The sequence below is a fragment of the Acinetobacter legionensis genome, from assembly GCF_048552295.1.
Taxonomy (GTDB): Bacteria; Pseudomonadota; Gammaproteobacteria; order Pseudomonadales; family Moraxellaceae; genus Acinetobacter.
In genome coordinates this window covers 1-57,671 of the sequence record NZ_JBIMCW010000026.1, presented here as the reverse complement: position 1 = coordinate 57,671, position 57,671 = coordinate 1, and the positions used below count along the sequence as shown (strand labels likewise).

The following is a 57,671-nucleotide window of genomic DNA, read 5'->3' as shown; positions in this document are numbered from 1 at the left end:
TATAAAAACTTGTGCTAATTTAAATAATATAGACCCAAAGCTGTAAAGCTAAAGCGAGGTTAAAATGAACAGAGTAGTGGCTTGTATTGACTCTTCTCCGTGCATCAATGCATTGGCAGAAGCAGCCGCATGGATTGCTCAAAAAACTGGTCGTGAACTGGTTTTATTGCAAGTATTGGATTATTACCCTGCAAGTTATCATTTAGGGGAAATTAGTGGGGTAATTGGCTTCGAAAGTAATGCGATGTTGCTTAAAGAGCTGGCTGAGCTTGAACAAAAGCAAAGTGAATTAGCACTGGATTACAGCAATAATTTACTTAAGCATATTTCAGAAATGATTCAAGAAAAATACAATATCAGACCTATTCAAATTCAAGCCAAAGGTGATTTTCTAGAACAAAGCTTTAATGAGTTGACTGAAGATGATATCGCTGTAATCGGTCGAGTTGGTGAGCGTTCAGCTGAGAAGAATAAAATATTGGGCAGTAATGTTGAAAACTTTATTCGTGGAACGAAAAGTACTGTATTAACTGTTGGGCAAACATTTAAACCCCCAACCCGTTTTATTTTTGCTTATGAGCTTTCTGAAACATGTCAAAAAATGCTAAAACGTGTTGAAAAAAGTGATTTACTTAAACTTTTACAATGTCATTTACTTTATGTCGGTGATCATCCTGAAATTCTCAATGAGCCTGCGCAACGTTTAAAAGATGCGGGTCTGGATGTAGTAGTAGAATATCGTTATGGTGATGTTGCTGAAAATATTTTGGATTATCAAAATCAACATCAAATTCAATTGATTGTGCTAGGTGCTTTTAGTCATAGTAAGATTCATCAGTTCTTTTTAGGTAGTGTGACAACCTCAATCTTTAGAAATGCCTCTGTTCCATTGTTAGTCGCAAAATAAGTTTTATCTTAGGAAAAAAAAGCAACTTCACCGTCGATATTAAGTCAAAAGATGGATGAAACAGAAGAAATGGAATGCCACAAATAATGGGATTTGTGGCATTTTTTTTGATTAAAAAATTTAATAAAAATATTGCATTTTGAAATGCAATAGCTTTTTAATGAACTATGAATTTAACTGGTTGAAAATTAATCGACAATTAAAAATATTTTATTTTCATAGGCTTATTAAATCATTATTGAGTTATCCACAATTCTACAAACAAGTTCAGGGGATAACTCTAAGGAAGATGATCTAAGCTTGAATAGATTTGTTAAAATCATAGCTACAAAAAAGCTGCTACATAAATAGCAGCTTTTAAATTTAGGTTACAATGGTTTATTTCACAATTGCAATGGCAAAACCATCATGTCCTTTGCTGCCAACTGTTTGTAAAGCAGTACATGACAGAATTTTAGGATGGTTTTGCATAGCTTTATACATGTCACGAATCCCTTCAATACTTGGTTTAATATTCGCTGGGTCAAGAATATCACCAGCACGAATCACGTTGTCCAAAACAATGACTGTTCCAGAATGTGAAAGGTTTAAGCTTAGCTCTAAATATTCAGGATAACTTTGTTTATCTGCATCGACAAAAATAAAGTCGAAAGCTTTAGTACTTTCAGGCAAATTCTTTAAAATATCAGCTGCGCGACCACATTTTAATTCAACGGTTTGCTTTAGATTAGCACGATCTATATTTTCTTGACCTAAAGCAGCATGTGTATCACGACCTTCAATCGTTAAAATATAGCCATCTTCAGGTAACGCACGGGCTAACCACATGGTGCTATACGCTGCAAAAGTACCTAATTCTAAAACACGTTTGCACTTGTTCATTTGAATCAACATTTGCAATAACATGCCCTGATTTGCGGCAACAGCAAGGTGGTCTGGAAATCCTTTATCCTCAGTGTTTTTTAATGTTTGTATGAGGATTGGGTCTTCAGGAATTAAATGTGATTCGATATAGGTATCGATGTCTGACCACATTTGTTGCATGTTATACCACCTAATTGGAGTCACTTCGTTTATGTAATTTGCATTTTAATCTTTTAAACGAAGAGTGCAATTTTAATAGAAACTTTTGAGTTAAATTTAATCAACTTGAAAAATAATAAATATATAGAACGATACATTCAGGTTTTATTGTTTTAAAGAAGCCAGATCAACTTCTATAAAACATGGTGATGAAACTGATTTATGCAGCGAAGAATGGGCTAAATCCAATTTTTTTTAATAAACGGCGATACATACTTGAACTGCGATCAGCAGGGAAGTGCGTCTCAATGGATAAATCTAAAGGTAGATATTCTGGTTTTTGTGTCTCAACGATCAAACGGTCTTCTTCAAAGATTTTAAGGTTGTATTCATAAGCATCTTCTATTGGTAAATCTTGATCATAGTTACGACAAATGGGGGCAAATAATCGAGTACTACGTGCTGTCATGGGCGAGGCAGCATTCATAATGACCTGTTTCGCTTGATTGGGGAAATGAATGGTTAATGTTGCGGTAAAAGGCAAATGAATTTCAAAATGGCGTAACCATTGAAAATCCGCTTGTCCTAATTGATCTAGACCAATCGGGTAACGACCTACACTACTGATATAATCAGCACTAAAACCATAGTCTGTTTCTTGCGTAGTGTAATCAGGCACTTCTGTATTTTCTGGGTCACCAAAAGTTTCTGGATGTACCCATGCAAAATGGGCAACATCGATAAAGCCTTCCAATTGTCGACCAGCAAAGCATTTTAAATCGACTTGAGGACAAACCAGTTGTTGGTACGCGGTCTCATCCCAATGCGGCATATTTGGAATATTGGCTATATCCTGTTCTTTTGCTAAAAGTGAACACCAGATTAATCCATAACGTTCAACAGCAGCATAGGTTTTTAGGTGGAAACGGTCCGAAATTTTATGATTGGGATGAGCTGGGATTCGATTACATTTACCATTTTCACCAAAGCGTAAACCATGATAACGGCAAACGATACCTTGACCATCATTTGTTCCGATGCTTAACGGAACACCGCGATGTGGGCAGGCATCTTTGGCAACAATAATTTCAGCACCTATTTTATAAATGACCAATGGCATATCCAGCAACATGGTTCCGAGTGGTTGCTCAGTAATATCTCTTGCTAATGCAATTGGATACCAATATTGGGCTAAGAGTTGCCAGTCATGTTCGGAGAAGCTCATATGAACGGGGAGGTCTGGGTTAAAGCTGTTCAGCGTTTTGCTATTCATATTCAAATCTTTTATGGAATGCTCATTTGAATATAAAACAATGCTGTGTTCTTTGAAATTTCAATTATTATGCGTAATGATGGAAAAAAAGAGAACACATGATTGACTACTAAGTATGATAAGCGGTGGATTTCCATATATAGGCTTAGCTGTAATAATCTTTTAACATTTTTCCAAAATTTAATAAAAAAGAACTGAGTACAATAAGTGCGATGGAGAAACTGCTGCAAAAGAAAATAATTTTTTGATAATTTAACCTGCAACTATTCATTAAAGGCAAATAGTAGACTTGATACATTGAGCGTAAGGTTTGCATGGTTAATATAAATAAACTGATGAAGCTAAAACTAATAACAATATTTTGGATCAGATTGTATTGACTAATTTGTGCCAATAAAAAGTAAATGATCCAACAGCTCATATAGATAATGAATGTAATCATGCTAGCTGAGGCTACCATTTTTAGAAAAGTTTCATGCCATTCTTTACGATTTAATCTCATTATTTAAATTGCTCTTTTTTATTTATTTTAAAGGTTTTTAGATGAGTAAATAAGGTTGATACGACGTATATTGTCGCTTTAAGTATGTAAACGTTAATACAGTTTTTGTGACATACACATGAAATATTACAATTTGAATTGTAATATCCTCAAATTTAAAAAATAGCACACAGTTGATTACATATTGAATTTAAAAGATTTTTAATAAAATCAAATGTGAATTATCAAATATCATAAAAGCGTCATAAAGCTGTAACTTATTTGTCATATTTTAAAATCAAAATGCAATTATCCGAAAAGTACTACACAACAAGAAGTGGTGTACTTCAAAATTGCAGTTTATTTAAGAGAGAAAAGAATGCGCATTAATCACATCGCACTTGCATTAGCAGTTTCAGGGGCAGCAGTAGCAGCAAATGCTCGTGATACCATCCAAATCGCTGGTTCTTCTACTGTACTTCCTTATGCGAGTATTGTTGCTGAAGAATTTGGTAACACTTTCCCTCAATTTAAGGCACCTGTAGTTGGCTCAGGCGGTAGTTCTGCTGGTCTTAAACAGTTCTGTTCAGGTGTAGGCGATAACACAATTGATATCGCAAATGCTTCACGTAAAATTAAAGATACTGAAATCGCAGCGTGTAAAAAAGCTGGCGTAAACAAAGTCCAAGAAATAAAAATCGGTTATGACGGTATCGTTTTTGCTTCAAATGCAAGTAAAGCAGCTTATAAATTACGTCCACAACACGTATTTGCAGCCCTAGCAGCTGAATTACCATCAAATGGTAAATTGGTACCAAACCCATATACACGTTGGAACCAAATTGATAAATCGCTTCCAAATGAGCCAATTACTTTAGTTGTTCCAGCTTCTAACCACGGTACACGTGAAGTGTTCCAAGAGAAAATGGTTGAAGCGGGTTGCGAAACTTACGATTACTTCAAAAAGTTAGACAAAGATGCACAGAAAAAAGCATGTTCTAACTTCCGTAAAGACGGTAAAGTAATTGAAATTGCTGGTGATTATACTGAAACTCTAGCACGTTTAAAAACATCTCCAAGTGCGGTAGGTGTATTTGGCTTAGGTTTCTATGACCAAAACAAAGATAAATTACGTGTTGCGACAGTGAACAACGTTGTTCCTTCTGAGCAAACTGTTTTAAATGGTACTTACCCTGTATCTCGTCCTTTATACTTCTATGTAAAAGGTGAACACTTACAGTCAATCAAAGGCTTAAAAGAATATACTGAATACTTCCTTAACAAGAAGGTATCTGGTAAAGGTTCTAAGTTAGACAAAGCTGGTTTGATTTCATTGTCAGATGCTGAACGTGCAAAAGTATTAGCTGGTTTTAAAGCTGGTAAATAATAAAACCGCAATAATGGAGCTGATGGTGGGTGACTACCATCGGCTTTCCTTGCTAAGTAGAGTTTTTTCAAAGCATTGAAATTGAAAAAACGGTGGAGAATACATGAATCTGCTACTCATTGGCGTGTTATTGGCTTTAATCGCTATCGCATATCAAATCGGGCTACGAAAAAGCCGAAGCCTAGCAGGTAAGGGAAATAACACTGCAATTTTACATTCGCGTCCTGGCTACTATGGCTCTTTGGTGGCGTTGTGGTGTGGAATCCCAGCTTTTTTAATTTTGATTGTTTGGAATTTGGTAGAACCAAGTGTTTTACAACATCTAATTTTAAAAAATGTTCCAGCAACTGTTGCTTCATCGCTAGATACAGCTGGGGTAGATGTACTGGTAGATCGTATTAAAGCAATTGCCTCTGGCTTTGGTGTGACAGATACGCCAGCAGCTTATGAGGTTGCAGCTGCAGAACAACTCTCAAAATTTGAAAGAATTGGCTCGTTTGCAAAGTTTGCTGTGGTAACGTGTGCTGCGATCCTTGGATTGATTTGGGCAAGAAAAAGAATTAGTCAACAATTTCGTGCACGTAACGAAGTTGAAAAAACTATTAATGTTGTTTTGATCCTCTGTTCTGGTGTCGCGATTCTCACAACTGTGGGTATTGTGATGTCGATGTTCAGTGAAGCGATGCACTTTTTCCAGTTTGTAAGTCCAATCGACTTCTTCTTTGGTACAGAGTGGAATCCTGGGTTTAGTACTTCAGGAAATGCCGAAGGAAGTTATGGTTTGCTACCATTACTCTGGGGAACACTCATGGTCAGTGGTATTGCACTACTGGTTGCTGTTCCACTGGGTCTAATGATTGCAATTTATCTTGCTGAATATGCTTCACCTCGATTCCGTTCATGGGCAAAGCCAACAATTGAAGTTTTAGCGGGTATTCCAACCATTGTTTATGGTGTTTTTGCCATGATGGTGCTTGGTCCAATCTTCAAATCAATTGGTGATTCTATTGGCGTTGAAGTCAATGCGACTAGCGCACTAACAGCGGGTTTTGCAATGGGGATTATGATTATCCCATTTGTATCTTCTTTATCAGATGACATTATTACTCAAGTGCCGCGAGCTTTGCGTGATGGTTCTTTAGGTTTAGGTGCAACCAAATCTGAAACTATTCGCCAAGTGGTTCTCCCAGCTGCCTTACCAGGTATTACTGGTGCATTCTTACTCGCAGTATCTCGTGCGGTAGGTGAAACCATGATTGTAGTACTCGCTGCTGGTAATAGTCCATTGTTACATATCAATCCACTTGAAGCTGTTTCCACAGTAACAGTAACGATTGTAAAACAATTAACAGGTGATACAGACTTTGCAAGTCCGCAGGCATTAGTTGCATTTGCACTGGGTTTAACTTTATTTACCATTACATTGTGTTTAAACATTGTCGCACTTTATATTGTGCGTAAATATCGTGAGCAATACGAATGAGTACATCAAATACATCTCCTGTGGATCAAAATGTATTTGATCCTCAAGCCGCTGCTGAGTTGCGAGAAAAACGTAAAGCTAAAATTGCTAGCTCATTGTCAAAACGCCATCGTAAAGAAAAGACCTTCCGTATTGCTGGCTTTTCAGCAGTGATTACTGGCTTGGCATTTGTAGCAATCTTATTTGGAAGTATTTTATACAAAGGGTTGCCAGCATTTTGGCAAGCAAGCATGACTGTACCTGTATATTTTGATCCCGCTATGATTGATGCAGGACCAAAACCAACGCAAAAAGTAGGGGAGTCTCCTGCTGTTTTTCAAGAGCGTTATGTAGACTGGCAAACTAAAATGGGTATGGTTGATTGGGATGCCTTGATTGTAAATGCAATCATTGCAAAAGATCCTACACTTGAAAGCCGTCGAGATGATCTTTCGGGTGTTTACACCAGCTCAGAAGCTTATCGTATCCGTGATATGGTCTTCAAAGATCCTGCATTGATTGGTAAAACAGTCGAACTCAACTTCCTTGCTGATGCTAATATTGATGTTTGGTTAGCAGGTCATATCGATCGTTCATTACCTGATGAGCAACAACAACTTAGCCCAGAAGTACGTCAACTTTCAGATGATTTGGCCGCAAAAGGGATTATTAACCGAACTTTTAACACACAAATGTTCACTAACCCTGATTCACGAAGTTCACCTGCAACAGCAGGTTTAGCAGGTGCATTTATGGGTTCATTGTTCATGATGTTAATTGTGATTGCGATTTCTATTCCATTGGGCGTGGCAAGTGCGATCTATCTCGAAGAGTTTGCACCAAAAAACTTTATCACAGACATTATTGAGGTAAACATCAATAACCTTGCAGCGGTTCCATCGATTGTATTTGGATTATTGGGCGCTGCCATTTTTATTGGTTGGATGCATTTGCCTATATCCGCACCTTTGGTCGGTGGTTTGGTATTAAGTTTAATGACCTTGCCTACAGTAATTATCACCACTCGTGCATCACTGAAAGCAGTACCTCCATCAATTCGTCAAGCGGCGTTAGGTATAGGTGCTTCTCGTTTACAAACAGTATTCCACCATGTATTGCCTTTGGCTCTGCCAGGGATTATGACAGGTGCGATTATTGGTATTGCTCATGCATTGGGTGAAACAGCACCATTACTCTTAATTGGTATGAGTGCTTTCGTTGCAAATATTCCAGTATCTCCATTAGACCAATCTACGGCTTTACCTGTTCAAGTTTACTTATGGCAAGGTAATGAATTACGTAACTTCTTCGAAGGGCGTACGGCTGCAGCCATCATTGTGTTATTGGCACTCATGGTCGGTCTAAACAGCTTTGCAATTTGGTTACGTAAGAAATTTGAAGTTCGCTGGTAAAAGAGGGCAGAATAGAGATGAATACTGTAGAAACTAAAAATTCCTTAAGACAGGATACAACCGTGAATTCTGAACAATCTCAATTTACATCGACTGACAGTAAGCAAAAGCAAGCAAGCACTTCTTTTGTATCCCAGTTTGAGTCTTCGACGCCGAAGAAAGAAAAAAATACAACTGTGAAAATTAGTGCTGAAGATGTGCATGTTTACTATGGTGAAGCTGAAGCGATTAAGGGTATTGATCTTCAAGTTTATGAAAATGAAGTGATTGCATTTATTGGTCCATCAGGTTGTGGTAAATCAACATTTTTACGCACCTTAAACCGTATGAATGATACGATTGATACTTGTCGTGTAACAGGTAAAGTGCGTTTAGATAATCAAGATATTTATGATCCAAATCTAGATGTTGTATTGCTTCGTGCTCAAGTCGGAATGGTATTTCAAAAACCAAACCCGTTTCCTAAATCAATTTTTGATAATGTTGCTTATGGGCCTAAACTACATGGTTTAGCCAAAGATAAGTATGATTTAGAAGAGATTGTTGAAAATAGTTTGCGTAAAGCAGGTTTGTGGGATGAAGTTAAAGATCGTTTAAGTCAGCCAGGCACAGGTCTTTCTGGTGGTCAGCAACAACGTTTGTGTATTGCGCGAACAATTGCTGTAAGCCCAGACGTGATTTTAATGGATGAACCATGTTCTGCACTTGATCCGATTGCGACAGCAAAAGTTGAGGAGTTAATCTCTGAGCTTTCTGCACAATATACAATCGCAATTGTAACCCACTCCATGCAACAAGCAGCACGTGTCTCTGACCGTACAGCCTACTTTCATTTAGGAGACTTAATCGAAGTTAACTCTACAGAGAAAGTCTTTACTCAACCAGATCACCAATTGACTGAAGCTTATATTACTGGTCGTTTTGGTTAAGTCGAGCACTGATTAAGTCCAGTTTAGTTGTGAAATTAAAGAGCCGTAAGGCTCTTTTTCTATAGATAAAGCATATAAAAATTTGAGACAATGAATTAAATTTATGAGAATGGTAGATAAAAAAATTAAAAACCTAAGCTGCCAAATAATAAATTGATTGTCTAAATCTTTTCTTTGTTGGGTGCTGAAATAGGGATGTAATGCAGTTTTAGTTAAGTCTAGTATTTTTTAATAAAACCAATTTAATAAGAATGGGTAAGGCTAAATAATTTAAGAGGTAGGAATAGATGAGCTATGCGTTCATATTTCAATATAAGTGCCATGAAATAAATGCTTAATTATTTGAGCTTATAAGAGCGGGAAATTAGACAAAGGCTTTTTTAAGACATACATCATTTTAAACTTTGTGTATTAAACATATTTTTCAGTTAGGGCTTTATTTTATATGCGAATAGCAGTTGATTGTTATTTGTAATTTTCTGAGCTATTCATAGTTGCTTTATATAAAAAAGGAGCTCAAAAGCTCCTTCTTATTACCAAGATTGCTTATAGTATGTTTTTAATCGATTGGATCTTCACGATGTTGTTCAACTGCTTTAGCGTCATAGTGTGCTTTACTCGGATGAGCGAATGCAGTAGCCAGTTTGTCTTTGTCTAAAGCATTGTCCCAACGTGCCACAACAATCGTTGCACACGCATTACCGACTAAATTGGTCAGTGCACGGCATTCAGACATAAAGCGGTCAATACCTAGAATCAAAGCCATACCTGCAACAGGAACTGCTGGAACAACAGATAATGTGGCTGCTAAGGTAATAAATCCAGCACCTGTAACACCAGCAGCGCCTTTAGAGCTTAGCATTGCAACGAGCAATAATAAGATTTGGTCTTGAATACTCAAATCGATATTGCAGGCTTGTGCAATAAAGAGCGCCGCCATCGTCATATAGATGTTGGTACCATCTAGGTTAAATGAATAACCAGTAGGAATAACCAAGCCGACTACAGATTTTTCGCAGCCTGCTTTTTCCATTTTACGCATCAATGATGGAAGTGCGGCTTCAGATGAACTGGTCCCTAAAACTAACCATAATTCATCTTTGATATAGCGAATTAGATCTGTAATTCTAAATCCATTGTAGCGCGCCACTGCACCCAAAATAACCAAAATAAAGAGTAAGGCAGTGATATAGAACGTCATAATTAAAAGTAAAAGATTTCCAATACTTTCAATACCATACTTACCAATTGTAAATGCCATTGCACCAAAAGCACCAATCGGAGCAAATTTCATCAGCATTCCAACTAAATGGAATACAGGTGCTGTAAGGTTATTTAAGAAATCTACAATCGGTTGACCTTTTTCGCCTACCGCAGCTAAGGATAAACCAAATAATACGGCAACAAATAGAACTTGTAGAATATCACCACTGGTTAATGGGCTAACGATGGTTGTTGGAAGAATATTCAGCAAGAAGTCGACAATCGAAGCGTCATGTGCTTTTTCAGCGTACTCAACAACTTTCTCTGATTTTAATGATGTAGGGTCAATATTTAAACCTTGTCCTGGTTTAATAATATTGGCAACAATCATCCCGACGATTAATGCGAGTGTTGAGAATGTTAGGAAATAAAGCATCGCTTTACCGGTTACTCGTCCTACAGTTCCCATATGTTTCATGCCTGATATTCCAGTGACAACCGTCAAGAAAATAACAGGTGCAATAATCATTTTAACCAGTTTAATAAATGCATCACCTAATGGTTTTAAACTTGCACCAATATCTGGCCAAAAGTGTCCAAGAAGGATACCAAGTACAATGGCAAAAATAACCTGAACATAGAGGATTTGATAAAACTTTTGTTTTTTAGGGGGTAGGTGTTCATCGTGTGAGGAGATATCCATACTCAATCCTTATCCTTGATGTTGATAAAATTAAACATTTTTTAAAGAAATGACACGCAAATGTTCATAAATTTTAAAAATGTAATTATTCTTTTTAACGTGTTGATTTTAAATAGTTTAATCAAAATAACAAATATGTTATTTAGATAAAAAGAGCTGCTAAATAAGCTAATATAAATTTTAAAAATGTGTGATATATGTTTATTTGTATTATTCGTTTGATATAAACATGTCTATGTTTTTTTATGTGAATTTGTCATAAGAAAAGCCAGCAAAAGTTCTACTAAGTGGCATTTGGCTTATTTTCAAGATAAAGTCGCTGAATATAATCAAATCATCAAAGCTTAACTTAGATGTAAAAACTATTAATAAAATCTTAATTTATTCACGATGTGCATCTTTACTCGAATTTTAATGCGTTTTAAAGTATAAAAAAAAGCTATATTATTCATAACTTAAATTTGGTTATTGTATTTTCAAAAGTCTTAATAAGACCGACTTTTATACTTTATATAGCCTAAGTGAGTTTAGCTTTGTCGAATTTTTCAAAAAGTGTATTGAAATTTACCTGATCCGTCCGCATCTTATTAGAAAAGCATTTCCTCAAATATTCGAGATTATAAATTCTATGTTATTCCATTTACCTAAAGTACCCGCAGAACTTCGCATTAGTCATTTAAATGCTCGAATTAATGAGCAAAGAAAAAGAATTGCTCAGTCTACTGCATCGAAATTGGAACTGTTTCAACTGACTCAACAGTTTGTAAAAGAAGCTCGTATACGTAAAAAGAATAATCAAAAAATCTATGTATTGGATTTTAAAGGAGATGTACAAGCTTCAGCGGTTGAGAATTTACGAGAAGAAATTACCTTAATTCTTGCGACAGCAAAAGCAGGGCGTGATCGTGTCATCGTACGTTTAGAAAGCCCAGGTGGTATGGTGCATGGTTATGGTCTTGCAGCTGCACAATTAGTTCGTTTACGTGATGCAGGCTTTAATCTGACGATTTGTGTGGATAAAGTAGCTGCGAGTGGCGGTTATATGATGGCATGTATCGCAAGTGAAATCGTCTCTGCACCTTTTGCTGTGGTTGGTTCGATTGGTGTTGTTGCTCAAGTGCCCAATTTTAATAGACTGTTGAAAGAGCATCATGTTGATTTTGAGCTATATACTGCTGGTCAGTTTAAACGTACTGTGACGATGTTTGGTGAAAACACTCCAGAAGGTAAAGCAAAATTTGAAGAAGAGTTACAACAAACACATCAATTATTTAAGCATTTTGTTGAAAAATATCGCCCACAACTCAATGTGGAAAAAGTTGCTACAGGTGAACATTGGTATGGTGAAGATGCGCGTAATTTAAATTTAGTGGATAAATTGCAAACTTCAGATGAATATTTGCTGAGCTTACTGCCACAACATGATGTATATGTGATTCAAACACGTCGTAAGCCAACACTTGGCGAGAAGTTAGGTTTGCAGGCTGCACAAATGGCAGATGCCTTAATTCCATCTGTCGTGAATAAATTGATGAGTGAGATCACCAAGCTAAATTCTTCTTTACCGATGTTTAAAGACGATAAATTCTAAGTTTTAATTGTTTATTGACAACCTAAAGAGTAATTGGTGAAAGCTGATTACTCTTTTTTTATAGAAAAGTCTTTTCTTTATTCGCAAAAATGCTCAGAAAAAATGACCTCATGTGGTCATGACAAGTCCGTAAAAAATGATTAGCATGCTAGGGATCATAAAATCAAAAACTCAGATTGAAAGGAATACAAGACATGTTGGCATATGATGCAGATTTAGAACTTTTTCGTGATAACTTTAAACGTTTTATGAGTGAACACGTTGCTCCATTTTATGAGCAATGGGAAAAAGAAGGTTTAATGCCACGTTCAGTATGGTCATTATTGGGTGAAAATGGCTATCTTTGTGTGGATGTGCCTGAAGCGTATGGTGGTTACGGCGTTCCAACTGAATATTCATTGATGTTAGTTGAAGAGTCTGCACGTGCAGGCTATGGTGCCTTGTCTACCGCAATTTCATGTCATTCAGAAATAGCAGCTCCTTATATTTTGCATATTGCCAACGAAGAACAAAAACAATACTGGTTACCGAAAATGGTGTCAGGTGAAGTGGTGGGCGCAATAGGGATGACGGAACCGGGCGCGGGTTCAGACTTACAAGGGATGCGTAGTAGTGCAATTTTAAATGGTGACCATTATATTTTGAATGGTTCTAAAACGTTTATTTCAAATGGTCAGCATGCAGATTTAGTGGTATTGGCAGCAAAAACTGATCCACAAGCGCGTGCAAAAGGTGTGTCACTTTTATTGGTTGATACACATCTAGATGGATTTAAAAAGGGCACCAACCTCGATAAAATTGGTTTGCATTCGCAAGATACCTCAGAACTTTTCTTTGATAATGTTAAAGTTCCAGCAAATCAATTGTTAGGTAGCGCAGGTCAAGGTTTTGCCTATTTGATGCAAGAGTTACCTCGTGAACGTACTGCAATTGCAGCAACGGCACTTGGTGCAATTCGTGGTGCAATCGATATTACCACTCAGTATGTACAGGAACGTCAAGCATTTGGTCAGAAAATTGGCAGCTTCCAAAATACGCGTTTTGTTTTGGCTCAAGCAAAAATTGATGAGTTGGCAACAGCAGCATTCTATAACCAAAATTTAGCTTTATATAAACAAAGTAAATTGGATGTTGAAACAGCAGCGGCTTTAAAAAGTTTTAGTACTGATATGCAGATGAAAATCATCGATAGCTTGTTACAACTGTTTGGTGGTTATGGCTATATGACGGAATATCCAATTTCTCGTTTCTTTGTAGATGCACGTATTCAGCGTATTTATGGTGGAACAAATGAAATCATGAAAGAAATCGTGGCGCGTGGCATCATTGGTCGATAATGCATAAATAAATAGCAACGATAAAGTATTCAAATAAAAAACCTTCTTTATTTAAAGAAGGTTTTTTATTATCAAGGTTTAGGGATTAAGCACTTAATACATTTAAACATTCATTGATAAAGATAGGTAACTCAAAAGTTGAACGTGAAGAAATATATAAATTGTTGTCGTTTACCACTTCGCGATCAAAAACCACAGCGCCAGCTTCTTTAAGTTCTTTGAGGATATCTTCAATTGAGGTTAAGCGCCGTCCAATGGCAATTTGTGCATCGATAAGCAAATGGCTACTGTAACAACATAAAAAAATAGGTTTTTGCGCATTGGCAAAATTACGTAAAAAATCAATAAAGCGTTCATCTTCTTTAAGATGATAAGGGGAATAGCCACCCGGAATCATCAGCGCATCAAAATCCCGAACAGAGATTTCATCAATGCCTAAATCTATACTGACCGAAGATTTTCTTTGTTTGCTATACACAATATTCCCCGCAGACTTTTCAATATTGCGCACAGAATGGCTTGCAGCTCGAAAAGCTTCAACGGGATGATGATATTCCGCATCTTCGAAATCATGGGTAATGAGAACAGCGATTTTTTTATTCATATTCTATGACTCGAAATGCGCTTATGCTTTTTATCATAGAGCGCAATGTTTAAAATTCTATAGCTGCTTTGTAATTCATTTTGTGGTCAGAAAATTTATAAAGTGATGACATTTTATTCAATATATAAGTTGGAAGTGAAACATTGAAAAATGCACTATTGCCCAACAAATTAAACTGAACTATTGTTATACTGTCAGTGGTCTAAAACATAGACTTCTCGTAATTCTCGACTTTAAAGGGCGACATAACAATGATCAACGATGATCAAAAAACGACTTCTCTAGATCTTGCTCAAATCCGTGAAGATATTGACTCTGTAGATCAGCAAATCCAACAACTTATCAATCGCCGTGCAAAACTGGCCGAATCAGTTGCTAAAGCAAAATTTGCAGCAGAAGAGAATCCGTTATTTTATCGTCCTGAACGTGAAGCACAGGTTTTACGTCAAGTTATGGAGCGCAATGAAGGGCCATTGTCAGATCAAACCATGGCACGTTTATTCCGTGAAATTATGTCTGCATGTTTGGCACTTGAAGCACCACAAAGTATTGCATTTTTAGGTCCAGTCGGCACTTATACACATTCTGCTGTATTAAAACATTTTGGTCAGGATGCTGTGGTTCGTCCACTACCAACGATCGATGAAGTGTTTCGTGAAGTTGAAGCGAGCAGTGCACATTATGGTTTAGTTCCAGTTGAAAACTCATCTGAAGGTGTAGTCAACCATACTTTAGACTGTTTTAAAGCATCACATTTAAATGTGATTGGTGAAGTTGAATTGCGTATTCATCACCAATTCCTGATTTCTTCAAATACCCGTAAAGACAGTATTAAACAAATTTATGCACATCAACAAACCCTTGCGCAATGTCGTAAGTGGTTGGATGCACATTATCCGGGTGTAGAACGTGTAGCTTTAAGCTCAAATGCAGAGGCTGCTCGCCGTATACGCAATGAATGGCATTCAGCAGCAATTGCATCTGATGTGGCTGCAAGTATTTACGACTTAGAGGTTCTCCACGGCAATATTGAAGATAATCCTGAAAATACCACACGATTCTTGGTCATTGGTCGTGAAAAAGTACCACAAAGTGGCAATGATAAAACCTCATTACTGATTTCAGCACATGACCGTGCAGGGGCTTTATTGGAAATTCTTGCACCATTTGCAAAACACAACATTAGTTTGACCAGTATTGAAACCCGACCAGCATTACCTGAAAAATGGGCTTATGTATTCTTCATTGATCTTGAAGGTCATGTGGAACAGGACAATGTTAAAGCGGCGATTGAAGATATTCGCCCACTGGTTAAAGAAGTACGTGTACTGGGTTCATATCCGATTGCTGTGCTTTGATGTCGTTGTGAAATAGGTAGTTCAAAATCGTTATGTCACAACCTTTATTTAAAAAAGTTGCTTTTATTGGACTTGGATTGATTGGTTCAAGTCTAGCCCGTGTGATTGCAGCGGAACATCTTGCTGAAAATGTTGTTGCATCAACACGCTCAAAAAAAACATTGGAAGATGCAAAAGCTTTAGGAATTATTTCTGCGGGTTTTAGTGATCCTGTAGACGCTGTAAAAGATGCAGATTTAATCGTTCTGGCTTTACCCGTTCGCGCGACACAGAAAGTACTTGAAACGATTCAAGCTTATGTTTCTGAAAATGCCATCATTACCGATGTCGGAAGTACCAAAGGGAATGTGGTGGCTGCGGCACATGCTGTTTATGGTGAAAATCTTCCTGTAGGTTTTGTACCTGGTCATCCAATTGCTGGCGCAGAACATACAGGTGTCCATGCCGGTAAAGTTGACTTGTTTGTAAATCATAAAGTGATCCTAACGCCGTTGCCGACTAGTGCTGATTGGGCAGTTGAAAAACTGATTCAGCTTTGGCAGGCTGCAAAAGCTGAAGTCATTTGTATGGATGTGGACAAACATGATGAAGTGTTGGCACATACCAGTCATTTACCGCATCTAATGGCATTTAATCTGGTCGAACAGCTTGCAAATCGTGAAGATAACCTAGATATTTTCCGTTATGCCGCTGGAGGTTTTCGTGACTTCTCACGTATTGCTGCCAGTGATCCGCAGATGTGGCATGATATATTTTTTGCCAATAAAACAGCCATATTGAAAGCAGTTGATGGTTTTGAAACGCAACTTGCGACATTACGTCAACTGATTGAAGATGAGAATTCACAAGCCCTGATGGGATTGCTAGGACATGCACAAGCGGCACGACAGCATTTCAATCATATGCTCGCCAATAAACCTTTGATGGAGAAAAATAAGGTGACACAACAATTTACCATTTTGCCGGGTGAGAAGACATTTAAAGGTAAATTTACCGTGCCGGGTGACAAGTCAGTGTCACATCGTTCCATCATGTTTGGTGCAATCGCTGAAGGTACAACCCATGTTACAGGTTTCCTAGAAGGTGAAGATGCTTTAGCAACACTTCAAGCATTTCGTGATATGGGTGTCAGTATTGAAGGCCCTAAAAATGGTGAAGTGATCATACATGGTGTGGGTATTCATGGTTTAAAAGCACCCAAAACGGCACTGTACATGGGTAATTCTGGTACATCGATGCGTTTGCTTTCAGGCATGCTTTCAGCACAACAGTTTGACTCTGTGATGACGGGTGATGCGTCTTTGTCTAAGCGTCCAATGGAGCGTATTGCAAAACCTTTACGTGAAATGGGTGCGCAAATTCAAACCACGGGTGAACGTGGTACTCCGCCTGTTTCTATCACTGGCGCTCAAGCACTGAAAGGGATTCATTACGATTTGCCAATGGCATCTGCGCAAGTCAAATCTGGAATTTTATTGGCAGGTCTATGGGCAGAGGGAGAAACCTCTGTGACTGAACCTGAACCAACCCGTGACCATACTGAGCGTATGTTACGTGCTTTTGGTTATGCTGTGAAAACGGAAGGTAACCGTATTTCACTCCAAGGTGGTGGCAAGTTGGTTGGGACAGAGATTCAAGTGCCTTCTGATATTTCTTCTGCTGCATTTTTTATGGTGGGTGCTGCCATTACTGAAGGTTCAGATATTACCCTTGAAGCTGTTGGGATTAATCCAACTCGTACAGGTGTAATCGAAATCCTTAAGCAAATGGGTGCAGACTTAACTGTTGAAAATGAACGAATTGCAGGCGGTGAGCCGATTGCTGATATACGTATCCGTGGTACCCGTACACTGAAAGGCATTCATATGCCTGAAGATCAAGTACCGTTGGCAATTGATGAGTTTCCATCTTTGTTTATTGCTGCTGCATGTGCTGAAGGGAAAACGGTGTTGACAGGTGCTGCCGAATTACGGGTTAAAGAGTCTGATCGTATCCAAGTGATGGCAGATGGTTTAAAAACCATGGGGATTGATTGTACGCCAACTGATGATGGCATCATCATTGAAGGAAAAGGTAAATCGGGCGACTGGTCTGCTATTTTCTCTGGCGGTGAAATTGAATCGCACCATGACCATCGTATTGCAATGAGTTTTTCGATGGCGGGTTTACGTAACTCTGGCGAGATTAAGATTATTGGCACTGAAACAGTAGCAACAAGTTTCCCCACATTTACTGAACTCACCAATCAGGCGGGGCTTCAGATTGAAGTCACGGAATAAATCAGTCCTTGTCTAATATTTGTATAATTAATTAAAAACAGCCAAGCAAATGCTTGGCTGTTTTGTTTATATTGCTTATTCTAAAACCATACAACTATAAAGCCTTTTGGATGAAGCAATGAGAACATTACAATTTACAGCAAACTGTGAGAATCATATTAACAGTCACAACCATGGTGAAAATGCATGTTATGTCACTCAGGAATATGTGACGACTTTGTTGTTAAAACAACTGTCTCAATATGGCTTCAAAGCGGAAACAACATACTCCGATGAAGACCTTGCTGTCAGCGTAGAAAATCATCCAATTGGTTTGGGGGTTAATTGTCATTTAAATGATCAAGGATTATTAACTTGTGAAATTTCAGCCCATGCTGATGAAGAACAAGCGTGGTTTAAGAAGATAGCAACCCAGAGTATGATTAAACAATTGGCAAATGCTGTAGAAAATACGTTAAAAGAAGATGATGCGTTTAGTGGATTTGAATGGAAAGTATAAGCAGAGCCTAGGGGATAGCTATGCAATTACAAGCATTTATCGATAAATTTTCAGTAGATCAGGCGGGAAACACAGTAAGCCCTGAAACTGTAAAAAAATATCAAGCATATTTACCTGAAGCGCTCTTAGAGCTTTGGCAAAATCATGGTTTTGGCTTCTATGGTAACGGTTTGTTACAGATCATTAACCCTGAGCTTTATCAAGATGTGCTTTGGTCATGGTTAATGAAAGATCAACCTGATATGACTCGGTTACCCATTGCTATTTCAGCATTTGGTTTGGTGTTTTATTATCGCTTATTAAGCGAAGATGGCGATGAAGATATATCCTTTATTGATCCACACAACTCGGAAATTGGGGTAACAGCTTGGTCATTAACAGATTTTTTTAATGACTGGATTTGTGATGATGAGATCATTGAGCAATTTTTAGAAAAATCAGCCTTAGCAAAGGCACAAACTCAATATGGTAAATTAGTTGATAATCAAATGTATTGTTATCTTCCTGCACTGAGATTAGGTGGGCGTGCTAGTGATCTCAATTTAGATAAAGGTGATGCAGCCACACATTTAGCTTTTTTATATCAACTTGCTGTGAATAACTGATTTAAAAATCATTCAAAATAGATGCTTAGAAATGACAGTTTGAGTGAGATAAAACTGTCATTTCTATTATGAATTAAATTATGCTATTACTCGACACGTAACCATGTTTGGCTACGACCTACCGCTGAAATACCTAAATATCCACGAAGAAATAGTTTCTTGCCATTTGGGCTGACTTTACCTTTTAATCGATAGATTTTACCTGAAACTGGGTCAATAATTTTCCCATCAGTATAACTCACATGATCATCTGTCTTTAGCCCAGAGATTACCTGTAAGCCAATAATTGGCTTGTTGGTATAAGGTGCAGGGCAATTGGTGCAAAATTCTTTTGGGGTGTAGCCTGGGCGTGGTGTTGCTTTTAATGCTGTACCCGCATAGGTACCGTTACTTTGTTTTTCAATTTTAACCAGTCCCTTTGCTTCACCAGTTTTGTCATCGATATAACGCCAAGTTCCCACGATATCTTCTGCAAAAGCTGTCGATGTTAAAAATGCGATACATGCTGTCCCCAATAAAACTCTCATCATTTCCCTTATTCCTTAAGTGGGTATTTTCTACTTTAAAAATCATACTTATTTAAGGCGTTGATTATATAATGAATAGTTGGGTCATTTATTTACATAATGTGCCAATAAGTATGAAATTTAAAATGAATTGGCACATAAAGATAAGCAATTGATGAGCTTGTAAACTGGATTTAGCATAGCTGAAGCTTATGTGATGACACTCACCTTAAAAATATCATTGATTGCTTCAAAGTGAATTTCACAATCTAAGAATTTTTGAATCATTTCAGCTTGTGTTGTGGTGTGTTCACTGACAACTTGAGCAGTAAACGCACCGCCTTTACCTAAAGCTAAAGGCAATAAAAGTTGGTCTGCTAGATATTCGTCAGCCACAGCATCGCAAGCTAAAAAGGATTTAACTTCTTTGGCTAAATCATGCGCTACTTTTTCTGCACTTTTCTTCATTTCACCTAACGCAGAAAATACTTGTTGATGGTGTTGGTAATCTAACACCACAAAAGCTGTATTCCCTTGGCTAATCCCTTGAAAGTTTAGTCTATTACGTTGGCTTAAACTCAATTTATTATGCAATACTTCCAGTTCACGATCCGCAATATTCTGTTGAATATTTAAGGCAGCGGCATAGCCACGTATTTCCAGTAATTTGCCTTTATCTAATACTGAATATTCAAGCTTATCTATCCAAGGATAAGTAGTAATATTGATTTGACCCGCACCAATTGGAAAGAAACCAGCACGTTCACATTCAAAATCAACCTTTATTCCAAGTTTATGAAGAGCAGGTAGAAAACAAGACTCTATGAAATCTGCAGTCGGTGCCATTGGATTATGTGTTCCGCCGTGGATACTGATGTGACTGATTTCATTTTGCATCATCAGTGCAGGCAGTAGTGTTTGTAAAACCAATACTGTGCTACCGGCTGAACCAATATGAAAATCATATTTACCCGCCTGAACTTGTTGGGGCTGAAAATATAATTTTTGTGAATGTAGTTCAGCACCTTCCACAATGGCATTACTGATGCGTTGTGATGCTTGTACACAGACTAAATGCTGTCGCATTAAGCCCGGCTTTTTGCGCCCTGCACGAATATTCACAAGCTCAAATGGAATACCCGTTAACATAGACAATGAAAGGGCAGTTCTTAAAATTTGCCCTCCACCTTCGCCTTGTGAGCCATCAATTTGGATGGCTTTATTTTTTACTAATGTGTTCATTTTGTTCTTCATCATTTCTTTCTAAATCATTCGGTTTTCGAACATGTTTTAAAAACCGTAATTCACTTACACCATATTGTTGATAATTATCTTGTGCTTCTGCTAATGAGATTGCATTTGCACCACTTTTTGAATTTGGATGAATATTTTGTACAGGATCATCTTCCCAAAAACAAACTGGACAAATCTCAAAGTCAAAATTACCCGAAGGTTGATCTCTCGTGTAATGATGACAACAAGAACAAGGGTAATTCATTAAAAATTCCAAAAAGGGGTGAACATACTGTCAGTGCATGGTGATGCTCGGTGCATTGTAACTTTGCTTTCACAAAGGTTTGCCTTGTACGTAGTGATGGGTTGATTTGTGCTTAAAGTTTTAAGCTAACCCGCTCGCTCATCAAGCCACTACACCTTATTTTCAATCCTGTGTTGTGGAGGTAGGGGATCTTGCACTCGCCCAGTATGTTCGGGTTTTCTCAAATGACGAATCACTTGAGAAAAGGTGAAATATATTGTCAGTACGTGGTAATGCTGTGTAAATAGTCACTCTGATTCACAAAGGTTTAAGTGCTGATAGGTGATGGATTTGATTAGTGCGTTTCCGCTCTAAATCCGCTTCGCTGTCATTACCCAAAAATGATGCTGACTTTTATTTCAATCTATGCAGCCTTAGATCTTGTACTCGCCCAATATATTTCGAGATCTGATAGGGTAAGCCCTATCAAAGCTTTTAAATGATGGCTTTAAACGTCAAGTAAATCAACTTGCCAATTGGTGGCTTGTATCAATACATTCAAGTCGCGTAATTTGGCACTGATATCATCGGATTGTTTTTGCAATGATGATACTCGAATGACCTTATGCCATTTGATTTCACGTGTACTATAGCGATCAGGCTCACGTTGTGTATTGCTGATAGCAGACGTTAAAATTTTATGACGCTCTACAAGCTCATCACGTTGAGTAAGTAAAGCCAATAATGAACGACCATCTGTTAATTTTGCCAAAGCATTGGTTTGATGAATGGCATAAACAAGTTTTTGGGATTCTTGAGTTAATGCAAATACTTGCTTTAATAACTCATTTGGATCCTCGGATGGCTCATCACCGTCTTGTACCAATACGTTTGCATTGATACGTTGTTTTAATGAAGCGAGTTTCTTTTGTTGATCGCTTCGTAATAAAAGTGCTTCTGCAAGTTTCATTTTATTTTCCTTATCGCTTTTAATAGTCAATAAATATTTAACACAACGATTTCATATAAAGTTTGCTGGGGTAAAGTATCAATTGGGATTGATCCGGCAAATTTGATAACATCTTCTAAAGTTTGATTTTCATGCCAAGTGGTCATGAAATTATAATCATCGTCTTTAGGTAGATCATAATTACAAAATTCTAAATAAGAATAATCCAATGCATCATCCCAAATTGAACATTCATGGCCCCAAGCTAAAGCCCAATAGCATTGTTCAGATTTTACAATCCAATCACTGCATTGATTGCGCCAATCATTGGTTACATTGTTGTTATGTATTGCTAGCACAACAATGTATGGCTCTTGTGGTAATTCAAGATGGATTGCTTGATTAGCCAAAAGATCGTAATGACTGATCTTGACTTGTTTAGAGCGATCCATTGGTATTACTCATTTTGATTAATCCAAGTGTGATTAAGTACCCAGTCGTTAATACAGAAAAATGGTAGATTACGTACTGGGTAAATTTCATGCCATTCATGTTGATTAAAATCATTTTCAAAAAAACGTTGTATTTCTTGTTTCAAAGTGTTCAGAAAAAAATACTTATTCAATTTAAGAGTATGCACAAAAGACCTTGCAATAAATCGAATAATTAATTGATCCTCTATAATCGAGTTTTCTGTAACAATTTTAACAACATGACCTTCTTCATCTATCTCAATAGAGGCTGGCAGAATATTTTGTTGAATATTCCACCCCCAATTCACCAAATCTTGAAACGGATCATAAACATCTGATAAATCTATTGAGATTTCTAGTTGATCATATTTGAAAATTAAAGCAGCCCAGCCATGATCAAACATTTTTAATTCAATAGAAATAAATGAGTGATTTAATCTCCCTAATTTATGCATCAACTAACCCTTTACACAAACAACCTGACTTAAGGTATAAACCACTTCCACTAAATCACTTTGTGCTTTCATCACATCTTCAATTGGCTTATACGCAGATGGAATCTCATCAATCACGGCTGCATCTTTACGGCATTCCACACCTTTGGTTTGTTCAATCTGATCTTCCACAGTAAACAACTTTTTTGCCGCAGTACGGCTATGTACACGCCCAGCCCCATGCGAACATGAACAGAAAGACTCCTGATTTCCCTTACCTTTGACAATAAAAGACTTGGCACCCATTGAACCCGGAATAATTCCATACTCACCCAAACGGGCACGTACAGCACCTTTACGTGTTACCAGTACTTCCTGACCAAAGTGTTCTTCTTTATCCACATAATTATGGTGGCAATTAACGGCTTCAACTTTGGCATTAAATGGTTTGTTGATGATGATTCGTAAAGCTTGAACCGCAGCTTCCATCATTAACTCACGGTTTTTCATGGCAAATCGTTGTGCCCAACCCACTGCAAACCAATAATCATCAAAGTGTTCAGTCCCTTCCACTAAATAAGCTAAATCTTTATCAGGCAGATTAATAAAGTGCTTTTGCATATCTTTACGTGCAAGCTCAATAAAGTGATTACCAATCGCATTTCCTACACCACGAGAACCTGAGTGCAACATAATCCATACTTGTTGATGCTCATCTAAACAGACTTCAACAAAATGGTTTCCTGTTCCCAAAGTACCCAACTGTTTATGGTTGTTGGTATTTTTCAAACGGGGATGCTTGGCACAGATATATTCAAAATCAGTCACCAACTCAGCCCAAGCCTGATCAACACGTGCAGTAGGTGTATCCCATGAACCTTGGTCACGACGACCACGACCTTTGGTCATACCATGCGGAATTAAACGTTCAAGTTCGGTACGCAGTGCGTATAAGTTATCTGGTAAATCTGATGCGCTTAGCGAAGTACGTGCAGCCATCATTCCACAGCCAATATCTACACCGACAGCAGCAGGGATGATTGCGCCTTTGGTTGGAATTACACTTCCAATCGTTGCTCCGATTCCTACATGTACATCTGGCATTACTGCCATCCATTTATAAATAAAAGGCATTTGCGCTGTTTTTAATAATTGGTCTTTCGATTTCTCATCAACAGGGACACCTTTGGTCCACATTTTTATAGGAACACCTTTAGCATCCTGAATTACGTTATAAGTACGTTCCTGTGCTAAGGAAGTTTGTTTTTCGATTTTTTCTGCGACTAACATCGTCATTGCTTTGATCCTTTTCAAAACCTGCCTGCCAAGCGGATGCAGGCAGGTGATATTTATATACATCTCATGATGTATGCTCTATATATTGCAGAGAGTGTGCCAACTTTGTTTTTCAATTGATTTTGGTTTATAAGATATTGATTTATAATAAATAGATAAATTTAAATTTTATTTAAAATGTATATTTTAAAAAAACTATGCTAATTTAAATATTATTTTAGATAGTAATTTATCTATTTTTATATTTTAAATGAAATATAAAACAACCAATTCCTAGACATAATAAGAAAAGTAGGCTAAAACCAATTGAAAAGATGAGGCTTATTTTAGAGCCTTGTAAATAGGCAAATAAAGTGATTGAAAATATTAGGCTATAAATACTACTAAGGAAATATCTTCCGCAATGTGGTGCAAATTTAGTTGTAAAATAGCCGAGCCAAATAGCTATTGGGAATGTTGATATAATTGAAAAATAATAAATTTTTGAGCAGGTTGGGATATCTTCTTGCTGGAAACCGCAACCCAAAGTGAGTGAAAGCAAAAAAATGACGTAGAAGAAAAATAAGAATATAAAAATTACTAAAGGAAATAAGAGGAAAGCAAACCAAGTACGCATTGTTATTATTCAGGATATTTATCATGTTACAGATTATAGTATGAAACCTAGCTTGGGAGAATTTCTTCTCCCAAACTAGATTTGATGAAATTTGTGAATCTTAATTTTTGTTCATATCCCATATCGTATTATCATCAGTTGGTTGATAATGTTCTTCGATATGGATTTTTAACCTCAGTGCGAGAGGATCATCTTCTAGGATTTGACTATGCCCATGTAAAAGTTTCAGTTCGCTTTTTTTACGACTTTTACTTGGCGGTTTTTCATGATAGTTCTGGCATTTCTTATACCAGTGGTTAGTTTCTAAATAGTACTTTTTGACTCTTAGTTTCTCTAAAGCAAGATCAAGATTGTTATCGTCAACAATAACTTGTATAGACATGATTTGCGTTTTACAGACTGACACCTGTCTTTGGTTTTAAGTTGAGACTCCAAGCTAGCAAATTTTTTGTTGATTCACAAGCATCGCTTTTAAACATGATAAGTTTAAAAAGAAAAGCAGCCACAAACGTTAAGATTGGATATTGTGAGTGAACACGATAGGAGGGTTTAAACCCTGCACTAAGGCGTTACCATGTAATCCAATTTATATTCGTGACTGCTTATCGTGTAAATCTATTTATTATAATGAGAGTACATCAACAAAAGGCTGAAGACAGTCGTGGCTCTACCAACTGAGCTACTGTATCTTGTCATACAGGGGGGTATCGAAGCACCGACAAACGCGTAATGTAGTCCTCAAAGCATTTGATCTACTTTCATTATTGCTTATACAAGATCAAAAAAGTTGGTGTTGGATATGTGCAGTACCCGAAATACTGTGCGTGAGATCGTGATGTAATCCAACAGGCATTTGATCGTTTAAACATAGGTCTAAGCCCATCAACAAATTTGATTATAAGACAAACAATTCACCGCTTTTGCTTTAAGCGACTGTATGTATATACAGCAGAGGAATCTAACCTCTGATCTGTGAATTCTAATGTAGTCCTATGCGTATTTGATGGACTGATGACCCCAGTATATTTTCATATACTGCCCTACAAGTGAATCAACAAGTTTTTCAAAGACGTTCGTGCCTTACCGCTTGGCGACCATCATCGAAATGATGGGGTGGATTCGAACCACCGATGACGTCAATTTTAAGATGTAGTCCTTGAAGCATTTGATTCTTTTACTGCTTTGCATAAACAAAATGTTAAAGACGTTTCGTTGCTCTATCCAACTGAGCTACTTTTCAAACTTGCAAAAGCGTGAAAAGGGTGGATTTGAACCACCGACCTACGCATTAAAGATGTAGTCCTTAACGCATTTTATGCGATGTATTTTGCCAACAAAGGTGTCGATAAAACATCAATTATTCAAAGTAATGTAGTTCTATCTGCATTTGGCAATTTCTTACTTAGCACAACAATTAAATATAGAAACAGCATAATCTTGAAATGTAGTTCCTATGGCATTTGTGCTTTTTATCTAACCCAGTCTTATCAAGTGTGGACATTGTTAAATGTAAACACTTGAAGAGACTCGATCAAATTTGTTTATACATTCAACTTGCATAAAGCTGAGTTTGTGTAATATCTATTTTTTCAATTTCGTTTACCCAATGATCTGCATGCATTTCATTTTTGGCAAAACTTTCAATCAGTTGAAATACCGTATCGGAAAACCCACCGACATTCATCACATCGCTATGTTCAGGCATTTGCGTAGTGGTATAGGGTTGCAGATCAACACACACCAGTTTTGCATCTGGGTTATGCTGTTTTAGCTGTTTCCAATAATGCATCATCCCAGTTTTTCGGTGTGATCTTGGAACTTGATCTGCCCATGATTCATTATCAGAGAAGAAAATTACCATATCAACTTTGGCATTTTCTTTCACTAACAGTTCCAAAGGCTTAGAGCAATCAGTTCCTCCACCACACATGCTGGCAAACTTTTTAGCCAAAGCAAAAATATCAATTTCTGAATTTTGCTGTTTTCCAAAATGTTTTCGTTTTAAATATTCCTGTACTTTGCTGAAATTGGATAATTGACGAACTTCAGTATCAAACGGCATCAAACGAATATTTGGATTTACATATTTAAATGCACTAGCAAATAATGCAGCAGCATCTACGCAACGTAACTGAGAGGTTGCACCCTGACGATAACCTGTCACAGAACTTGACATCGAACCGGAAACATCAATCGCAATCACCACATTTCCTTCAAGTTTCGGTACATTGGCGATGGCACGCTGCATAGCAAACTTTAGCGCATTGGCAATTTCATGTGGCATATCCTCTGCAAGTGCTGACCAAGCCATCATCAATTGATATGGAAATACTCGACTTTTGGCTATGGCTTGCTCATCCATCAATTTATCGGCAATGATTTTTGTCATTCCTTTGATTTTAAAAACATCATGGCGTAAGAAGGTATTTAAGTTCATACGTAGCATTTGCCAAGAACCATTTTTTGCAATTTCGGCCCATTGTTTCGCATTCAAATTTAAATTGGTTAGAAGCTGCATCGGTACTTTAGGTACTTGTGTTGCTGTTCCCAATCGAAACTCTTCCAATGCCTGCACTTGAGTCGGTAATTGGACAAGTTGGTATTCTTTTCCTAAGACATAGGCAAAAAAAGCATCGTGTTGAACTGTCTTTGGTTTTGGATGAGTCATTTTTAACACATCGGCAAGTGAAGGGCTGTTTCCAATATTGGCCGCAATCAATTGTTGATCCGATGCTGAAAGAATCCATTTATTGACCATACGTTTCGGTAATGAACCTAATGACTTACGACCAATCATTCCAGAGCGCATGATTTGAACAAAATTTCTCAACTGTTTTCCATTATCAATAATCAAAGGAAAAACTTGCTTAAATAATTCTGCATCAAGTTCAGAAAGTAAAGCCAATAACACTACAGGTGTATCTTTCATATGTGCCTTTTGGCGTGCATAAATTGCAGTTTTAGCCACAAATTCAGGCTCTACTTCAAGCGCTAGGTTTAGAATATTATCAAGTTGCACTTGTGCATTTTGATAAAAGGTCTGATTCAGTGTACCTGTTGCAGCAAGCTGCGCTAATGCGGCACGAGATTTTAATTTATATGCGCGACCACCAGCTTCGTTGTATTCAATGGTTTTTGGTTTTGCCTGTTGTTTAGAGGCAAAAATTGTCTTGTTCGCCATGACAGCATCCTCAAGTGATTTTTTAATTTCTTGAGATAGATATTGCAGAGAGTGTGCCAAGTTTTGTTTTGGAATGAAATTTTATTTTTAAGTGACTGATTTTATAAGTTTAAAAATTTAAAAGTTCAGTGGTTATTTGTTTTTAAATTTAAAAGGTATAAAATAAAATATCTTTATTTATAGATTTTTATCTTTATTTCTATTTTTAAAATAAAAATCAATGAGCCTAATGTTGTGCAAATAAAAAAGGACACTAACTCCAGCTAAAAGCAAAGTTAGTTGGGATATAGTCAACCTATTAAAAACTCAGGCACAAAAAGATGTTTTTTTTAATTCATATTTTTAATTAAATTAATTGCATGGCGGAATAAACTATTTGAATATAAAAAGCTTACACTGCCACACCTTTTGGAGATGAGGCCAAACCTTGCGCTGCAAACAAAGCTGAGCTTTGTTTTGCTCATGTTGGGCGAGGGATAGATCCTGTACCCAGCATTCCTACACAATGGGCGATATCCATATCTCCACACGATAGAACGACCATCTATGATTCAATAATATTGCATAGCGTTAAATTGAAGTTGGGAAAATTACTTTTCCCAGGGTTTCCCAGTGCGAAACGGTGTTAATTCGCCATGCATATTTAGTTCATACTGATCAAAATCATCAGCAATGTAAAAATTGCCATGATAGTACTGGGCAATTTCATTACCAATGGTTTGCACACCTTGTGCATCGTGGTAACGGGCACTGAGATGCGTTGCAATTAAATTAGGTAGTTGAATCGATTCTGCAAACTCAGCGACCATTTTCGCAGAACTGTGCATTGGGCCTGCGCCTACTTTGTCTAATATCGATTGAGTATAGGTTGTTTCATGAATCAGCAGTGCTGCATCCTGACAAGCGTTCGATAGTAATTCTGGCTGATCGTTATCTCCACCGACAATGGCATAAACACTTTGAGTGTTTTGAATGAGAACCTCTTGACTTAAGACGGACTGCCCATTCCACTCAATATTTTGACCTTGTTGTAGATCACCCCATAGTTTACCTTTTGGAATTTTGAGTTGATTTAAAACGTCAACATTGAGTTTGCGCTGAGTTTGTGTCGCTTTAAAACCATAAGCATAACTTGTCACACGGTGGTGTAAGTGATGAACGTTAATGGAAATATGCTCATCCAATTGAAAGGGATTCGTCAAAGTATTTACATCGATAAAATGTATTGGATAAGGCAGAAAAAGTTCAGTGAATTGACAGGTAACTTCTAACCATTGCTGAATTTCTTTGGGTGCAATTAGCGTGATTGGATCTTTACGTGCATTCATACCAGCACTTGCCAGTAAACCCATCAAGCCATAACAATGATCGCCGTGTACATGCGTAATGCAAATGGCTTTTAAATGTTGTAAAGAGAGTTTTGCTTGTTGAATACGATGCTGTGTACCTTCGCCTGCATCAACCAATATCCAGTCTTTGCTTTTGCAATAATGAATCGCTAAACCTGACACATTGCGTGTTAATGTGGGCACACCAGAGGATGTCCCTAAGAATGTAAACTGTAACATGAGGAATTAAAACCTATTGAATATTTAAAATGTTTTCTATGATTGTTTTTACAACAAAGCAGGGTGGATTCCATCAAAAAGTGTCGAATCAGACGGTGATGGGAGAAGTGAGTAAAAGCTTTGTACATCAATAGTATAGTCGCATTATATTCAAAAGAGAAACTGAGATTTTTAAAATATTAAAAATGACGGTATAAACAGTATTTGATTTTTGACAAAATAAAACTATGCTTTAAGCAAGATATATAAAATTTTATAGATTTATAGAAATATGCAAAAATTTAAAAAAACAGTCGTGATTGGTTTTGTGGGTTCTACTTTAGATCAAGGGAAAAAACTTGATCGCTGGCAACGCTGGCGTCCCACCATAAGTTTGTTGATGCATGAAGATTTAGTGATTGATGAGCTGGTTTTGTTACATGATCGCCGTAATGTCAGCTTAATTGATCATTTGCGGCAAGATGCGTTAGAAATCTCACCGCAAACCCAGATTACTGGCCATAAGGTGTGTATCCGTGATCCTTGGGATTTTTCAGATATGTATGGTGCATTATATGACTTTGTAAAATCATATTCTTTTGATACTGAGAACAATCATTATTTATTACATATCACCACAGGTACTCATGTTGCGCAAATATGTTGGTATTTACTGGTTGATGCGCATTATTTACCAGCCAAACTCATTCAAAGTGCACCTACAGGTAAACAACAACCCGAGGGTGAATATCGGATTATAGATTTAGATTTATCTCGATATGCAGCATTAACCCAGCGGTTTGAACATGAACAATCTGAAAATTGGCAGCAGTTAAAAGCCAATATTGCCACGAAGAACCAAAACTTTAATCAAATGATTCAAGAAGTGGAATTGGTTGCAACACGCTCAAGTGCGCCAATTTTGATTATGGGTGCAACAGGGGTTGGTAAGTCGCATTTAGCCAAGCAAATTTATCAATTGAAAAAGGAAAAATTTCATTTTTCAGGACGCTTTATTGATGTGAACTGCGCAACACTGGTTGGTGATAGTGCGATGTCGACATTATTTGGTCATAGTAAAGGTGCATTTACAGGCGCTATTGCAGCACGTACGGGTTATTTGAAAAGTGCGGATAATGGCATTTTATTCCTCGATGAAATCGGCGAGCTAGGGTTGGATGAGCAAGCCATGTTGCTCAAGGCCTTGGAGGATAAGTCATTCTTTCCTGTAGGAAGTGATAAAGAGGTTCAGGCTGACTTTCAGTTGATTGCAGGAACCAATCGAGATTTACGTGAGGAAGTCCGTGCAGGGCGGTTCCGTGAAGATCTATGGGCTCGCTTAAATACATGGACCTTCTTTTTACCGAGCTTAAAAGATCGCGTAGAAGATATTGAACCGAATATCACCTTTGAATTACAACGTTTTGCTGTTGCGCATCAACGGCAGTTGCGTTTTCATACCGACGCCTTAGAAAAATATTTAAAATTTGCGCAATCTTTAGACGCCAGTTGGCAAGGGAATTTTCGTGATTTAACTGCAAGCGTGACACGTATGGCGACTTTAGCCAATGGTGAGCGTATTGGTTTACATGAAGTAAATGCTGAGATTGGCCGACTACAACAAATTTGGAATATTGCTGAAAATAAAGAGGCTTTAACCCAATCGTCACTGATGAAAATTTTAAGTGCTGAACAAGTGGCGCAGATTGATGAGTTTGATCGTATTCAATTGCAGGGGGTGATTGAGGTTTGCCAAAAATCGAAATCCATGGCCGATGCTGGACGGCGTTTATTTTCTGTATCTCGCGAGCAAAGACAAACCACCAACGACAGTGATCGCGTGAAAAAGTATTTGGCGAAATTTGGTTTGAGTTGGGATGATGTGAACGGATAAATAAAGTGACTCATTCACCTTATTTATCCTAGAATTCTTTTTAAATTCAGATTTATGGCACAAGAAGAAAACGCGAAATTGCGATTCTTAACTGCTTTAAATAACCTGTAAAGAAATGGTTTGCGCCTGGCAATACTGTAATTAAATGGCGCTGAGGTTTTGCCCATTCAAGCAAATCAGAGAGTTTAGTCGTCGGATCTGCTTCACCATGTACAAACAGGATATCGCCTTTAATGGCTGGGGTAACATAATGACGCAGACCATCTACAGTGGATGTTGGTAAACCACATAAGATCACTTGTTGCGGTTTAATTTCATCAGGTAGCGCATGATAGGCTTTTGCCATTACATGTGCACCAAAACTAAAACCGCCAACGTAGAAAGGTAGACTTTTGTGTAATTGTCTAACGTATCTAATGACCTCTAGAATATCTTCAGTTTCAGCAAAGCCTTCGTCATGGATTCCATCGCTTTGTCCAGAACCACGAAAACTTGGGCGATAGACCACACAACCCTGTTCAGAGAGGATTTGTGCAAGTAAAGCAGGAACTTTATGTTGAGGTGTACCACCTTGCAGTGGGTGAGGATGACAAACGACAGCAAAACCTTTTACTTCGCCCACAGGATAGTCAACAAAAACTTCAATTTTGCCAACCGAACCTTGAATGAACAGTTGTTCGGACATAATTTAAACGATCATAAGCAGGGAAGTGCGATAGTTTACCGATTCTGTTCACAGAAAACATGAATTGGAATTAAAATATCCCGACTGTTATAGTTTGATTAGTTATTTTTTGATCAGGAAGACCATGCTCGCCTTAATTTCCCCTGCTAAGACGCTCGATTACCAGTCAGCACTCCCGACCGATACGCACACTCTACCAAGACTGCTGGATCAATCTCAACAGCTTATAGACCTAAGTCGTAAACTCTCCGCTTCAGATATTGCCAGTTTGATGAGTGTCAGTGAAAAAATTGCCAATCTCAATGCGGAGCGTTTTCGTGACTGGAATGCTGACTTTAGTTTTGCCAACGCGCGACAAGCAATTTTTGCATTTAAAGGCGATGTTTATACAGGTCTGGATGCATATAGTTTGTCACAAGACGATCTCAATTTTGCGCAAGATCATTTACGCAGCTTATCTGGCCTATATGGCTTATTACGTCCTCTTGATTTAATGATGCCGTATCGTTTGGAAATGGGAATAAAACTTGCCAATACCCGTGGTCATAATCTTTATGAGTTTTGGGGGGATCGAATTACCGATTTGATCAATCAGGATTTGCAACAAAGCGGCTCAACGTTATTGGTCAATATTGCTTCTGATGAATACTATAAATCGGTCAAGGAAGCAAAAATTCAGGCTGATATTATTAAACCAGTATTCTTAGATCAGAAGAATGGTAAATATAAGGTGATCAGCTTCTATGCTAAAAAAGCGCGTGGCTTAATGGCTCGATACATCATTCAAAATCAATTGAAAAAAATGGAAGATCTTAAATCCTTTAATACCGATGGTTATTATTTCGATGCCGAGAGTTCATTGAAAGGTGAACTGGTATTTAAGCGTGATGAGCAAGTTGCTTAAGTATTTCAATCGTTTAATGTATTGAAAGAGAGTTGGCTTGTTTTAAGCCAGCTCTTTTTCAAAAATAATGTATTCATGACCAAGCGAATTTACCGCTTTGATTTGAACAAAATCAAAGCCATCTAATTTTAATCTCTCAACAGAAATTATTTCCCCCGAAATAAGCTCAATTTCACCGTCTTGATTGAGAAAATCATCTAGTTCTTCATCATAATCTATATTGTGATAGACACTAAAAATGATCTCGAATTGATCCTGATTGTCCTGATCTTTATAAAAATGGATTAACGGTCTTTCGGTGATTTGTTTATGTGTAAACTCATCGCAGAACATGGGATCATAGCCATGTTGCGTACCATCAAAAAGTAAAATTTCTTCATTGCTTTCTACATCTACCGCGTAGATGAGTTCTGGTGCAAAGTCTGTCCCACAAATGAACTGATATTCTTCAAAAATATCTCCATAATATTTGATTTTAAATCTTTTATTTTGTGTGGAGGACTGTATTTGACCTCGCCATTCAATATCAATGAGATCTTGAAAATAGTCAGCGTGTTTATAACAAGCAAATTTGTCTAAATGAGAAGGGGCTAAAAATTTTGATTTATTGATCATGGGATAACAGCCAAAAGTGTTGTATTAATATATAAAGTCTTAGATGTTCTATAAATATGATCATAGCTAAAACAGAAAATTACCTCAAACCATTCAATCAATATTGGGCTGAATTTGCGAATCAGATAGAAATCGAAACAGAGCAGTGTATTTTTTTACAGCAGTTGCTTGTTGCTGCTTATACTGAGCCACAACGTCATTATCATACGGTTCAACATATTGTCGAATGCCTTGAGTTATTTCACCAAGTAAAAGCGCAATTGAATGATCCTGTTGCTGTTGAGTTGGCAATTTGGTTTCATGATGCCGTTTATAATCCACAAGCAAAAGATAATGAACAACAAAGTGCTTACTTAATGCAAAAGCATTGTACGGATATTTTAACGCAATCGGTCTTAAAAAAAGTTTCTCAATGGATCATTGCAACACAAGAACATCAGCCGTCTAATCAACATGATTTAAATTATTTACTTGATATCGATTTGGCAATTTTGGCTAGCCCCCCTGAACGTTTTGCAGAATATGAACAGCAAATTCAACAAGAATACGCGTGGGTTGATGCTGAAATCTATAAAGTCAAAAGAGCAGAAGTTTTACAGCATTTTTTTCACATGCAACCTTTGTATCAGACTGAATATTTTAGAAAAAATTTTGAGCAAAATGCGAAAGTAAATTTGTCAAAACTTTAAAGGTGAATCTAGATCAGCATAGAAATCGTTATTATTCGGTCTTTTATGGATTTGCTGATTTCATTTTTATAGTTAAATCTCATATCATTAAGTACTTACTCCATTATTAAACCTTACATAAAATTTTACATCAAACCCTATTTATATTTAGGAAAATATTTTGAACATCATTAATATTTTGAGTTTATCAGGACTTGTTTTCTTAAGTGCTTGCTCTCAGCAAAATTCTCAGAATGCAGCTCAAGTAGAGTCTACGAAAAAAGTTGCGATTGCAGCAGATAATGACAAAGTTGAGAGTGCAAAAGTTGATACAGGAAAGGCAAGCAGTGAGATTGAAGTCGAAATTCCTACGACTGTTACTGAAGCAAAAATAGAGCATAAATCTAAAGCGTTAAATTATCCTGATGAGCTTATACAGCAGGTAAAAGATGCACAGAAACATTGTAAGCAAGCTGTAGCGGTTGATATGAAAGATGTTGTTACGATTGTAGATTTAATTGGGGATGATCAGCCAGAATATATTTATGAACCTGACTCGATTCGGTGTGTTGAAGATGGTGTATTTAGAGGGCATGGGGGAGATCAGCTGGTGATCTACCAATCTAAAGATCATAAAACCATACAAGAAATTTTTAACAGTGCGGTATTTTCTTATCAGATTATCAATAATCAAGCCAAAGCTATCGTTCAAGTCGAAGTTGGTGGGGGATATTGTGGGCAAAACATGGCAGAAATTAGCCGTGCAGAAGCAATCAATTGTAAGCGTAATTTGGAATGGGATGAGAGCCTAAAACAGTTGAAGATGGGTAAGATGTATGTTGATGAACCGAAGGCTAATGCTGAATAAGTGCTATTCAATATAAATAGCACTCTAAGCAGTCAATTATGTACGAATAATCATACAGGTCGCTGTTGCATGTGCATATAATTTGCCATCTTCATCGACCAATTTCCCTTCAGAAATGGCAAGACTTTTACTTAAATTAATCAACTGTCCAATAGCAAATAATTGCTTATTTTGAGGTACAGGGCGGCACATTTTTACATTTAAATCGATGGTGCCATAACCTACGCCTGCTTCTAGGGTGGTATGTACTGCACAACCTGTTGCTGAGTCTAAAACTGTTGCTGCAAAACCGCCATGTACGCCACCTAAAGGATTTAAATGACGCTGATCCGCTTTGACTTTAAAGCTTGCATGGCCATGCGAAATTTCATCTAAATCCATCGGGATGGTTTCACTAATTGATGCTCTAGGAATTTGTCCATCCATCATTGCTTGGAGGAATTCAAGCCCTGTCATTTCTTTTGGGTGTTTCATATATTGATCCTTTATATAGGGTTCTAAAATAGAACTTAAAATATGATGTTGAGGGAATTACAGTCAAACTTTTTATTGAATTTGAAAGATTGAATTGGTTTTTTAATGCTCAAAATCGTAGAATTTTTCTATATGATTGGATTGATGAATGATTTTTAAATCAATTCTTTCACCCGTTGCCCAAGTTGCAATAGATGCTTGTAAGTCGACATCAATAATATCGAGCTCTTTACATAAGGTCTGATCAGTTTCAATTACGATGAATTGAGGTGATTGTGTCTTTAAACACTTAGCAATATACCGTTGAATATTTTGGAGCTGATAAACATCTATAATTTTATAACGCATACTTTTCCAAATATTATATTTAAATTGTTGTATTGACTAATTTAGAGTGAATCATTTAGGTTTTCAATTAAAAAGCATGAGTATGATAAAAAATATCTGTTTCACTATAATTTCTCTACATCATTGTAGTATCTTTATTGAAAATTTATAAAACATAAGGAAATTATTATGAAAGGGCAATGTGTTTGTGGGGCAACAACTTTTACGGTTGAATTAAAAAATCATGATGTTCATGCGTGTCATTGTTCAATTTGTCGTAGACAAACGAGCGGTGTAATTATGACGATTGATGTAGAACAGGGTAGTTTAAAGTTTACTCAAGATGATCACTTAAGTATTTATAATTCTTCTGAATGGGGCGAACGTGGGTTCTGCAATTGTTGTGGAACGAATTTGTTTTGGCGGACCAAAGACCGAAGCTATTGCAATATCAATGCATTTGCTCTGGATCAACAGCTTCAAGAACTAAAATTTAATATGGAAATTTTTATAGACAATAAGCCCGAATTTTATGCATTTAACAATGAGACAAAAAAATTAACCGAAGCAGATGTGATTGCACTATTTGCCGGAACCATTGATTCATAAGTGCGTTATTCACTGATTCGGATAAATTTTTATAAAACCAATAACTCCATGCCAGCCAATTTAAGATTGACTGGCATTTTTATTTCTTTAGAAGCTGAGTTTATGGTTTATAAAGTCCAAGTTCAGTCAAATGTAATCTTAAAATCCGTCTAAGTTCCAATACCGCTTCAGGTGTCTCTTGGATCGAATGACCACCTTTGATAATTTTCTCAGATACTGCACCGTCTAAATGTGAACTAGTATATGGAACGATTCCATCGGTCATTACGTTAGGATCTGTACTATTGGTGATATTGCCCATAATTGAGTGATAGATCATGTCTTTCTTCGGCATAACGTTTTCAGTCAATTTGGTGAAATTTGAGCTATGGCTTAAGTCACTTGGACCATTTTGAATCAGTCCATGCCCAACATCTTTTAAAAAGTTTTTTGCATTTAAATCACGATCATCAATAGAGTCAGCTAAAGCCCCCAAGAATGCACCTGGCAACTTAATAATTCGACGAGCAGCTAAAGTGAACCAGCGATCAGCAAATGCAGTGCCACGATGTGGTGCTGAAATAAAAATAGCACGATCAAAATTAGGTATAGATTGAATAGTCAAACGAGATTTGAACATTGGATCATCTTTAAATTTATCAAATTTACGATTGTTCAACATCTTTAAGGCTGGTTGTGTCAGATTGGCATCACTGACGAGTAAGCGCGCAATAATCCCGCCCATACTATGCCCAATCAACACAGCATCTTTAGCAGAAGCAGAATTTTGATTAATTGAAGCAAAACCTTGATTAATGATGGCATTGATCTGAAAACGGCTTTCTAAGATCGGCATATTAGTGGAATAAAAGACCTGCCAAACTTGATAGTGCTCACGTAATACATTGTCGCCCATAATATCATTAGTTAAGCGAATCCAAGCTTCCGGGCTACTGGCGAGACCATGTACCAAAACAATCACTTTCTTATTTGGGTTGTATGGTTCAAGCATATACAAATGAGGCATAGTCAGGCTTTGATCGCGATCAATTAAGCTCAGATAAGCCGCAATACCTAAATTATTTTGAGCCAGCCATAGACCATAGGGCGCTGAAAAGTTTGCCGCAAGCGGGTATTGTTTGCCACCAATTTTTAAATTTTCAATGCTATAAGGATCATAAACATTCAGTTGAAAATTTGGGTTATGTAAGATGTTTTGTAGTGATTCCTTTGAATTTTCAGGTTGTGCTACAATACTGACCGATAAATAACGTGGTTGATGAATGTTGGGATTCATGCCATTTTTGTATTTATAATCAAATGGATTTACAATATATTTGTTTTCTTCAGGTGCTGTGGTGTTGGGTAAAATTGCAACAAATTCTGCACCGAAACCGTCTCTACGGTTGATTGAGCGTAACCCTGAGAAGTTTAAGTTATAGCTCGAAACAAGATCCTCAAGTTCAATCTGAGCCAGTGCAGGATAGCCATTAAAATTAATACGATAAGTGCTTTTGCCAACTTTAATTTGTTTTGCTACTTTTTGGTTTTTATTTCTTAGGGCATATGTCGAAATCAGTTTAGCTAATGCTTGATTATAAAAGTCACGTATCTGAACTTGTCGGTTATTAAAAATACGGTCTTGGGGTTGGCGTTCAGTTTTAAATAAATAGGCATAACTATAGCGGATGCTATTATCTAACATCACCATCTGCTGATCTAAACATTGCTCATAGTTTTTTTGGGAGGATTGTTGCTTGTCAGTGGATTGATGTTTAGAAAAAAGACTGACTTTACAATCTGATGAGTCGCCCAGATTGATTGCTTTGGTTAAGTAAATTTCACTTGCGGTCGAAAGTAGTTGTTCATCTTGAATCTGTGGGATTTCAGCTAAATCTGCCACACATTTTTCGGGTTCATCTGTACATGATTTGGCTTCTCGTCCAGTCATTGACAAAACATTTAAGCTGGCTTCACTCATTTTTGAACGTGTCAAAATGCTGTCACGTTCATTGGCAATAGTTACATTAACCTTTTGATTTTTTACACTGACAACTTGGCATCCGGATAAAATCAATGGACAAATTGCCAGAGCACAAAGCAAAATATTGTTTTTTGAGTATTGCATAATCATTAACTAGATCAATCTTTGTCTGAATCATACGTGAGTTTTATTCAATTGATAAACAAAAAAAATAGACTGAATGTTCAGTCTATTTTTTATATTTTATAAATTTATTTTGCCTGTGCTGGATTTTTTAATACCTGCCAAACGTTGTAACGACCTTGTTTTTCAATTTCTTCAATTAAACGATCTGCAACTTCAGCTTCTTCTGGGTATTTCACTTTATAATTTTTCAAGGTTTGGATTGCATTTTTCTTTTGCTCCATACCAATAAAGTTATTTGCAGAAGATAAATAGGCTTCTTGAACACCTTGTTTGATAGCTTTATCTAAATATGGGATGGCTTCTTTTTGACCGCCACCCTCTGATAAAGAGAAACCAAACCACAAGTTTGCTTCAGCATCATCTTTGTTGATTTTAAGGATACGTTGAGCATATTCTAGTGATTTAGTTGTATAAGATGAACCAAGGTCAAGGTTACGGCCCAAAATACTTGCTTTAAATGCACGAATCAAAATATCAAAAGAAGCATTTGGTGCAGCGGCTAATTGGTCAAGCTGAGTAGAGACTTCTTTTAACTTACCCTCAAAGCCTTTACGCTCTTTACGGTCACTAAATTGTGGTGGGTAATGGCGTGCTTTGCCTTCAACCATTTGCAAGAAATCATCAATAGCAGTGATGTCAATTTCATTGTTTTCCGCAAGTACTGCATACTTCATAGCACGTTGTGAGCTATTCACTGTAGGTACAATTAGTTTATTGGTATCTAAAATGATTTTTTGGTTTGGATTTGCTGGATCAGTAACTTCAAGTTTGTTTACAGGTTGAGCTGATGCTTTTTTTAACTCCAACTCAAAAACAGGTGGTTGAGAGTAATCGAAAGGGTTTAGTGCATAGAACGGAGGAGACAATTCAGGCTCAGTGTAAATAAAAGGCTCGTTTACATCTACTTTGTTTTGTTGCTTGATGGGTGTTGTTGAACACGCCGTAAGTACTGAAGCTGCGAGTAATGCATATGCCAAAGGCTTAATCGTCATGTGTTTCTTCCATTAATTTATATTAAAAAACGTGCATGGGCATCAGTCTATGAAAAGACGTCTGAACATGCAACTTGATTTGGTTCGTATTATTAAAAATTATACATTACAGTCTATTGACACTTCATTTTGTAAAGTAGTTGGGTCTGTTGACATTTCATAAATGGCTTGCGTTGTAGGTTAAAATTGAGCAGGCAGGGGATGAAACAAAGAGAATAGCGAGACTGTTTTCGAGTTTCATAACGAAGGCTGAGATAATTTTAGCCACTACCCTGAGCAAGAACAAAGTACTGCTTTGTTTGCAGCGCAAGGCACAGCGGGGGACTAGCGTATTTTTTGCCGCTACTTCGTTAGTTTGCGAAACAATGTTTCTCATCATTTAGAATGACTAAATTTCATATTTCGCGCCTAGTATCGCCTAAAAAACACACGTAGTCGCAAACGTAGACGAATTGTCAACAGACCCCAAGCAGCCTTATGCTTTCGATGAATGGTTTTGCGCCTCACATTCACGTCTAACTTCTTCAATGATTTTGATTTCATCTTCACTCAAAGGCTGCTCAATATTGTGTTGTAAATTGAACGTTGGGTCTAAAATTGATAAACGCTGGCACAAAATATTGAGGCGCTTTTCATTTTGTTCTAAGCGATCTAATAGAACACGCATACCATCAAGCATAGGATCGGATTGTTCTGGTACAGCTGCATAGGCTTGAAATTCTGTATTTTCAATAACACTGCTCATTTCTTCTGGACAACTTGGTTCAGGTGTTGAGATGATTTCTTTATCTTTGCTAATAAAGCGAGCAGGATTACCTACCGCCGTGACGCCATCCGGTACAGCTTTTGTCACCACAGCATTTGAACCTACTTTAGCATTTTTACCCACCACAAAAGGGCCTAGGATTTTTGCACCTGCGCCCACCACAACACCGTCAGCTAAAGTAGGATGACGTTTACCTTTATTCCATGTTGTGCCACCTAAAGTCACTCCATGATACAGGGTGACATCATCACCAATTTCTGCTGTCTCACCAATTACCACACCCATGCCATGATCGATAAAAAAGCGTTTACCTATTTTAGCGCCAGGATGAATCTCAATACCTGTTGCAAAACGACTAAAAGAAGACAAAATACGCGCTGAAGTTTTACAATCTTTTTCCCATAATTCATGGGCAACACGATGCATGATTAATGCATGTATCCCAGGATATGTGGTTAAAACTTCAAATGTATTACGCGCAGCAGGATCTCGCGCAAATACAGCTTGGATATCTTCTTTAAGCTGTTTTAGCATTAGTTTTGATCCTCATCTTTTGACTTTTTCCATGTACCATTATTTAAGGCTTGAACTCGACTAAAAATGCCTCTTAATAAATGATATTCCATCTTATCTAATTGTATACGCCCAAATAATCGACGCAAGCGTAAAGGCAGTAAACGTGGGTTTTTAGGGTCTAAAAACTCGATTTCAGCCAACATTTTTTCAATATGCGGATAAAACTGTTCCATTTGTTCGTGTGTGACCAAAGGTTCATCCCAGTGCATATCTTCTGAATCTGTTACACGCATCATCGCTTCAGTATCCAGTTTCTTATCAGCCAGTTCTAACGTTGCCATACGCATTTCATAGCACAGCACTTGAATTGCTTGAGCGACATTTAACACGCCATAATCACTATTTACTGGGACTGTAACGTGAAAGTTTGCCAGTGCAAGCTCTTCATTGGTTAAACCACGATCTTCACGACCGAAGACAATAGCGATTTCTTGCTGGTGTTGAATAACCGCTTGCATTGATTTTTGAGCCGCAGGGCGTGCATCAAGCAAAGGCCACGGAATGGTGCGACTACGCGCACTGGTTCCAAATACAATATGGCAATCTTTAATGGCATTTTCTAAGCTGTCGACAATTTCTATTTGCTCGATCAGATCTGCTGCACCAGCTGCCAACGCATCTATATCTGGGTGAGGGTAGGTTTTAGGCGCAACAAGCACAAGTTTAGTTAAGCCCATTGTTTTCATCGCACGTAAAGCACTTCCAATATTGGCAGGAAGTGTGGTATTGACCATGACAATACGTACATGACTTAAATGCTGTGAAATCACAGCATTGTCGAAAATATCCATGAATATTCCAAAATATTAAGCTTTAAATTCAAATAGGGAGGTTAAGAGAATTGGCCTGCATCTGCCATATAGTCATCCATTGCATCATCCATACTCATATTTTCTGGTGGCGGTGCAACTTGAGTCGGTTGGGCAAGTCCACGATGATCAACGGCTTTTGCCGCTTTAGATTTGACTTGGTATTCAATATGAATAGATTCTTTACCGAAGTAATCACGTAATTTCGAAAGTAACTCATCTAATGGGGCAACTTTCCATTGTTGACCTAAATGTAACTCAGCTGTGGCATAGTCGTAATCTAACTGGATCTGCATTGGGATATGTTGGCACATATCGACATTACAGAAGGGCAGTAAGATCTTTTGAATATCCGAGGCTAAAGTTTTAGTCATCACTTCAGTATTCAGTGTTATGGCAATGCTATTGGCACGCTTTTGTCGAATTTCATTGAGAGTGAATGCTTTGGTCAAACGTCCCATAGGACGGTCAAAACCTTCACGTTCATAAATTTCACCTTCAATCACAACCACTTTTTCATTTTGAATAATGTCTTTAAAGCGTTGGAAGCGTTCATGATTTGCAGAGACTTCGATACGTGCTGTGCCGTCATCAAGGGTAATCATCATCCGATTTGGGAAATTGGCAATATCGACCACTAAACCTGCGAAAACAGTAGTTACACCACGGCGAGTTGGGGTTAATTCATTAATTTTATTTGGAATAAAGGATTTTAATTCTGCACGATAGACATCAATTGGATGACCTGTCAGATATAAACCTAGTGTATCTTTTTCGCCTTTTAGACGCACTTCATCTGACCAAGGCTTTACAGGTTTAGCAGGCTTACGTTGAACCTCTTCAACTTCACCAAATAAGTCCATGATACCCGTTTCACGATTTGAACGTGCTTGTTCAGCTGCTTGGACAGCTTCAGGAAGTTGAGCCATTAAACTTGAGCGTTCAATTCCCAAACAGTCCAGTGCACCAGCGCGAATCAATGCTTCCAATGTTCTTTTATTGATTTTTTTCAAATCTACACGGTGGCAGAAATCAAATAAATCTTTAAAAGGACCATCTTGCTCACGTGAATCAATCACGGATTGCATGGCCTGTTCGCCGACACCTTTAATTGCACCTAAACCATAAATAATGGTGTTTACATCACTGGCATAGAATTGGTAGAACGACATATTTACCGATGGCGGCAATACCACTAAGTTGTTGATTCGGCAGTCATCAATTAAAAATACAATGTTATCTGTATTTTGCATTTCCGAAGACATGACCGCAGCCATAAATTCAGAAGGGTAATGTGCTTTTAACCAAGCCGTTTGATAGGCAACTAAAGCATAAGCGGCGGCATGTGATTTGTTAAAACCATAGCCTGCGAATTTTTCCATATAGTCAAATATATGGTTGGCTGTACCTTCATCAATATCTTTTTTCGCAGCACCTTCAATAAAGGTGGCACGTTGTTTGACCATTTCCTCGACTTTCTTTTTACCCATCGCACGACGAAGTAAATCTGCACCACCCAGTGTATAGCCTGCACAGAACTGTGCGGCTTGCATCACCTGTTCCTGATATACCATGATCCCATAAGTGGGTTCGAGTACACTTTCTAACAGCGGATGTAAGTATTCAAACTCACCACCATGCATACGATGGATAAAGTCAGGAATAAGGTCCATTGGACCCGGTCGATATAAGGATACGAAGGCAATAATTTCTTCAAATTTACTTGGGCGTGCTTCTTTAAGCATTTTTTTCATGCCCACGGATTCAAACTGGAATACTGCGGTGGTATTTGCATCAGCAAATACTGCATAGGATTTAGGATCGTCTAAGGGAATGTTTGAAATATTTAACGGCTTATCAGATTGAATACGCTTATTGATATTTTGAATCGCATCTTCAATTACAGTAAGGTTACGTAAACCCAAGAAGTCGAATTTTACTAAACCTGCAGCTTCTACATCATCTTTATCGAATTGGGCAACCCGCCCTGTACCATCAGCTTCACACAAAATTGCCGAATAATCGGTGATTTTGGTTGGTGCGATGACCACACCACCAGCGTGTTTACCAGTATTACGGGTAATGCCTTCAAGCTTGAGCGCCATTTCCCAGATTTCAGCAGCATCGTCATAATCTGGGTTGGATGGATTGGTAACGATATCTTTAAGTTGTGGTTCAGCCTCAATAGATTCTTCTAAGGTGAGACCTAAAGGTTTAGTCGGAATCATTTTAGAAATACGATCTGCCAAACCGTAAGATTTACCTAAAACCCTTGCTACATCTCGAATCGCACCTTTAGCAGCCATGGTACCGAAGGTTGCAATCTGAGAAACCGCATCACGACCATAATGGCGTGCCACATAATCGATGACCTTATCACGCCCAGCGATACAGAAATCGATATCAAAGTCGGGCATGGATACACGTTCTGGGTTTAAGAAACGCTCGAAGAGTAGGTCATAACGCAGCGGGTCTAAGTCGGTAATTTTTAAACTATAAGCGACCAGTGAGCCTGCACCTGAACCACGACCAGGGCCTACAGGAACACCATTATTTTTAGACCATTGAATGAAGTCCATAACGATGAGGAAGTAACCGGGGAAATCCATTTTATTGATAATGCCAAGCTCATAGGCCAGACGTTCATCATAAGGCTTACGAATTTCAGCCCAATCTTCATCACGTGTTTCAACAGGATAAAGGAAGTCTAAGCGTTCTTCTAAACCAATTTCAGAAAGATGCTCAAAGTAAGAATGGATGGTATGCCCTTCCGGAATCGGATAGTCTGGTAGATCATGGAATCCTAAACGGAGTGAAACTGTACAACGCTTTGCAATTTGTAAGGTGTTTTCTATCGCACTTGGAATATCTGCGAATAACTTAATCATTTCAGCAGAGGTTTTAAAATATTGCTCAGGGCTGTAGTGCTTAGGGCGTTTATTATCACCTAGAACATATCCATCTGCGATACAAACGCGTGCTTCATGTGCTTCATAATCTTCTGGTCTAACAAAATGCACATCATTATGTGCCACAACACCAATATTGTATTTTGCAGCAAGTTTAACTGCTTCTTCATTGAAGCTTTCTTCTAATGGGCGACCTGTTCGCGTCAATGCTAAATAAACACGATTGCCAAATTTTTCGATCCATTGTTCTAACAGCGGTTCGGCTTTTTCAGGATAAGCTGCACAAAGCATTTCTCCGACATCACTATGTAGACCCAAAAGTACAATGATGTCTTGAGACTGTTCAAGCACCCACTCTTTTTGTACACATGGAATCGACAGTTGTTGTCCTTCAATAAAGCCACGAGAGACAATTTCAGTCAGCCCACGCCATCCCTTATTGGTCATCGCCAGTAAAGTTGCTTTATGGTTGGCATCGTTTAATCGAATTACACTGCCGAAAATAGGTTTAATCCCTTTCCCCAGCGATTTGTTGTAAAACTTAACTGCTGCATGCAGATTGGATAGGTCTGTAATGGCTAAAGCAGGCATTTCATCAGATGCGGCAGCTTTAATCAGATCAGGTATACGTACGATCGATTCTGTAATAGAGAATTCGGTATGAATACCAAGATGAACAAACTGCATAGACCTATCCTATATGAAACTGCCGGCTATTTTATCACGCTTAAACTGTGATGTGCTGAAATAAAATGTTCTGGATGAATTATTGATTTGCATTTAAGTTATTGAAATATATCTAAATATACTGAATTTTTTAATTTTGGCTTTTAGTTGCATGATTAACCAGCAGTCAGTTTGAGTTATATGTTAGCAGGCGGTTTTGCATGGGAATAAAGAAATTAAGCTTTATTTGAATCATATGGATTAAATAAAGTAGCAGTGTTCGTCCGTGCGATTGTGTTCAGATGAGACCAACACGCAGGGACACTTTAATGTGCGATAAATAAGTTTAGGATGACTAAGCCAATAAAAATATGATCTTTTATTGGAGAGTCTGCTATTCGCTTAGCTTGGTCATGTATATTGAACCGATTTATTTGATGAATAATTTAAAGCCCTGACTATTATTCAGTTAGAGCTTTGTATATCTAAAAAAGTTGGGCTTATAATGCCTTTAAACGTTCTGAACCAATCCAATGTTTAGAGAATTGATATGCTGCACGACCTGAACGTTGACCACGTGCCTGACACCATCTTAAAGCCTCCGCACGAACATCCTCAGTAAAGGGCATTGCTGCTTTTGCCAAATAATGTTCCACAATTTCTAAATAAAGATTTTGATCCATTGGATAAAAAGACAACCACATACCGAAACGATCTGATAATGAAATCTTTTCTTCGATGGCTTCTTGCGGATGCAACTCTTTATATTGCGGCACATCGACTTTGGTTACAGGCGTGTTTTCATGCATAAATTCGGGCAATAAATGACGACGGTTACTGGTTGCGTAAATCACAAAATTACTTGAACCAGATTGTAGCGAGCCATCTAAAACGCTTTTTAAACTACGGTAATTTTCATCTTCAGCATTAAATGCCAAGTCATCACAATAAACGATGAACTTTTCTGGTCGATCTTTAATAATTTTTTGAATTTCTGGCAAGTCAGACAAATCATCTCGTTCAATTTCAATTAAACGTAAGCCTTGTTCTGCATACTGAGTAAGTAAAGAGCGAACTATGGATGATTTTCCTGTGCCGCGTGAGCCAGTCAGTAAAATGTCGTTGGCAGGTAAGCCGTGTAGAAATTGTTCAGTATTTTGTAAAATTTTAGCTTTCTGCCGTTCAATCCCTTTAAGATCATCCAAATGCATTGCTTTCGGGTTATAAATCGCTTTGAGTTGTTTATCGTGCCACCTAAAAGCCACTGCTTCAAAGTCAGTATCTTGTTTCTTTTCAGGAAGGACTTGATGTAACTGATCCAGAACAGTGGATAATTTTTGGATGATATTGTCAGGTAAGTCGAAAGTTGCCATATCCGTTCGCTATTTTCAGAAATTACATTGTGTGGTTGATATTAGCACAGTAATTTTATTGAGCTAATCTCAATAGGCGATAATTGGAATCTAAAGCAAGAATTAAATGACTTATGGTAATTGATTATCTGGTTATTTTTCAGCATAGTTTATCGACAGGTATTTAAAAGTGTCGGATTAAAAATCAAAGGAATATTAGAAATGTTATTAGAACTTACTCAAGATTTAAATCCGCATCAGGCTTATCGTATTAAAAAACTAAAAAGAAAACTGAAACATGCAGAAAACTATGAAGAGTGGAAATCTATAGCGTTAAAACTGGATGAAGAAACGGGGGCACAGGAGTGGAAGCTAGATAATACCTCACCATATTTTGATGCTGAAATTATTTCCCATCGATTAAATTTATTACGCCGTTACCGAATGCAAAATCGAACCCAAGACTTGATGTATATCCTTAGAGAGGGATTTAGTCATGATGTTGCCAATATTGGGCACCCGATGTTATTTGCGCATACCTATGTTGGGACAAAAAAAATAATTGAAGATTATATTGAGGAAGTGAGTAATAGTTTGGCATTCATCGCGTCAGATGGTTGCCAAACTTTATGTCATGAAAGTAAAAGGAAGTTTTTTGAAAACTGTGAAAAGGCCTATGGTCAACCTGCATTGATGTTTTCAGGTGGGGCTACATTAGGTTTATTTCATAGTGGCGTTTGTAAAGCATTGATGGAACAAGACTTGATGCCCAAAGTACTTTCAGGTTCGAGTGCTGGCGCAATTATGACTGCGATGTTGGGGGTAAATGAACCAGGTGAAATTCCAAACTTACTCAATGGTGACCAATTTTATAGCGAAGCTTTTCACTTTCGTAGTGTAAAAGAATTAATCAAAGGCAATGGTGGTTTTGCAGATGTCCGATATCTTAAAAAATTCTTGGTTGAAAATTTAGGCGATGTGACTTTTCATGAGGCTTTTGAAAAATCAGGATTAGATATTAATGTCACCGTTGCACCTTATGATGTTTCTCAAGAAGATGTACGCATCATGAATAAATATACCTCACCAGATTTGTTGGTCTGGAGTGCAGTATTGGCATCCTGTGCTGTACCTGTTTTATTTCCACCTGTGCGTTTAATTAGTAAACGTTACGATGGTGTACATACTCCTTATTTGGCCAATACCCGTTGGGTGGATGGCAGCGTACGAAATGATTTCCCTCAAGAGCGCATGTCACGTCTTTATAATTTGAATTACACCATTGCCAGTCAGGTTAATCCACATATTGTACCGTTTATGCAAAATGATGAAGAACGTTACCGTAGAGATTTACTGAGTTGGCCTGAACGTATCGTACGTAGTCAAGGACGCATGGCTGCAATGGGGATCATGGATTTTGCTCGAGGTCGTATGGGAAGAGTGCCATCTATGCGTCGTTTACTCGATCACGGTTACGGTATTATTGACCAGCGCTACTATGGTGATGTCAATATTATTGGGGAGTATAGTCTACGCCATTATAGCTATATGTTACAGAACCCACGCCCATATCTATTTAAGCTGTTGCAACGAGAAGGTGAGCGTGCAACTTGGCCAAAAATTTCAAGTATAGAAACACATGCACGTATTGGTAAAACAATCCAACATTGTCTAGAAGTTTTGAATCATCCTATGACGAAAGATATACCAGCAGAACAATTGATCGAAGTATGAGCCAAAGCAGAATTCTTCCAGTTGCATATAATTCAATCCAAAGTCAAAAATTTGGTCGCCGTGTTTATCAAATTCAACAGGGACAGCAATGGTTTTGGTTGAAATTGCAGCTCAAAAATTCGAATCGCTGTTATCAACAGCACTTTTTCAATGAGCTAAACTGCTATAGCAAATTGAATGCATTGGAGACAGAATCTCAGCCTGTAATATTAAACTTTTCAATATTTGATCCATTTCAGCAATTTAAAATTGAAGAAGAGGTCATTGATCAAGCTTTATGGGTGGAAGATGTCCCAAAGCTTTTTCAGGATGCACCTGATTTACTTAGCTTGGCTGAAATTGGTATACGATTGATACTCAGCTTAGATGTGCTTGAACATCTGCATGACTATGGTTATCTGCATGGCGATATCAAAGTTGAGCACTTTCGGGTTAAGGGTGGAAAAAGTTATTTGATTGACTTTGAACAGGCTGTAAAAATAGCTCAAGACGCAAATCTAACAAGTATTGAGACACATACAGCAACACCAAGGTATATGGCACCAGAATTGTTTCATGCGCAAGTAAAATCATTTCAATCCGATATTTATGCGCTGGGAATCGTTTGGTTGGAGTGGTTGACACAACAGCGGCTATCTGCAAAAAGCTATCAAGATTGGGCATTTTTGCATTGTCAGGAGTTAAATGTGGTGTTACCAGAGCGATTTAAAATTTTTGAAATGGTATTAACAGCAATGTTAATGAAAAAAACAGGGCAACGTTGTTCAAATATTTATCAAATAAAACAAGTATTAAGCCAAATTGTTTAAACAAAAAGCAGTATTTGCAACATTTGTTTTTTATTTAAACAAACGAGTGTCTTTTTCGAAAAAAGGGCTTGTCATAATAAAACGATCTCTATAATATACACAGCCATTGGGGACGTGGCGAAATTGGTAGACGCACTGGATTTAGGTTCCAGCGCCGCAAGGTGTGAGAGTTCGAGTCTCTCCGTCCCCACCAAGCAATTCATTTTGCGGTACTAAAGCAAAATGAAGTGTTATAGAGGATTGGTGTAATGGTAGCATGACGGTCTCCAAAACCGTTCGTCAAGGTTCGAGTCCTTGATCCTCTGCCAAGTTATTTAAAAAGACTAAAACGTTAGTTTTTATTCGGGGACGTGGCGAAATTGGTAGACGCACTGGATTTAGGTTCCAGCGCCGCAAGGTGTGAGAGTTCGAGTCTCTCCGTCCCCACCAAATTTAAAAAAGCATGATGAAAATCATGCTTTTTTTATGCCTAAATTTTATTCTGATGATGCTGTATCTTATCTTAGTCATAGGTTTGGGAATTTAATTTTATCCAAATCAAAAAAAGACCTAAACGAAATCGTTTAGGTCTTTTTAAAGAGAAACTTCATTTACACACTTACTAAGCCTTTAAGTGATCCTCAAACTCTTCACCGAGCTGTATCGCTAAGTTATTACCTGATAAATCACAAGTGACTAAACCATATTCTTTTTTAAAGCTGAAAGTAAATCCTTTTCCATCAGCTAAATTTTTTACTGAATAGCCTAATTTTTCTAACCAAATACGAAAAGCGATTAAATTCTTTGCCTTTACAACCTTTTTCACAGAAGATCTCCTTAATTCCTGCCTATAAATTTAATAGGGGTGATCATTAAATTTTTAAAGGGGAAACTTGATGAAAGTTATTTTTTATATCAATATTTGAGCAATTTGAGAAATGAGGCTTTTGTATCATTGCGTATTTTTTTGCTATAAATATGAATAAAATGTGAATTTATTATAAAATAGTTAAATAAAACAAATTGTTAAAATAGTGTGGAAATTGTCCTTGTAATATTTTGATGCAAAGATATCTATTTTTAAAAGCAGAAATTTTCTCATTTTTAGTTTGAATAAATGTAAGTAAATTTAACAGAAGAATAGATTATTGCAGTCGAACAGGATGATGTTGTTGTAAAAAATCTAAAATATCACTAAATAATTCAGCCTGATCTTTGCCTAAGGTCATGAGGTGTCCTGTCTTGGGATAGCTTTTAATCTGTTTTTCTGTGGAATTGACATGATTATAAATAATTTGTGCACTGGATTGATAATGTACATCATCTAATTCACCATACAATAAAAAAATAGGCGCGCGAATTAAAGAAACATTGCTTATGGTTACGGCAATAAACTGATGCAATTGGTGTAGTTGTATTGTTGCTTTATTTTCTAAGCTTTTTATGTCTAGTTCTAAATCGCTATTCTGAAATTGATGAAGATATTCTGCATAGTGTTTTAATCGCTTAAAGAGATCATTTACATTTCGATCCTGTGGTGCAGACATGCTAATACAAGCATCAATCGGAAAGTACTCAGTGAGTTTTAATGATAAAATTGCGCCTAAAGATACCCCAATGATAGCAATATGCTTATAACCCTGATTTTCTAAGAATTGATAAGCATTATGTGTATCTCGCCACCAATCCTCTGTAGTGTAAGTGAGAAACTCATCAATCGTTAAACCATGTCCAGCGTAGCTAGGTGCATAGCAAGTGTAGCCATTTTGATGCAGAAATTTTGCCAAGGCCCTCATATCTTGAACGGTACTGGTATATGCATGTAATATCAGTACCGCCCGCTGAGAGGCTTTTAAAAACAGAGGCTTAGGTTGGCGCAGTTTTAACATTGTGAGGACAATAATCGTGATTGCTTAAAAATTATCTTTCAATGCGCGAATACGCGCAAATTCTTCAGCACTTTCGACACGTAAAAAAGGATTGGTTTCAAGCTCAAGTTCAATGGTACTGGGCAATGTGATTTGCCCATGTTCACGAAGCAGTTGGATCTCTTCGGCACGTTGTTGTATTGCTCGGTTCTCTGGTTCGATATGCAAAGCAAATTGTGCATTAGAAAGGGTATATTCATGTGTACAGTAAACTTTGGTTCTTGGTGGTAAAGCGGCGAGTCGATTGAGAGAGTGATAAAATTGTTCAGCAGTTCCTTCAAACATACGTCCACAACCCATAGCAAAAAGGGTATCACCACAGAAAACACTGTCTAATTCATCAATAAAATAAACGACATGTCCTAGGGTATGACCTGGTACTGCGATAATGTCGATGTTTAATCCATGAAATTCAAATTGATCATCGTGTTGTAGTGGGTAGGTAATAAAAGGAATGTGACTCAGTTCAGCGCGCGGCCCATAAACAGGAATATTATGGTCTGCGATCAATTCTGGAACACCACCAATATGGTCTTTATGCCAGTGTGTGAGCCAAATTTGTTTTAAATTCAGCTGATGTTCAAGGCAATAATTTTCAACGAGTGATGCTTCAGTGGGATCAATTGCAACGATATCATGGCTTTGACTTTCTTCGATCAGCCAAATATAGTTTTGTAATTGATTTTTTACATCTATGACGTGAATTTTAAATTGCATCGTTTAATTCCATGAATATGCTGACACAAATTTAATAGCAAAATCAGGCTATAGACAAGTTAGAAAGCTGATTACAGTCTTTTTTATGTGAAAACATATGTAATTCGATAGTGCGACATGTTATTTGCTTAAACAAACAAGTCATATGGTAGGTTATTCTTTTAGAGAATAGCATATAGATCAATATGCTATTCTCAATAAAACTTAACAGGCCATCCCTTGGTTGATTTCTAATTTGCTTAGTTTGCCATTTTTAAAATTAAAATTGACGTAGGCGAGATAGCCCGCTTCAAACTCAGCAGGATTTTTTAAAAACTCTTTGGCTTCCGATGCCGTTAAAATTAAAACACTGGTGCCAGTTTTGGCGCTGTTTGGGAAGTCTTTTTTAAATTGATTGATGCTATATAGATTAGTGATGGGTTTATTGTTAATCAGGATTGTATCTGTGATTGCTGGTGCATTTGTCCAAGAAAGCCAAACTCGTCCTTTGGTTGTGCCAAGTTGTTGAAAATTATTTTTGGTTTTATAGAAGGAGTTAGACTTAATCTGTGGATTGTCTTCACTATAAATTTCAAACATCAGTTTTTTCCCTGATGCAGTAGAGCTTGAATATTCATAGTTCCCACTACATTCAGAAAATGCTTTTATAGTTTTTTGAGAGGTGTTTCCGAGCAATTTTTCAATTTGCGTTGCACTTAGCGCTTGGTTGAGCTCTACACCATTGACTTTTACTGTGGTGGTGTAATCGTCTGAAGCTTGCGCAAAACTACAAATAGGTAGCAAAAGGAGTAGTGAGGCGATTGTTTGAGTAAATTTATTCATTTCAAATATTTCTTAAGTTTTCTATAACTTAATCAGTTCTGAAGGATTGATCAAGAGCAGATGATCAAATGAGTAGAATTAAAAAGGATCTATAAATTTTATAAGTATTTATATCTGTAGCTAACTCAAGAAATAAAAAATACCCTCAACAAGGAGGGTATGATTTTAGAAGTAAGAAGAATTGAAAATGAGATGCAAAGATTATCGAAGCTTAGATAACCAATTTCCAAGACTCTGTACAATTTGTACAAGGATCAATAAGACAATCACAGTGAGATAAACCACACTTTGATCGAAACGTTGATAACCATAGGAAATTGCTAAATCACCAATACCACCAGCCCCTACAGCACCCGCCATTGCTGTTGCACCAATTAAGCTAATGGTTGCTGTGGTAAGGCTCAGAATGAGTGAGCTACGAGATTCGGGGATAATAAATTTAAAGATAATCTGCCAAGGTGAAGCACCCATTGCTTGTGCAGATTCAATAATCCCTTCATTTACTTCAAGCAATGATGTTTCTACAAGACGACCAATATAAGGACCCACATAAATGGTCAACGGCACAATCGCTGCCCAAGTACCAATAGTTGTACCCACGATCGCTTTGGTGAGTGGGAAAACCGCAATTAATAGGATAATGAAAGGGAGGGAGCGTAGTGCATTGACGATAGGATTTAAAATCTGATAAACAGCGCGATTGGGTAAAATGCCATTAGGGCGAGTGACCAGTAAGGTAATTGCCTGAATAAAGCCCCAAATGGTACCAAACAGCATTGCAAAAATGACCATTTGGATGGTTTCTTGCATCGCTGTAACAAACTGGTCAATGCTTAAAGAGCTTTTCCAAAATGGTGCTGTGAGCGTAGTGAGCCATTGTACAATGAGTTCTCTCATAGTCTAACTCCTGACTGTTCCACCTTGACCCCATTTTTTTCAAAGAAATCTATGGTTTGCCGAATGCTTTCAGCATCTCCCAAAAGTTGTATAAACATTTGACCGATCACTGAACCATTAATTTCAGTCATATTGGCAAATAAAATATTTAAGCTGACATCAAATTGCTTAATTGCTGCTTGTACCACAGTTTCTTGCGCTGAAGTACCCAAAAATTGCAGACTATAAATACTTTTATGATTTTGATTTTCGAGATTGTTTAAGATATTAACAGGGAGTTGTTGCTGTAAAACGGTTTGAATAAAGTTTTTAGTCGTGGGGTGTTGCGGTTGACTAAAAATTTCTAAGGTAGAACCTGTTTCAATCACTTTGCCTTGTTCCATGACGGCAACAAAATCACAAACAGATTCGATCACATCCATTTCATGCGTAACCATGACAATGGTAATCCCTTGCTCTTGATTAATCTTTTTAAGCAAAGCGAGAACAGATTTCGTGGTTTGTGGATCAAGTGCAGAGGTTGCTTCATCACAAAGTAAAATTTTGGGGTGGTTGGCCAAGGCGCGTGCGATACCGACACGTTGCTTTTGTCCTCCCGAGAGTTCGTCTGGAAAAGCATCTTTTTTATGCTTTAGATCAATGAACTCAAGTAACTCATTTAAACGTTTTTCACGTTGGTCTTTACTGACACCAAGCAATTTTAACGGCATTTCAATATTGTCAGCTACAGTTTTGGTTTGTAGCAAATTAAAATGCTGAAAAATCATGCCTATATTTGCACGTTCTTGACGTAATGCACGTGCATCAAGTGCCGTAAAGTCTTTTTGATTAATGATGACTTGTCCTTGGTTAGGACGCTCAAGCAAGTTAATCAAACGGATTAAGGTACTTTTACCTGCACCACTATAGCCGATAATGCCAAAAATACTGCCCGCTGGAATCTCAAGATTAATCTGATCCAGTGCACGTATGGTTTGACCTTTCAACTCATAGTGTTTTGAAATGTTTTTAAATTCAATCATATCGTCAAAAACTATAGCAAAAAGAAAAAACAGGCAAATTCACTTTGCCTGTTTTATGAGGGCCTATAGACCTTTCATAAAAGAATGGTCAATTGACCTGATCCATTATAAAACTATTTTGATTCTGTAAGATAGCTTACCGGTTTATTCACATCAACTTTAGTTCCACCGAAGTGTTCTTGAACATATTTACCTACAGCAGGAACATGATATAACTCACCCACTTTTTTCAAGAGGGCATCGTCTTTACGTGCATCTGCAACAGCAAGTACGTTGACATTCATTTTGGTTGTTTGGTCAACTGGCTCATAATAAACTGAATCTTTAAGCACGTTTAAACCACCTTCCATTGCTAAAGTATTGCCTAAAACAATTGCATCAACTTCATCTTTAGCACGTACCGCAGTCGCCATTTGAATTGGTTTAATTACAATTTTCTTTGCATTTTCAGTAATATCAGCAGGTGTACCTTTGACTAAATCAAAACCATCTTTTAATTTGATGAGACCAGCAGATTGTAAAAGTAACAATGCGCGCGATTCATTTGCGCCATCATTTGGAATAGCAATGGTTGCACCATTGGCAAATTCTTCAACTTTTTTAACTTTACTAGAATAAATACCCATTGGCTCTAAATATGTTGTAGAGATTGGTGCAATTTTTTCTTTGTTTGATTGATTGAAAGCAACAAGATATGCATAAGATTGGAATGCATTGATATCGACTTCTTTGTTTGCCACAGCTGTATTCATTGCAACATAGTCAGTGAAGTTTTTAACTTCTAATTTAATTCCAGCTTGTTTTGTTTCTGGTAATGTTGCGATATAGCGCCAAATATCTGCATCTGAACCTGTAGAAGCCATGGTAACGACTTGTTCTTTACCTGCATCTGCTTGGGCAGCATCATTTTTTGGAGCTTCTTGTTTTCCACAAGCAGAAAGAGTGAGCACAGACGCGCTAAGTAAAACGCCAAACAGCTTTTTCATGAATAAGTCCTAAGTAGCAAATGCAGTAGAATTTTGTCCTTTGCATTCTCGATCATTTAAATCGAATTTTTAACATTTTGAAAATAAATAATGCGGTGACGTACTTGTCTGATTGCGCTATCTATATTCTTTACATTTGAGGATTAGCAGCCTGTTTTAAAAGAATTTTAATTGTTTAAAACAAACTCTAAAGATTTGTTTATCATATCAATAAATGAAAATTATACATAGTGGCTGCGTGTTGACATTGGGTGGTGATGTCGTTGCATGAATATCAATGTTTTTATTAATTTAATAAAGAAAACAAATGCTTTTGTTGAATGCTAAACGATAAATGATTAAATTTTATACTTATTCATAATATATAAATTTTTTAGGATTTATTATCTTTTTTTTAAATAAGTAAAATAAACTTAGATCTGCATCTCTAGCAGTGCTCTGATAAGCGTTATTTCAAATTGTTATGCGAAATAGGGTGATTTTATTCAAACAGTTATTGACATTGACACTACTGTCATACTTTAGCATACAGATCTTATCTAACTCAAAGAGATCGATAAATGAAATTAATCATCTTTCTTTTAAGCAGTTTTTTATTGCTAAATACTGCATATGCTCAAAATAATATCTATATCATTCATGGTTATGGTGCAAATGTGGATGATCATTGGTTTAATTATCTTGAGGAAAATTTACAAGATAAAAATACTAAAGTTGTAAAGATCGCGTTACCGAATTCAAGCAATCCAAAGCTTTTACAGTGGAAGCAAACCTTAAAAAATAATGTTGCTCAAATTGATCAGCATACATTTTTTGTTGCGCACAGTTTGGGATGTATTACGCTGCTTGATTTCCTGTCTGAATCGGATTTTCAACAGATAGGTGGTGTTGTCTGTGTATCTGGATTTTCGAATAAATTGGCAGTATTACCTAAACTGGATTCATATATCGCTGAGACGAATAAGGATTTTTCTTTTAAAAATAAAATATTGCATCGGAAGATGTTTATATCGAGTAATGATCAATATGTTCCAGCTGATTTAAGTATCTCGCTGGCTGAAAAATTAGAGTTTCCTTATGAAATTATTCCCAATGCTGGACATTTTCTAGCCAGTGATGGGTATCAGGAATTTCCTCAATTATTAGATTGGCTTCAAATGGTCATTGGTGGTGTTGATGAGGTTGAGAATTCTTATGATTCAAACTAAATTTTTACAATATCTTTATTATAAATTAAGTTGGATTAAGCTTTTCTATGAATAATCGTAAAGGCGGCTGATACTTTACAATTACAAGTGTTTTTTTGCTGAACTCATACTGTTTAGTTGTTTTGAGATAGTGGAAAGAAGAATTGACTAAGAGGATTTTTGAATAAAAGGCAAAGTTGATTTATTGGTTTTCGGCTGATTTAATTTATTGATTTTTCATTTTATTTATTGTTTTTATTAGATTTTTTTGTAATAAAACTATTCATTTTTTTAAATTGTTATGTTTAAATCGAACATTCTTTAACCAAGATTAAATTAGAAAATAATAATGAAAGCATTAATTATAGTTGGTTGTAAGACTGATCATGGCGGAGTCATAATTTTAGGTGATGTTTCTTTTCTTGTGGAAGGTAAAGCAGTGCATCTAGATGGTATGACTCACTTTTGTCCAAAATGTAAAGTTCAATCTAAGGCTATTGCTTCTAATCAAGGTTTTGTGGTTGTTAGTGGTAAGAGTGCTGTAGCTGATGGTGATAGTTCAACTTGCGGTTCAAAATATTTAAAAATTTCAGATCTTGCTGTTATGAGTAATGGGGCTAGTGTTGAAATGAGTAATGCAGTGACAGCACCTTTAATGAAAAATAATTTTATTGAACATCAGAAAAATACTTATGATGAACAGAGGTGGATCAGGAAATTTGAACAACACTTATAAGTGATATTTTGCTCCCCAAATGATGTTATAAACATCAATATATGGAGTATTTTATGGCA

At 37.1% G+C, this 57,671-nt stretch carries 50 protein-coding genes, 3 tRNA genes and 1 pseudogene; 23 read left to right on the top strand and 31 right to left on the bottom strand.

Annotation, left to right across the window (positions count from 1 at the left end; all coding sequences use genetic code 11):
- Positions 1 to 64 precede the first annotated feature (64 nt).
- Positions 65 to 907 (top strand): universal stress protein, encoded by an 843-nt coding sequence (locus tag ACG916_RS17425; protein ID WP_336954404.1) that lies wholly within the window; start codon positions 65 to 67, stop codon positions 905 to 907.
- 378 nt (positions 908 to 1,285) lie between these two features.
- Here the strand turns inward: ACG916_RS17425 and ACG916_RS17420 are convergent, their stop codons facing one another.
- Positions 1,286 to 1,951 carry an O-methyltransferase gene (locus tag ACG916_RS17420; protein ID WP_336954405.1) on the bottom strand — a complete coding sequence of 222 codons (666 nt, stop codon included), beginning with the start codon at positions 1,949 to 1,951 and terminating at the stop codon, positions 1,286 to 1,288.
- Between the two features lie 199 nt (positions 1,952 to 2,150).
- A complete protein-coding gene (locus tag ACG916_RS17415; RefSeq protein ID WP_419327735.1) occupies positions 2,151 to 3,203 on the bottom strand; it encodes a Rieske 2Fe-2S domain-containing protein in 1,053 nt (350 codons plus the stop codon).
- 860 nt (positions 3,204 to 4,063) lie between these two features.
- On the opposite strand from ACG916_RS17415, the gene ACG916_RS17410 reads away from it, so the two are divergent.
- The 4 genes from ACG916_RS17410 to pstB all read left to right on the top strand — a co-directional run bounded on the left by ACG916_RS17410 (position 4,064) and on the right by pstB (position 8,874).
- On the top strand, positions 4,064 to 5,071 hold the full coding sequence (locus tag ACG916_RS17410) for a substrate-binding domain-containing protein (RefSeq protein ID WP_096734464.1): 1,008 nt from the start codon (positions 4,064 to 4,066) through the stop codon (positions 5,069 to 5,071).
- 103 nt (positions 5,072 to 5,174) lie between these two features.
- Entirely contained in the window at positions 5,175 to 6,554 is a 1,380-nt protein-coding gene (gene pstC, locus ACG916_RS17405; protein ID WP_336954407.1) for a phosphate ABC transporter permease subunit PstC, read from the top strand.
- Positions 6,551 to 7,945, top strand: a complete 1,395-nt coding sequence (pstA, locus tag ACG916_RS17400) for a phosphate ABC transporter permease PstA (RefSeq protein WP_419327736.1) — start codon at positions 6,551 to 6,553, stop codon at positions 7,943 to 7,945. Before pstC ends, pstA begins: the two co-directional genes overlap by 4 nt.
- Before the next feature lie 17 nt (positions 7,946 to 7,962).
- On the top strand, positions 7,963 to 8,874 hold the full coding sequence (pstB, locus tag ACG916_RS17395) for a phosphate ABC transporter ATP-binding protein PstB (protein WP_336954409.1): 912 nt from the start codon (positions 7,963 to 7,965) through the stop codon (positions 8,872 to 8,874).
- 559 nt (positions 8,875 to 9,433) lie between these two features.
- Here the strand turns inward: pstB and ACG916_RS17390 are convergent.
- On the bottom strand, positions 9,434 to 10,780 hold the full coding sequence (locus ACG916_RS17390; protein WP_419301466.1) for a dicarboxylate/amino acid:cation symporter: 1,347 nt from the start codon (positions 10,778 to 10,780) through the stop codon (positions 9,434 to 9,436).
- A 619-nt stretch (positions 10,781 to 11,399) separates the two neighbouring features.
- On the opposite strand from ACG916_RS17390, the gene sohB reads away from it, so the two are divergent.
- The gene (gene sohB, locus ACG916_RS17385) at positions 11,400 to 12,371 is read left to right on the top strand and encodes a protease SohB (protein ID WP_336954479.1); all 972 of its coding nucleotides are present in this window, start codon (positions 11,400 to 11,402) and stop codon (positions 12,369 to 12,371) included.
- 194 nt (positions 12,372 to 12,565) lie between these two features.
- Complete coding sequence (locus ACG916_RS17380; protein WP_224963824.1) at positions 12,566 to 13,708, top strand: acyl-CoA dehydrogenase family protein; 1,143 nt, start codon at positions 12,566 to 12,568, stop codon at positions 13,706 to 13,708.
- A gap of 85 nt (positions 13,709 to 13,793) precedes the next feature.
- Here ACG916_RS17380 and ACG916_RS17375 read toward each other — a convergent pair whose 3' ends face one another.
- The gene (locus ACG916_RS17375; RefSeq protein WP_336954410.1) at positions 13,794 to 14,312 is read right to left on the bottom strand and encodes a DJ-1/PfpI/YhbO family deglycase/protease; all 519 of its coding nucleotides are present in this window, start codon (positions 14,310 to 14,312) and stop codon (positions 13,794 to 13,796) included.
- A gap of 251 nt (positions 14,313 to 14,563) precedes the next feature.
- Here ACG916_RS17375 and pheA point away from each other — a divergent pair, with 251 nt between their 5' ends.
- The 4 genes from pheA (at position 14,564) to ACG916_RS17355 (ending at position 19,053) form a co-directional block, all read left to right on the top strand.
- A complete protein-coding gene (gene pheA, locus ACG916_RS17370; RefSeq protein ID WP_419327737.1) occupies positions 14,564 to 15,670 on the top strand; it encodes a prephenate dehydratase in 1,107 nt (368 codons plus the stop codon).
- 32 nt (positions 15,671 to 15,702) lie between these two features.
- Positions 15,703 to 17,949 carry a bifunctional prephenate dehydrogenase/3-phosphoshikimate 1-carboxyvinyltransferase gene (locus ACG916_RS17365; RefSeq protein ID WP_336954411.1) on the top strand — a complete coding sequence of 749 codons (2,247 nt, stop codon included), beginning with the start codon at positions 15,703 to 15,705 and terminating at the stop codon, positions 17,947 to 17,949.
- Positions 17,950 to 18,067: 118 nt separating this feature from the next.
- Positions 18,068 to 18,448, top strand: coding sequence for a hypothetical protein (locus tag ACG916_RS17360; protein ID WP_419327738.1), 381 nt, complete (start codon positions 18,068 to 18,070; stop codon positions 18,446 to 18,448).
- 20 nt (positions 18,449 to 18,468) lie between these two features.
- A complete protein-coding gene (locus tag ACG916_RS17355) occupies positions 18,469 to 19,053 on the top strand; it encodes a GAD-like domain-containing protein (protein WP_419327739.1) in 585 nt (194 codons plus the stop codon).
- Positions 19,054 to 19,139: 86 nt separating this feature from the next.
- Here ACG916_RS17355 and ACG916_RS17350 read toward each other — a convergent pair whose 3' ends face one another.
- The 10 genes from ACG916_RS17350 to ACG916_RS17305 form a co-directional block, all read right to left on the bottom strand.
- Positions 19,140 to 19,583, bottom strand: coding sequence for a DUF2147 domain-containing protein (locus tag ACG916_RS17350; RefSeq protein ID WP_105713769.1), 444 nt, complete (start codon positions 19,581 to 19,583; stop codon positions 19,140 to 19,142).
- 186 nt (positions 19,584 to 19,769) lie between these two features.
- On the bottom strand, positions 19,770 to 20,801 hold the full coding sequence (rtcA, locus tag ACG916_RS17345; protein ID WP_335955376.1) for an RNA 3'-terminal phosphate cyclase: 1,032 nt from the start codon (positions 20,799 to 20,801) through the stop codon (positions 19,770 to 19,772).
- Positions 20,779 to 21,057 carry a CPCC family cysteine-rich protein gene (locus ACG916_RS17340; protein ID WP_051671060.1) on the bottom strand — a complete coding sequence of 93 codons (279 nt, stop codon included), beginning with the start codon at positions 21,055 to 21,057 and terminating at the stop codon, positions 20,779 to 20,781. Before ACG916_RS17340 ends, rtcA begins: the two co-directional genes overlap by 23 nt.
- Positions 21,058 to 21,544: 487 nt before the next feature.
- A complete protein-coding gene (locus ACG916_RS17335; protein ID WP_336954417.1) occupies positions 21,545 to 22,006 on the bottom strand; it encodes a DIP1984 family protein in 462 nt (153 codons plus the stop codon).
- Between the two features lie 26 nt (positions 22,007 to 22,032).
- Complete coding sequence (locus tag ACG916_RS17330) at positions 22,033 to 22,437, bottom strand: DUF7684 family protein (RefSeq protein WP_419327740.1); 405 nt, start codon at positions 22,435 to 22,437, stop codon at positions 22,033 to 22,035.
- 5 nt (positions 22,438 to 22,442) lie between these two features.
- Positions 22,443 to 22,913, bottom strand: coding sequence for a hypothetical protein (locus ACG916_RS17325; protein WP_419327741.1), 471 nt, complete (start codon positions 22,911 to 22,913; stop codon positions 22,443 to 22,445).
- 3 nt (positions 22,914 to 22,916) lie between these two features.
- Positions 22,917 to 24,182 (bottom strand): RtcB family protein, encoded by a 1,266-nt coding sequence (locus tag ACG916_RS17320; RefSeq protein ID WP_419327818.1) that lies wholly within the window; start codon positions 24,180 to 24,182, stop codon positions 22,917 to 22,919.
- A gap of 722 nt (positions 24,183 to 24,904) precedes the next feature.
- On the bottom strand, positions 24,905 to 25,186 hold the full coding sequence (locus tag ACG916_RS17315) for a hypothetical protein (RefSeq protein ID WP_224963817.1): 282 nt from the start codon (positions 25,184 to 25,186) through the stop codon (positions 24,905 to 24,907).
- Between the two features lie 1,167 nt (positions 25,187 to 26,353).
- Complete coding sequence (locus ACG916_RS17310) at positions 26,354 to 27,985, bottom strand: TROVE domain-containing protein (RefSeq protein ID WP_419327742.1); 1,632 nt, start codon at positions 27,983 to 27,985, stop codon at positions 26,354 to 26,356.
- 590 nt (positions 27,986 to 28,575) lie between these two features.
- Positions 28,576 to 29,553, bottom strand: coding sequence for a ribonuclease Z (locus ACG916_RS17305; protein ID WP_419327743.1), 978 nt, complete (start codon positions 29,551 to 29,553; stop codon positions 28,576 to 28,578).
- 271 nt (positions 29,554 to 29,824) lie between these two features.
- Here ACG916_RS17305 and rtcR point away from each other — a divergent pair, with 271 nt between their 5' ends.
- A complete protein-coding gene (rtcR, locus tag ACG916_RS17300; RefSeq protein WP_419327744.1) occupies positions 29,825 to 31,426 on the top strand; it encodes an RNA repair transcriptional activator RtcR in 1,602 nt (533 codons plus the stop codon).
- A 52-nt stretch (positions 31,427 to 31,478) separates the two neighbouring features.
- On the opposite strand, the gene ACG916_RS17295 is transcribed toward rtcR, so the two are convergent.
- Positions 31,479 to 32,111: an alpha/beta hydrolase gene (locus ACG916_RS17295; protein WP_336954423.1), complete on the bottom strand. Its 633-nt coding sequence runs from the start codon at positions 32,109 to 32,111 to the stop codon at positions 31,479 to 31,481.
- A gap of 124 nt (positions 32,112 to 32,235) precedes the next feature.
- On the opposite strand from ACG916_RS17295, the gene yaaA reads away from it, so the two are divergent.
- Positions 32,236 to 33,015, top strand: coding sequence for a peroxide stress protein YaaA (gene yaaA, locus ACG916_RS17290; RefSeq protein ID WP_336954424.1), 780 nt, complete (start codon positions 32,236 to 32,238; stop codon positions 33,013 to 33,015).
- Positions 33,016 to 33,057: 42 nt separating this feature from the next.
- On the opposite strand, the gene ACG916_RS17285 is transcribed toward yaaA, so the two are convergent.
- On the bottom strand, positions 33,058 to 33,630 hold the full coding sequence (locus tag ACG916_RS17285) for a hypothetical protein (protein WP_419327745.1): 573 nt from the start codon (positions 33,628 to 33,630) through the stop codon (positions 33,058 to 33,060).
- 56 nt (positions 33,631 to 33,686) lie between these two features.
- Between ACG916_RS17285 and ACG916_RS17280 the strand changes: the two genes are divergently transcribed.
- Positions 33,687 to 34,319 carry an HD domain-containing protein gene (locus ACG916_RS17280; protein ID WP_419327746.1) on the top strand — a complete coding sequence of 211 codons (633 nt, stop codon included), beginning with the start codon at positions 33,687 to 33,689 and terminating at the stop codon, positions 34,317 to 34,319.
- Between the two features lie 160 nt (positions 34,320 to 34,479).
- Positions 34,480 to 35,166: a hypothetical protein gene (locus ACG916_RS17275; protein ID WP_419327747.1), complete on the top strand. Its 687-nt coding sequence runs from the start codon at positions 34,480 to 34,482 to the stop codon at positions 35,164 to 35,166.
- 36 nt (positions 35,167 to 35,202) lie between these two features.
- Here the strand turns inward: ACG916_RS17275 and ACG916_RS17270 are convergent, their stop codons facing one another.
- A complete protein-coding gene (locus ACG916_RS17270; protein ID WP_419327748.1) occupies positions 35,203 to 35,640 on the bottom strand; it encodes a PaaI family thioesterase in 438 nt (145 codons plus the stop codon).
- Positions 35,641 to 35,742: 102 nt separating this feature from the next.
- Positions 35,743 to 35,988, bottom strand: a complete 246-nt coding sequence (locus ACG916_RS17265; RefSeq protein ID WP_336954427.1) for a hypothetical protein — start codon at positions 35,986 to 35,988, stop codon at positions 35,743 to 35,745.
- Between the two features lie 168 nt (positions 35,989 to 36,156).
- On the opposite strand from ACG916_RS17265, the gene ACG916_RS17260 reads away from it, so the two are divergent.
- Positions 36,157 to 36,576: a GFA family protein gene (locus ACG916_RS17260; RefSeq protein WP_419327749.1), complete on the top strand. Its 420-nt coding sequence runs from the start codon at positions 36,157 to 36,159 to the stop codon at positions 36,574 to 36,576.
- 100 nt (positions 36,577 to 36,676) lie between these two features.
- Here ACG916_RS17260 and ACG916_RS17255 read toward each other — a convergent pair whose 3' ends face one another.
- The 6 genes from ACG916_RS17255 to ACG916_RS17230 all read right to left on the bottom strand — a co-directional run bounded on the left by ACG916_RS17255 (position 36,677) and on the right by ACG916_RS17230 (position 46,816).
- A complete protein-coding gene (locus ACG916_RS17255; protein ID WP_336954429.1) occupies positions 36,677 to 38,689 on the bottom strand; it encodes a lipase family alpha/beta hydrolase in 2,013 nt (670 codons plus the stop codon).
- A gap of 101 nt (positions 38,690 to 38,790) precedes the next feature.
- Entirely contained in the window at positions 38,791 to 39,717 is a 927-nt protein-coding gene (locus tag ACG916_RS17250) for an ABUW_2363 family tetratricopeptide repeat lipoprotein (protein ID WP_336954430.1), read from the bottom strand.
- Positions 39,718 to 40,192: 475 nt separating this feature from the next.
- Complete coding sequence (gene cysE, locus ACG916_RS17245; protein ID WP_336954431.1) at positions 40,193 to 41,017, bottom strand: serine O-acetyltransferase; 825 nt, start codon at positions 41,015 to 41,017, stop codon at positions 40,193 to 40,195.
- Positions 41,017 to 41,850, bottom strand: coding sequence for an RNA methyltransferase (locus ACG916_RS17240; protein WP_336954433.1), 834 nt, complete (start codon positions 41,848 to 41,850; stop codon positions 41,017 to 41,019). The genes cysE and ACG916_RS17240 overlap by 1 nt, the downstream gene beginning before the upstream one ends.
- A gap of 41 nt (positions 41,851 to 41,891) precedes the next feature.
- Positions 41,892 to 45,464 (bottom strand): DNA polymerase III subunit alpha, encoded by a 3,573-nt coding sequence (dnaE, locus tag ACG916_RS17235; RefSeq protein ID WP_419327750.1) that lies wholly within the window; start codon positions 45,462 to 45,464, stop codon positions 41,892 to 41,894.
- Positions 45,465 to 45,943: 479 nt separating this feature from the next.
- Complete coding sequence (locus tag ACG916_RS17230) at positions 45,944 to 46,816, bottom strand: ATP-binding protein (protein ID WP_419327751.1); 873 nt, start codon at positions 46,814 to 46,816, stop codon at positions 45,944 to 45,946.
- Positions 46,817 to 47,017: 201 nt separating this feature from the next.
- Here ACG916_RS17230 and ACG916_RS17225 point away from each other — a divergent pair, with 201 nt between their 5' ends.
- The 5 genes from ACG916_RS17225 to ACG916_RS17205 all read left to right on the top strand — a co-directional run bounded on the left by ACG916_RS17225 (position 47,018) and on the right by ACG916_RS17205 (position 49,767).
- Positions 47,018 to 48,529, top strand: a complete 1,512-nt coding sequence (locus ACG916_RS17225) for a DUF3336 domain-containing protein (RefSeq protein ID WP_419327752.1) — start codon at positions 47,018 to 47,020, stop codon at positions 48,527 to 48,529.
- Positions 48,526 to 49,338 (top strand): protein kinase domain-containing protein, encoded by an 813-nt coding sequence (locus ACG916_RS17220; protein ID WP_419327753.1) that lies wholly within the window; start codon positions 48,526 to 48,528, stop codon positions 49,336 to 49,338. Before ACG916_RS17225 ends, ACG916_RS17220 begins: the two co-directional genes overlap by 4 nt.
- Positions 49,339 to 49,446: 108 nt before the next feature.
- A tRNA-Leu gene (locus tag ACG916_RS17215) sits at positions 49,447 to 49,531 on the top strand.
- Positions 49,532 to 49,572: 41 nt separating this feature from the next.
- Positions 49,573 to 49,646 (top strand) — tRNA-Trp (locus ACG916_RS17210).
- A 36-nt stretch (positions 49,647 to 49,682) separates the two neighbouring features.
- Positions 49,683 to 49,767: transfer RNA gene (locus ACG916_RS17205), tRNA-Leu, on the top strand.
- Positions 49,768 to 49,939: 172 nt separating this feature from the next.
- Here ACG916_RS17205 and ACG916_RS17200 read toward each other — a convergent pair.
- The 7 genes from ACG916_RS17200 to ACG916_RS17170 all read right to left on the bottom strand — a co-directional run bounded on the left by ACG916_RS17200 (position 49,940) and on the right by ACG916_RS17170 (position 55,689).
- Positions 49,940 to 50,143 (bottom strand): hypothetical protein, encoded by a 204-nt coding sequence (locus ACG916_RS17200; RefSeq protein ID WP_336954439.1) that lies wholly within the window; start codon positions 50,141 to 50,143, stop codon positions 49,940 to 49,942.
- A 319-nt stretch (positions 50,144 to 50,462) separates the two neighbouring features.
- Positions 50,463 to 51,206, bottom strand: a complete 744-nt coding sequence (locus ACG916_RS17195; protein ID WP_336954440.1) for an alpha/beta hydrolase — start codon at positions 51,204 to 51,206, stop codon at positions 50,463 to 50,465.
- A gap of 24 nt (positions 51,207 to 51,230) precedes the next feature.
- On the bottom strand, positions 51,231 to 51,962 hold the full coding sequence (gene gloB, locus ACG916_RS17190) for a hydroxyacylglutathione hydrolase (RefSeq protein WP_336954441.1): 732 nt from the start codon (positions 51,960 to 51,962) through the stop codon (positions 51,231 to 51,233).
- Positions 51,963 to 52,166: 204 nt separating this feature from the next.
- Positions 52,167 to 52,784, bottom strand: a complete 618-nt coding sequence (locus ACG916_RS17185) for a hypothetical protein (protein WP_419327754.1) — start codon at positions 52,782 to 52,784, stop codon at positions 52,167 to 52,169.
- A 201-nt stretch (positions 52,785 to 52,985) separates the two neighbouring features.
- The gene (locus tag ACG916_RS17180) at positions 52,986 to 53,681 is read right to left on the bottom strand and encodes a methionine ABC transporter permease (protein ID WP_034613374.1); all 696 of its coding nucleotides are present in this window, start codon (positions 53,679 to 53,681) and stop codon (positions 52,986 to 52,988) included.
- Entirely contained in the window at positions 53,678 to 54,703 is a 1,026-nt protein-coding gene (locus tag ACG916_RS17175) for a methionine ABC transporter ATP-binding protein (protein ID WP_004719301.1), read from the bottom strand. The genes ACG916_RS17180 and ACG916_RS17175 overlap by 4 nt, the downstream gene beginning before the upstream one ends.
- Positions 54,704 to 54,816: 113 nt before the next feature.
- Positions 54,817 to 55,689 (bottom strand): MetQ/NlpA family ABC transporter substrate-binding protein, encoded by an 873-nt coding sequence (locus ACG916_RS17170; RefSeq protein WP_056511959.1) that lies wholly within the window; start codon positions 55,687 to 55,689, stop codon positions 54,817 to 54,819.
- Between the two features lie 560 nt (positions 55,690 to 56,249).
- Between ACG916_RS17170 and ACG916_RS17165 the strand changes: the two genes are divergently transcribed.
- Positions 56,250 to 56,897 (top strand): RBBP9/YdeN family alpha/beta hydrolase, encoded by a 648-nt coding sequence (locus ACG916_RS17165; protein WP_419330674.1) that lies wholly within the window; start codon positions 56,250 to 56,252, stop codon positions 56,895 to 56,897.
- Between the two features lie 328 nt (positions 56,898 to 57,225).
- Positions 57,226 to 57,579: pseudogene (locus tag ACG916_RS17160) on the top strand (PAAR domain-containing protein); the annotation flags it as partial.
- Positions 57,580 to 57,671 lie beyond the last annotated feature (92 nt).

Excerpts from the sequence above, each read along its gene's own strand:
- ACG916_RS17425 (WP_336954404.1), top strand. The coding sequence starts at position 65 with ATGAACAGAGTAGTGGCTTGTATTGACTCTTCTCCGTGCATCAATGCA.
- ACG916_RS17420 (WP_336954405.1), bottom strand. The coding sequence starts at position 1,951 with ATGCAACAAATGTGGTCAGACATCGATACCTATATCGAATCACATTTA.
- ACG916_RS17415 (WP_419327735.1), bottom strand. The coding sequence starts at position 3,203 with ATGAATAGCAAAACGCTGAACAGCTTTAACCCAGACCTCCCCGTTCAT.
- ACG916_RS17410 (WP_096734464.1), top strand. The coding sequence starts at position 4,064 with ATGCGCATTAATCACATCGCACTTGCATTAGCAGTTTCAGGGGCAGCA.
- pstC (WP_336954407.1), top strand. The coding sequence starts at position 5,175 with ATGAATCTGCTACTCATTGGCGTGTTATTGGCTTTAATCGCTATCGCA.
- pstA (WP_419327736.1), top strand. The coding sequence starts at position 6,551 with ATGAGTACATCAAATACATCTCCTGTGGATCAAAATGTATTTGATCCT.
- pstB (WP_336954409.1), top strand. The coding sequence starts at position 7,963 with ATGAATACTGTAGAAACTAAAAATTCCTTAAGACAGGATACAACCGTG.
- ACG916_RS17390 (WP_419301466.1), bottom strand. The coding sequence starts at position 10,780 with ATGGATATCTCCTCACACGATGAACACCTACCCCCTAAAAAACAAAAG.
- ACG916_RS17380 (WP_224963824.1), top strand. The coding sequence starts at position 12,566 with ATGTTGGCATATGATGCAGATTTAGAACTTTTTCGTGATAACTTTAAA.
- ACG916_RS17375 (WP_336954410.1), bottom strand. The coding sequence starts at position 14,312 with ATGAATAAAAAAATCGCTGTTCTCATTACCCATGATTTCGAAGATGCG.
- pheA (WP_419327737.1), top strand. The coding sequence starts at position 14,564 with ATGATCAACGATGATCAAAAAACGACTTCTCTAGATCTTGCTCAAATC.
- ACG916_RS17365 (WP_336954411.1), top strand. The coding sequence starts at position 15,703 with ATGTCACAACCTTTATTTAAAAAAGTTGCTTTTATTGGACTTGGATTG.
- ACG916_RS17360 (WP_419327738.1), top strand. The coding sequence starts at position 18,068 with ATGAGAACATTACAATTTACAGCAAACTGTGAGAATCATATTAACAGT.
- ACG916_RS17355 (WP_419327739.1), top strand. The coding sequence starts at position 18,469 with ATGCAATTACAAGCATTTATCGATAAATTTTCAGTAGATCAGGCGGGA.
- ACG916_RS17350 (WP_105713769.1), bottom strand. The coding sequence starts at position 19,583 with ATGATGAGAGTTTTATTGGGGACAGCATGTATCGCATTTTTAACATCG.
- rtcA (WP_335955376.1), bottom strand. The coding sequence starts at position 20,801 with ATGAACACATTAGTAAAAAATAAAGCCATCCAAATTGATGGCTCACAA.
- ACG916_RS17340 (WP_051671060.1), bottom strand. The coding sequence starts at position 21,057 with ATGAATTACCCTTGTTCTTGTTGTCATCATTACACGAGAGATCAACCT.
- ACG916_RS17335 (WP_336954417.1), bottom strand. The coding sequence starts at position 22,006 with ATGAAACTTGCAGAAGCACTTTTATTACGAAGCGATCAACAAAAGAAA.
- ACG916_RS17330 (WP_419327740.1), bottom strand. The coding sequence starts at position 22,437 with ATGGATCGCTCTAAACAAGTCAAGATCAGTCATTACGATCTTTTGGCT.
- ACG916_RS17325 (WP_419327741.1), bottom strand. The coding sequence starts at position 22,913 with ATGCATAAATTAGGGAGATTAAATCACTCATTTATTTCTATTGAATTA.
- ACG916_RS17320 (WP_419327818.1), bottom strand. The coding sequence starts at position 24,182 with ATGTTAGTCGCAGAAAAAATCGAAAAACAAACTTCCTTAGCACAGGAA.
- ACG916_RS17315 (WP_224963817.1), bottom strand. The coding sequence starts at position 25,186 with ATGTCTATACAAGTTATTGTTGACGATAACAATCTTGATCTTGCTTTA.
- ACG916_RS17310 (WP_419327742.1), bottom strand. The coding sequence starts at position 27,985 with ATGGCGAACAAGACAATTTTTGCCTCTAAACAACAGGCAAAACCAAAA.
- ACG916_RS17305 (WP_419327743.1), bottom strand. The coding sequence starts at position 29,553 with ATGTTACAGTTTACATTCTTAGGGACATCCTCTGGTGTGCCCACATTA.
- rtcR (WP_419327744.1), top strand. The coding sequence starts at position 29,825 with ATGCAAAAATTTAAAAAAACAGTCGTGATTGGTTTTGTGGGTTCTACT.
- ACG916_RS17295 (WP_336954423.1), bottom strand. The coding sequence starts at position 32,111 with ATGTCCGAACAACTGTTCATTCAAGGTTCGGTTGGCAAAATTGAAGTT.
- yaaA (WP_336954424.1), top strand. The coding sequence starts at position 32,236 with ATGCTCGCCTTAATTTCCCCTGCTAAGACGCTCGATTACCAGTCAGCA.
- ACG916_RS17285 (WP_419327745.1), bottom strand. The coding sequence starts at position 33,630 with ATGATCAATAAATCAAAATTTTTAGCCCCTTCTCATTTAGACAAATTT.
- ACG916_RS17280 (WP_419327746.1), top strand. The coding sequence starts at position 33,687 with ATGATCATAGCTAAAACAGAAAATTACCTCAAACCATTCAATCAATAT.
- ACG916_RS17270 (WP_419327748.1), bottom strand. The coding sequence starts at position 35,640 with ATGAAACACCCAAAAGAAATGACAGGGCTTGAATTCCTCCAAGCAATG.
- ACG916_RS17265 (WP_336954427.1), bottom strand. The coding sequence starts at position 35,988 with ATGCGTTATAAAATTATAGATGTTTATCAGCTCCAAAATATTCAACGG.
- ACG916_RS17260 (WP_419327749.1), top strand. The coding sequence starts at position 36,157 with ATGAAAGGGCAATGTGTTTGTGGGGCAACAACTTTTACGGTTGAATTA.
- ACG916_RS17255 (WP_336954429.1), bottom strand. The coding sequence starts at position 38,689 with ATGATTATGCAATACTCAAAAAACAATATTTTGCTTTGTGCTCTGGCA.
- ACG916_RS17250 (WP_336954430.1), bottom strand. The coding sequence starts at position 39,717 with ATGACGATTAAGCCTTTGGCATATGCATTACTCGCAGCTTCAGTACTT.
- cysE (WP_336954431.1), bottom strand. The coding sequence starts at position 41,017 with ATGCTAAAACAGCTTAAAGAAGATATCCAAGCTGTATTTGCGCGAGAT.
- ACG916_RS17240 (WP_336954433.1), bottom strand. The coding sequence starts at position 41,850 with ATGGATATTTTCGACAATGCTGTGATTTCACAGCATTTAAGTCATGTA.
- dnaE (WP_419327750.1), bottom strand. The coding sequence starts at position 45,464 with ATGCAGTTTGTTCATCTTGGTATTCATACCGAATTCTCTATTACAGAA.
- ACG916_RS17230 (WP_419327751.1), bottom strand. The coding sequence starts at position 46,816 with ATGGCAACTTTCGACTTACCTGACAATATCATCCAAAAATTATCCACT.
- ACG916_RS17225 (WP_419327752.1), top strand. The coding sequence starts at position 47,018 with ATGTTATTAGAACTTACTCAAGATTTAAATCCGCATCAGGCTTATCGT.
- ACG916_RS17220 (WP_419327753.1), top strand. The coding sequence starts at position 48,526 with ATGAGCCAAAGCAGAATTCTTCCAGTTGCATATAATTCAATCCAAAGT.
- ACG916_RS17195 (WP_336954440.1), bottom strand. The coding sequence starts at position 51,206 with ATGTTAAAACTGCGCCAACCTAAGCCTCTGTTTTTAAAAGCCTCTCAG.
- gloB (WP_336954441.1), bottom strand. The coding sequence starts at position 51,962 with ATGCAATTTAAAATTCACGTCATAGATGTAAAAAATCAATTACAAAAC.
- ACG916_RS17185 (WP_419327754.1), bottom strand. The coding sequence starts at position 52,784 with ATGAATAAATTTACTCAAACAATCGCCTCACTACTCCTTTTGCTACCT.
- ACG916_RS17180 (WP_034613374.1), bottom strand. The coding sequence starts at position 53,681 with ATGAGAGAACTCATTGTACAATGGCTCACTACGCTCACAGCACCATTT.
- ACG916_RS17175 (WP_004719301.1), bottom strand. The coding sequence starts at position 54,703 with ATGATTGAATTTAAAAACATTTCAAAACACTATGAGTTGAAAGGTCAA.
- ACG916_RS17170 (WP_056511959.1), bottom strand. The coding sequence starts at position 55,689 with ATGAAAAAGCTGTTTGGCGTTTTACTTAGCGCGTCTGTGCTCACTCTT.
- ACG916_RS17165 (WP_419330674.1), top strand. The coding sequence starts at position 56,250 with ATGAAATTAATCATCTTTCTTTTAAGCAGTTTTTTATTGCTAAATACT.